Annotated in this window: 52 protein-coding genes, 2 tRNA genes, 2 rRNA genes and 1 pseudogene; 51 read left to right on the forward strand and 6 right to left on the reverse strand. The window is 44.4% G+C overall.

The window, feature by feature from the left end; translation table 11 throughout:
• Window positions 1–11 precede the first annotated feature (11 nt).
• Window positions 12–125, forward strand: a 5S ribosomal RNA gene (gene rrf, locus H0266_RS18980).
• 57 nt (window positions 126–182) lie between these two features.
• On the opposite strand, the pseudogene H0266_RS18985 reads toward rrf, so the two are convergent.
• Window positions 183–1,034 (reverse strand): annotated as a pseudogene (locus H0266_RS18985) (NAD-dependent epimerase/dehydratase family protein).
• Window positions 1,035–1,205: 171 nt separating this feature from the next.
• Here H0266_RS18985 and H0266_RS18990 point away from each other — a divergent pair.
• The 11 genes from H0266_RS18990 (at window position 1,206) to rsmI (ending at window position 8,949) form a co-directional block, all read left to right on the forward strand.
• Window positions 1,206–1,388 (forward strand): sigma factor G inhibitor Gin, encoded by a 183-nt coding sequence (locus H0266_RS18990; RefSeq protein ID WP_181474022.1) that lies wholly within the window; start codon window positions 1,206–1,208, stop codon window positions 1,386–1,388.
• 125 nt (window positions 1,389–1,513) lie between these two features.
• Entirely contained in the window at window positions 1,514–2,944 is a 1,431-nt protein-coding gene (locus H0266_RS18995; protein ID WP_246364274.1) for an aminotransferase class I/II-fold pyridoxal phosphate-dependent enzyme, read from the forward strand.
• Window positions 2,941–3,579, forward strand: coding sequence for a dTMP kinase (gene tmk / locus H0266_RS19000; RefSeq protein WP_181474024.1), 639 nt, complete (start codon window positions 2,941–2,943; stop codon window positions 3,577–3,579). Before H0266_RS18995 ends, tmk begins: the two co-directional genes overlap by 4 nt.
• A gap of 41 nt (window positions 3,580–3,620) precedes the next feature.
• Window positions 3,621–3,950: a cyclic-di-AMP receptor gene (locus H0266_RS19005; RefSeq protein WP_181474025.1), complete on the forward strand. Its 330-nt coding sequence runs from the start codon at window positions 3,621–3,623 to the stop codon at window positions 3,948–3,950.
• 346 nt (window positions 3,951–4,296) lie between these two features.
• Window positions 4,297–4,737 (forward strand): YaaR family protein, encoded by a 441-nt coding sequence (locus H0266_RS19010; RefSeq protein ID WP_181474026.1) that lies wholly within the window; start codon window positions 4,297–4,299, stop codon window positions 4,735–4,737.
• A 14-nt stretch (window positions 4,738–4,751) separates the two neighbouring features.
• Window positions 4,752–5,738, forward strand: a complete 987-nt coding sequence (holB, locus tag H0266_RS19015; protein ID WP_181474027.1) for a DNA polymerase III subunit delta' — start codon at window positions 4,752–4,754, stop codon at window positions 5,736–5,738.
• 7 nt (window positions 5,739–5,745) lie between these two features.
• Window positions 5,746–6,573 (forward strand): PSP1 domain-containing protein, encoded by an 828-nt coding sequence (locus H0266_RS19020; RefSeq protein ID WP_181474028.1) that lies wholly within the window; start codon window positions 5,746–5,748, stop codon window positions 6,571–6,573.
• 16 nt (window positions 6,574–6,589) lie between these two features.
• A complete protein-coding gene (yabA, locus tag H0266_RS19025) occupies window positions 6,590–6,940 on the forward strand; it encodes a DNA replication initiation control protein YabA (RefSeq protein WP_181474029.1) in 351 nt (116 codons plus the stop codon).
• 135 nt (window positions 6,941–7,075) lie between these two features.
• Window positions 7,076–7,819 carry a tRNA1(Val) (adenine(37)-N6)-methyltransferase gene (locus H0266_RS19030; RefSeq protein ID WP_181474030.1) on the forward strand — a complete coding sequence of 248 codons (744 nt, stop codon included), beginning with the start codon at window positions 7,076–7,078 and terminating at the stop codon, window positions 7,817–7,819.
• Complete coding sequence (locus tag H0266_RS19035; RefSeq protein WP_181474031.1) at window positions 7,809–8,099, forward strand: GIY-YIG nuclease family protein; 291 nt, start codon at window positions 7,809–7,811, stop codon at window positions 8,097–8,099. Before H0266_RS19030 ends, H0266_RS19035 begins: the two co-directional genes overlap by 11 nt.
• Entirely contained in the window at window positions 8,077–8,949 is an 873-nt protein-coding gene (gene rsmI / locus H0266_RS19040) for a 16S rRNA (cytidine(1402)-2'-O)-methyltransferase (RefSeq protein WP_181474032.1), read from the forward strand. The genes H0266_RS19035 and rsmI overlap by 23 nt, the downstream gene beginning before the upstream one ends.
• A gap of 133 nt (window positions 8,950–9,082) precedes the next feature.
• Here rsmI and abrB read toward each other — a convergent pair whose 3' ends face one another.
• On the reverse strand, window positions 9,083–9,361 hold the full coding sequence (gene abrB, locus H0266_RS19045; protein ID WP_181474033.1) for a transition state genes transcriptional regulator AbrB: 279 nt from the start codon (window positions 9,359–9,361) through the stop codon (window positions 9,083–9,085).
• A gap of 419 nt (window positions 9,362–9,780) precedes the next feature.
• Between abrB and metG the strand changes: the two genes are divergently transcribed.
• The 25 genes from metG (at window position 9,781) to H0266_RS19170 (ending at window position 35,159) form a co-directional block, all read left to right on the forward strand.
• Window positions 9,781–11,739 (forward strand): methionine--tRNA ligase, encoded by a 1,959-nt coding sequence (gene metG / locus H0266_RS19050; RefSeq protein ID WP_181474034.1) that lies wholly within the window; start codon window positions 9,781–9,783, stop codon window positions 11,737–11,739.
• A 56-nt stretch (window positions 11,740–11,795) separates the two neighbouring features.
• The gene (locus tag H0266_RS19055) at window positions 11,796–12,566 is read left to right on the forward strand and encodes a TatD family hydrolase (RefSeq protein WP_181474035.1); all 771 of its coding nucleotides are present in this window, start codon (window positions 11,796–11,798) and stop codon (window positions 12,564–12,566) included.
• 214 nt (window positions 12,567–12,780) lie between these two features.
• Entirely contained in the window at window positions 12,781–14,022 is a 1,242-nt protein-coding gene (locus tag H0266_RS19060) for a G5 and 3D domain-containing protein (RefSeq protein ID WP_181474036.1), read from the forward strand.
• Between the two features lie 592 nt (window positions 14,023–14,614).
• Window positions 14,615–15,175: a ribonuclease M5 gene (gene rnmV, locus H0266_RS19065; RefSeq protein ID WP_181474037.1), complete on the forward strand. Its 561-nt coding sequence runs from the start codon at window positions 14,615–14,617 to the stop codon at window positions 15,173–15,175.
• Window positions 15,168–16,040 carry a 16S rRNA (adenine(1518)-N(6)/adenine(1519)-N(6))-dimethyltransferase RsmA gene (rsmA, locus tag H0266_RS19070; RefSeq protein WP_181474038.1) on the forward strand — a complete coding sequence of 291 codons (873 nt, stop codon included), beginning with the start codon at window positions 15,168–15,170 and terminating at the stop codon, window positions 16,038–16,040. Before rnmV ends, rsmA begins: the two co-directional genes overlap by 8 nt.
• 99 nt (window positions 16,041–16,139) lie before the next feature.
• Window positions 16,140–17,015, forward strand: a complete 876-nt coding sequence (yabG, locus tag H0266_RS19075; protein WP_181474039.1) for a sporulation peptidase YabG — start codon at window positions 16,140–16,142, stop codon at window positions 17,013–17,015.
• 474 nt (window positions 17,016–17,489) lie between these two features.
• The gene (gene veg, locus H0266_RS19080; protein WP_181474040.1) at window positions 17,490–17,750 is read left to right on the forward strand and encodes a biofilm formation stimulator Veg; all 261 of its coding nucleotides are present in this window, start codon (window positions 17,490–17,492) and stop codon (window positions 17,748–17,750) included.
• 158 nt (window positions 17,751–17,908) lie between these two features.
• A complete protein-coding gene (locus tag H0266_RS19085) occupies window positions 17,909–18,082 on the forward strand; it encodes a small, acid-soluble spore protein, alpha/beta type (RefSeq protein ID WP_181474041.1) in 174 nt (57 codons plus the stop codon).
• 118 nt (window positions 18,083–18,200) lie between these two features.
• Complete coding sequence (gene ispE, locus H0266_RS19090; protein WP_181474042.1) at window positions 18,201–19,067, forward strand: 4-(cytidine 5'-diphospho)-2-C-methyl-D-erythritol kinase; 867 nt, start codon at window positions 18,201–18,203, stop codon at window positions 19,065–19,067.
• 62 nt (window positions 19,068–19,129) lie between these two features.
• Window positions 19,130–19,951, forward strand: a complete 822-nt coding sequence (purR, locus tag H0266_RS19095) for a pur operon repressor (protein ID WP_181474043.1) — start codon at window positions 19,130–19,132, stop codon at window positions 19,949–19,951.
• A gap of 220 nt (window positions 19,952–20,171) precedes the next feature.
• Complete coding sequence (spoVG, locus tag H0266_RS19100; protein ID WP_181474044.1) at window positions 20,172–20,471, forward strand: septation regulator SpoVG; 300 nt, start codon at window positions 20,172–20,174, stop codon at window positions 20,469–20,471.
• Window positions 20,472–20,771: 300 nt separating this feature from the next.
• Complete coding sequence (gene glmU, locus H0266_RS19105; protein WP_181474045.1) at window positions 20,772–22,151, forward strand: bifunctional UDP-N-acetylglucosamine diphosphorylase/glucosamine-1-phosphate N-acetyltransferase GlmU; 1,380 nt, start codon at window positions 20,772–20,774, stop codon at window positions 22,149–22,151.
• A 15-nt stretch (window positions 22,152–22,166) separates the two neighbouring features.
• A complete protein-coding gene (locus tag H0266_RS19110; RefSeq protein ID WP_181474046.1) occupies window positions 22,167–23,120 on the forward strand; it encodes a ribose-phosphate diphosphokinase in 954 nt (317 codons plus the stop codon).
• An 86-nt stretch (window positions 23,121–23,206) separates the two neighbouring features.
• Window positions 23,207–23,866 (forward strand): 50S ribosomal protein L25/general stress protein Ctc, encoded by a 660-nt coding sequence (locus H0266_RS19115; protein ID WP_181474047.1) that lies wholly within the window; start codon window positions 23,207–23,209, stop codon window positions 23,864–23,866.
• A 166-nt stretch (window positions 23,867–24,032) separates the two neighbouring features.
• The gene (gene pth, locus H0266_RS19120; RefSeq protein WP_181474048.1) at window positions 24,033–24,596 is read left to right on the forward strand and encodes an aminoacyl-tRNA hydrolase; all 564 of its coding nucleotides are present in this window, start codon (window positions 24,033–24,035) and stop codon (window positions 24,594–24,596) included.
• Window positions 24,597–24,677: 81 nt separating this feature from the next.
• The gene (fin, locus tag H0266_RS19125) at window positions 24,678–24,908 is read left to right on the forward strand and encodes an anti-sigma-F factor Fin (RefSeq protein WP_181474049.1); all 231 of its coding nucleotides are present in this window, start codon (window positions 24,678–24,680) and stop codon (window positions 24,906–24,908) included.
• 35 nt (window positions 24,909–24,943) lie between these two features.
• The gene (gene mfd / locus H0266_RS19130; protein WP_181474050.1) at window positions 24,944–28,483 is read left to right on the forward strand and encodes a transcription-repair coupling factor; all 3,540 of its coding nucleotides are present in this window, start codon (window positions 24,944–24,946) and stop codon (window positions 28,481–28,483) included.
• Between the two features lie 458 nt (window positions 28,484–28,941).
• Entirely contained in the window at window positions 28,942–29,478 is a 537-nt protein-coding gene (gene spoVT, locus H0266_RS19135) for a stage V sporulation protein T (RefSeq protein ID WP_181474051.1), read from the forward strand.
• 100 nt (window positions 29,479–29,578) lie between these two features.
• Window positions 29,579–31,186, forward strand: coding sequence for a putative polysaccharide biosynthesis protein (locus tag H0266_RS19140; RefSeq protein ID WP_246364280.1), 1,608 nt, complete (start codon window positions 29,579–29,581; stop codon window positions 31,184–31,186).
• Complete coding sequence (gene yabN / locus H0266_RS19145; RefSeq protein ID WP_181474052.1) at window positions 31,183–32,649, forward strand: bifunctional methyltransferase/pyrophosphohydrolase YabN; 1,467 nt, start codon at window positions 31,183–31,185, stop codon at window positions 32,647–32,649. Before H0266_RS19140 ends, yabN begins: the two co-directional genes overlap by 4 nt.
• Before the next feature lie 2 nt (window positions 32,650–32,651).
• Window positions 32,652–32,909, forward strand: coding sequence for an RNA-binding S4 domain-containing protein (locus H0266_RS19150; protein ID WP_181474053.1), 258 nt, complete (start codon window positions 32,652–32,654; stop codon window positions 32,907–32,909).
• 519 nt (window positions 32,910–33,428) lie between these two features.
• A complete protein-coding gene (gene yabP, locus H0266_RS19155; protein ID WP_181474070.1) occupies window positions 33,429–33,707 on the forward strand; it encodes a sporulation protein YabP in 279 nt (92 codons plus the stop codon).
• Window positions 33,704–34,285 (forward strand): spore cortex biosynthesis protein YabQ, encoded by a 582-nt coding sequence (yabQ, locus tag H0266_RS19160; protein WP_181474054.1) that lies wholly within the window; start codon window positions 33,704–33,706, stop codon window positions 34,283–34,285. The genes yabP and yabQ overlap by 4 nt, the downstream gene beginning before the upstream one ends.
• A 29-nt stretch (window positions 34,286–34,314) precedes the next feature.
• Window positions 34,315–34,698, forward strand: coding sequence for a septum formation initiator family protein (locus tag H0266_RS19165; RefSeq protein WP_181474055.1), 384 nt, complete (start codon window positions 34,315–34,317; stop codon window positions 34,696–34,698).
• Window positions 34,699–34,772: 74 nt separating this feature from the next.
• Entirely contained in the window at window positions 34,773–35,159 is a 387-nt protein-coding gene (locus tag H0266_RS19170) for a S1 domain-containing RNA-binding protein (RefSeq protein WP_181474056.1), read from the forward strand.
• A gap of 118 nt (window positions 35,160–35,277) precedes the next feature.
• Here the strand turns inward: H0266_RS19170 and H0266_RS19175 are convergent, their stop codons facing one another.
• From H0266_RS19175 to H0266_RS19190, 4 genes are all read right to left on the reverse strand, one after another.
• The gene (locus H0266_RS19175) at window positions 35,278–36,408 is read right to left on the reverse strand and encodes a peptidoglycan-binding protein (protein ID WP_181474057.1); all 1,131 of its coding nucleotides are present in this window, start codon (window positions 36,406–36,408) and stop codon (window positions 35,278–35,280) included.
• Window positions 36,409–36,535: 127 nt separating this feature from the next.
• Complete coding sequence (locus H0266_RS19180) at window positions 36,536–38,104, reverse strand: methyl-accepting chemotaxis protein (protein ID WP_181474058.1); 1,569 nt, start codon at window positions 38,102–38,104, stop codon at window positions 36,536–36,538.
• 249 nt (window positions 38,105–38,353) lie between these two features.
• Window positions 38,354–38,425 (reverse strand) — tRNA-Glu (locus H0266_RS19185).
• 22 nt (window positions 38,426–38,447) lie between these two features.
• A tRNA-Met gene (locus H0266_RS19190) sits at window positions 38,448–38,524 on the reverse strand.
• 281 nt (window positions 38,525–38,805) lie between these two features.
• Here H0266_RS19190 and spoIIE point away from each other — a divergent pair.
• From spoIIE to H0266_RS19260, 14 genes are all read left to right on the forward strand, one after another.
• A complete protein-coding gene (gene spoIIE / locus H0266_RS19195; RefSeq protein WP_181474059.1) occupies window positions 38,806–41,253 on the forward strand; it encodes a stage II sporulation protein E in 2,448 nt (815 codons plus the stop codon).
• A 64-nt stretch (window positions 41,254–41,317) separates the two neighbouring features.
• Entirely contained in the window at window positions 41,318–42,052 is a 735-nt protein-coding gene (locus H0266_RS19200) for a vWA domain-containing protein (RefSeq protein ID WP_181474060.1), read from the forward strand.
• Window positions 42,033–42,965: a protein kinase domain-containing protein gene (locus H0266_RS19205; protein ID WP_181474061.1), complete on the forward strand. Its 933-nt coding sequence runs from the start codon at window positions 42,033–42,035 to the stop codon at window positions 42,963–42,965. Before H0266_RS19200 ends, H0266_RS19205 begins: the two co-directional genes overlap by 20 nt.
• 75 nt (window positions 42,966–43,040) lie before the next feature.
• Entirely contained in the window at window positions 43,041–44,447 is a 1,407-nt protein-coding gene (tilS, locus tag H0266_RS19210) for a tRNA lysidine(34) synthetase TilS (protein ID WP_343063349.1), read from the forward strand.
• Window positions 44,448–44,458: 11 nt separating this feature from the next.
• Window positions 44,459–44,998: a hypoxanthine phosphoribosyltransferase gene (gene hpt / locus H0266_RS19215; RefSeq protein WP_181474062.1), complete on the forward strand. Its 540-nt coding sequence runs from the start codon at window positions 44,459–44,461 to the stop codon at window positions 44,996–44,998.
• 117 nt (window positions 44,999–45,115) lie between these two features.
• Window positions 45,116–47,170 (forward strand): ATP-dependent zinc metalloprotease FtsH, encoded by a 2,055-nt coding sequence (gene ftsH, locus H0266_RS19220; protein WP_181474063.1) that lies wholly within the window; start codon window positions 45,116–45,118, stop codon window positions 47,168–47,170.
• A 165-nt stretch (window positions 47,171–47,335) separates the two neighbouring features.
• The gene (locus H0266_RS19225) at window positions 47,336–48,127 is read left to right on the forward strand and encodes a type III pantothenate kinase (protein ID WP_181474064.1); all 792 of its coding nucleotides are present in this window, start codon (window positions 47,336–47,338) and stop codon (window positions 48,125–48,127) included.
• Between the two features lie 5 nt (window positions 48,128–48,132).
• Entirely contained in the window at window positions 48,133–49,014 is an 882-nt protein-coding gene (gene hslO / locus H0266_RS19230; protein ID WP_181474065.1) for an Hsp33 family molecular chaperone HslO, read from the forward strand.
• 182 nt (window positions 49,015–49,196) lie between these two features.
• Window positions 49,197–50,129, forward strand: a complete 933-nt coding sequence (gene cysK / locus H0266_RS19235) for a cysteine synthase A (protein ID WP_181474072.1) — start codon at window positions 49,197–49,199, stop codon at window positions 50,127–50,129.
• A gap of 195 nt (window positions 50,130–50,324) precedes the next feature.
• Complete coding sequence (gene folP / locus H0266_RS19240) at window positions 50,325–51,182, forward strand: dihydropteroate synthase (RefSeq protein ID WP_246364283.1); 858 nt, start codon at window positions 50,325–50,327, stop codon at window positions 51,180–51,182.
• A complete protein-coding gene (folB, locus tag H0266_RS19245; RefSeq protein WP_181474066.1) occupies window positions 51,175–51,540 on the forward strand; it encodes a dihydroneopterin aldolase in 366 nt (121 codons plus the stop codon). The genes folP and folB overlap by 8 nt, the downstream gene beginning before the upstream one ends.
• On the forward strand, window positions 51,537–52,034 hold the full coding sequence (gene folK / locus H0266_RS19250; protein ID WP_181474067.1) for a 2-amino-4-hydroxy-6-hydroxymethyldihydropteridine diphosphokinase: 498 nt from the start codon (window positions 51,537–51,539) through the stop codon (window positions 52,032–52,034). The genes folB and folK overlap by 4 nt, the downstream gene beginning before the upstream one ends.
• Before the next feature lie 219 nt (window positions 52,035–52,253).
• Window positions 52,254–53,741: a lysine--tRNA ligase gene (gene lysS, locus H0266_RS19255; RefSeq protein ID WP_181474068.1), complete on the forward strand. Its 1,488-nt coding sequence runs from the start codon at window positions 52,254–52,256 to the stop codon at window positions 53,739–53,741.
• 459 nt (window positions 53,742–54,200) lie between these two features.
• A 16S ribosomal RNA gene (locus tag H0266_RS19260) occupies window positions 54,201–54,282 on the forward strand; the annotation flags it as partial.

The following is a 54,282-nucleotide window of genomic DNA, read 5'->3' on the forward strand; positions in this document are numbered from 1 at the left end:
ACCTTATATGATGTGGTGGTGAAGGCGAAGAGGTCACACCTGTTCCCATGCCGAACACAGCAGTTAAGCTCTTCAGCGCCGATGGTAGTCGGGTTTACCCCCGTGAGAGTAGGACGCCGCCACGTCATTTGAAAAAACCCCTTAGAAGATTCGTTCTTCTAAGGGGTTTTTTGTTTCGTTATTTATTTTAGCTTTACATAGTCTCTCCATTGATGAACAGGTTGCCAGTCCAACGCTGTTTTGGCTTTCTTGTTCGATAAGAGCGTTTCGTAGCCATGAAGTTCTTCTCGAAAATCGTGGACCTCAGGGAAAGCAGTAGCCATCAATTCATCACTACTCACATCCATGCTCGTGTCGTCAGCGGCAATGTTCAATTCAATTGCACCGAGGTTGTCGTTTTCGATAGCTAATCGAAAGGCAGTAGCTGCATCCCTTGCATCGATGTAGCTCCAAAGGATCGTTTTTCTCTGTTCGGGGTCGTGAATGAAGTCTGGGAACATGTCGTACATGTTTGGCGTAATGATGTTTCCTAAGCGTAAGGATACAACAGACATGCCTGTGCGGTTATTAATCATCTTTGCTGTCTGTTCGTTCACGATCTTCGACAATCCATAGCTATCTTCAGGACGTTGTGGGTGTTCTTCGTCGATGGGGACGTATTCTGGTTCAAGCCCTTTTTTAGAGAATACAATGCCGTAGGAGGATTCGCTTGAAGCGATGGCGCTCCTTCGAATACCAAGGGTACCTGCAGCCTCTAAGACGTTATACGTCGAGGTGACATTGTTTTGGAACGTGACTTCGTCTGGGTGGGAGTACGCGACGGGGATGGCGCCGGTGTGGATGACAGCTTCGGCGTCTTTTAACACGCCATAGACTTGTCCTAGATCCGTTAAGTCTGTGATGACGGTCGGGCATAATTCTTCATCAGGTTTTTTCACGTCTGCATTGATTACATCATATCCATGTTATATCAACTCTTTGATTACCCATGGACCTAGTAATCCACTACCACCTGTAACAACGACTTTCTTCATACTATTATCCTCCTCTATCTTTTGTTCACTTCTCTTCTCTATCGTAAACGGTTCCAACTTTTTCATAAAGCTAAGTGACTTGTACGGAGCAGTTTGATAGAAAAAGAAGTATAAATTTCATAGAGTCGGAGATACTAGGAATAAGCAAGAAAAAAGGGGAGGCGGAACGGAATGAAAAATAAAGATTGTTGCAGCATTTGTTCGAGTAGGACGGATGATGGAATCTATTTATTACGGGTATATATTTGTCACTCATGTGAAAAAGAAATGATACAGACGTCTGCAGACGATCCGAAGTATCAATATTTTATTGATCAAATGTCCAAAGCCCAACGATCGGTCATTGTATCTTAGTTCTAGTAGCAGCTATGAAAGCCATCTCATTCAAAGAGGTGGCTTTTTCATTTCTATGAAAATCGTGCAGATGGTTGTAAAACGATGTACAATCGCTAATAAGAGGAAATGAATGAGGGATGATAATGAAGCAAAATGAAACACCACTTTACGATGCCTTGATGGTCAATAAAGAAAAGAAGCCGATATCCTTTCATGTGCCAGGCCATAAGTATGGAAGGATTTTTTCTAATAAGGCAAAATCCACCTTTGAAAAGGTGCTGAATCTTGATGCGACAGAGATTACAGGATTGGATGATTTGCATGCCCCAGAGGGGATCATTGCAGACGCCCAACAGTTAGTCAGTCACTATTTTCAAAGTGATCGATCCTATTTTCTAGTAAATGGGTCGACAATCGGGAACTTAGCTATGGTTATGGCGGTTTGTCGACCAGGGGATCAACTGGTAGTTCAGCGGAACTGTCATAAGTCTGTCTTGAATGGACTAGAACTGGCAGGAGCTGAACCGATTTTCGTAGCACCGGAATGGGAAGAGGAGACGAATCGCTATAGTCTTGTGACGAAAGCGTCGATTGAAAATGCTTTAAAGCAGTATCCAGAAGCAAAAGGCGTGTTACTTACTTATCCTGATTATTTCGGTAGAGCTTATCCCTTAAAAGAGATTGCGCAGCTTGTACATGAACACGAGCTTCCTCTATTGATTGATGAGGCGCATGGTGTTCATTTCAAGGTATCGCCGTCCTTTCCAACAACGGCTATAGACGCGGGTGCTGATGTGGTCGTTCAATCTGCTCACAAAATGGCACCAGCGATGACGATGGCATCTTTTTTACATATGAAGACGAGGTATGTGGATGATCGCAGACTTCGCCATTATCTGCAAATGCTCCAGTCGAGTAGTCCTTCCTATACTCTGATGGCGAGCCTTGATTTGGCTAGACATTTTTTGGCGAACCTAAACGAAGAAGAGGTGGAGGCCGTATTTTCATTTGTTGAGCAAACACGGGAATTGTTTGCCACCTATGATCACTGGCGGGTGTTACCAGTAAGTATATGGGATGATCCGCTTAAGCTTATATTAGAGGTGAAGAGAAGCACGGGATTCGCAGTGGCAAAGGTGCTCGAGGAGTGTAGGATCGATCCGGAGCTTGCTACGACGGATCAGGTGTTGTTGACATTTGGGCTCGGTGAGAGTTTCTCAATACAGGAGTTGAATGAACGACTTACAGAGGTGGATTGTCGATTAAAAAAACAGCCGAAGCATGCTACAATAAAGGTAGATCAACCAACGATTCCATCCGTTCAATCGTTAGAAATGAGCTACTCGGATATGGATGACGTACCTACGGAGGAATGTTCGTGGGGGAAAGCCGCAAATAGCATTGCAGCCGAAGCCGTGATTCCCTATCCTCCCGGGATTCCAGTCATTATGAAAGGTGAGCGTATTTCTAACGAGCATATTGACTATATAGAGGCTCTGATCAAGCAGGGAGCCCGTTTTCAAAATGATGAAATTGAACATGGAATTCAAGTGTTTAAAGGAGAATCGATGTGACAGGATTGTTTGTAACGTTTGAAGGTGGCGAAGGAGCCGGAAAGAGCTCGGTGTTGAAAGAACTTGGCCATCAATTGAAAGAAGAAGGCTATCCGGTGCTTGAAACGCGTGAGCCAGGAGGCATCGAAATTGCTGAGAAAATACGCCACGTAATTCTAGAGCCCGCACACACAGCGATGGACAGTCGCACGGAAGCCTTATTATATGCAGCTGCCAGAAGACAACATTTAATCGAAAAGGTCATTCCAGCACTAGAGCAAGGAATGGTTGTGCTCTGTGACCGATTTATAGATTCTAGCCTTGCCTATCAGGGATATGCACGTGGTCTTGGCATGGATGATGTTTTTAAAATCAACGAATTTGCGATCGAGTCCTGTATGCCGGAGGTTACGTTCTTGTTTGATATCCAGCCGGAAAAGGGATTAGCACGAATTGAAGCGAATAAAGGAAGAGAGCAGAACCGTCTGGATTTAGAGAAGCTTGACTTCCACGAAAAAGTGTATCAAGCCTATCATACACTAGCGGCTCGTTATCCCGATCGTATCCAAGTCATTGATGCTTCCCCTTCGATTGAGACAGTGAAGCAAGCCGCATACGACAAGCTCCTTCCTTATTTACCATCCCTGAAGAAGTGAGTTTGTTATAATAGGATAAAAATACGAGGAGGATTTACTCCATGAAGATGATTGTTGCCGTTGTACAAGATAAAGATAGCAATCGTTTGACCGATGCGTTAGCTGAGAATGACATCCAAACGACAAAGTTATCGACGACGGGTGGTTTCTTAAGAGAAGGAAATACGACGTTTATGATCGGGTGTGATGATGACCAGGTCGACGATGTTCTTGGCGTCATTAAAGAAAACTGCAGTCAGCGTGAGCAGATGATCGCACCGATCTCGCCTATGGGCGGCAATGCGGATTCTTATATACCGAAACCTGTAAAAGTAGAAGTCGGAGGAGCGACCGTCTTTATTTTACCAGTCGAATCCTTCTTCCAATTTTAGAAATAGTTTTGTAAAACCTATCCCTCCTGCTTGTAAGGAATAAGAATGCTGACTTTTTTCCACCCCCTCCCATTGATTATTTAGTTTAAAGACTATGATTGAGGTAAGGGGGAGGTTATTTCTCAAACAGCTGTATTCTTATTGTTTCGTCCTTCTCTATATAGTTGGGTGGCCGAGGAAATGGTGAGACTCCTGCGGGATCTGCGGGACAGGTGAGACCCCGAAAGGCGAAGCCTGAGGAGGCTCAGCGCCCGCCCCGCGGAAAGCGAGCTATTTACTAGACCACCTTTCTCCATACTAGGAAGACGAAATCGCATCATACTGTTTAATATAAAGGAGTTTCACGATGAAAATAAGTCAGGACATGCGTACACAGATGGAATCGGCTCAGAAGCAGGCACCTCAGACATTAAAAGGGAAGCCGAACTTCGATACTCTTGTCCAATCCCAAAGTCGTCAATTGCAGGAAGCTCAGTTGAGTCAGCTCATGTCGAAAATTACGACGCAAGGAGAACGTGTCGCACGCCTTCGCTCATTCCGCGATTTAGCGAAGTATAAGCGACTCATCAAGGATTTTGTTAAAGAGTCAGTTCAATACGGAATGAACTTAAAACATTCTCGTAGCTGGAATCCGAATGGTCAAACGAGGAAGCTGACGATTGTCGAGTCCGTCGATGAGAAGTTGGCTGAGCTTACTGAAGCGGTCATGGACCAGGAAAAAGGCTCGATCGACCTGCTTGGCATCATTGGGGAGATCAAAGGTCTGCTGATCAATTTATATACGTAAGGACGGAAGGTAACATGCAGACATGGGAAGAGATGAAAGAGTTACAGCCACTGGCTGGTCAAATGCTCATGAATAGTTTCAAGAAAGACCGTATCTCCCACGCCTACTTGTTTCAAGGCAACCGTGGGACAGGCAAAAAGGACATGGCGCTTCTTTTTGCGAAAAGTATTTTTTGCAAAGAGAGAGAAGGGGCGGAACCGTGTCAACACTGTCGGGATTGCAAACGGATCGATTCTGGGAATCACCCCGATCTGCACTGGATTGAACCGGACGGTCAGTCGATTAAGAAAGAGCAAATTCTTCACTTACAGAAAGAATTCACATATACAGGGTTAGAATCAAATCGAAAAGTATACATTATTGTGGATGCCGATCGCATGACGATCAATGCTTCTAACCGTTTACTCAAATTTCTTGAGGAGCCCAGTCAGCAAACTACAGCGATGTTATTGACGGAAAGCGGGCAGACCATGCTAGATACCATCCGTTCCCGGTGTCAATTACTCGCTTTTCAACCATTGAATGCGAAACGTGTCGAAGAGAAACTTGTTCAGGAAGGCGTATCCGAGTCGAATGCCAAACTTTTGGCATCTCTCACGAATAATTTGACAGAAGCGCTTGAAATGAACGAGGATGAGTGGTTTGCTAATGTGCGAAAATTAGTGATACAATTAATTGAAGTGCTTCAAAATAAACCAAACGAAGGACTCTTATTTATCAACCATCAGTGGATGCCTCACTTTAAAGAACGAACTCAAATACAACGCGGTCTCGATGTGTTAATGCTCTGGTTTCAAGATGTGATCAATCAATATGTGGACCGGGATGATGCCATTGTTTTTGTCACAGAGAAAGAGAGATTGAACCAAGCAACGATGAGATGGTCTCGTCAATCAGCTGCTGCGTGTTTGACTTATGTTTTAGAGGCGAAGCAAAAGATAAATCAAAATGTCCATCCTAATTTAGTGATGGAACAACTTACCCTTCAACTACAGAGGTGATGATCGAATGATCGAAGTTGTAGGTGTCCGATTTAAACAGGCGGGAAAGATCTACTATTTTGATCCAGGCGGGCTTCAAATGACAACGCAAGATTACGTCATTGTCGAGACCGTTCGGGGAATTGAATTCGGAAAAGTTGTGATTGCTAATAAATCCGTGGACGAAGAGGATGTCGTACTGCCTCTTAAGAAAGTGATCCGTATGGCGGACGACAAAGATAAAGTCACCGTGGATGAAAACAAGGACAATGCCTCCGAGGCTTACCGTGTGTGTGAAAAGAAAATTCGCGAACATAAATTGGACATGAATCTTGTCGATGTTGAATATACATTTGATCGCAATAAAGTGATCTTTTATTTTACAGCCGATGGTCGTGTAGACTTCCGAACATTGGTGAAAGACTTAGCTTCCGTCTTCAAAACGCGTATTGAACTGCGCCAAATCGGGGTTCGTGACGAAGCTAAGATGTTAGGCGGAATTGGTCCATGTGGGCGTATGCTATGCTGTTCCACATTCTTAGGCGATTTTGAACCGGTATCAATCAAAATGGCTAAAGACCAAAACCTCTCCTTGAACCCAGCCAAAATCTCTGGCTTATGTGGTCGTCTGATGTGTTGTCTCAAATATGAGAATGATGACTATGAAGCAGCTAAAAAAGAGCTTCCTGATCTCGGTGAAAGCATTGCGACTTCTTACGGAAAAGGAAAAGTCGTCGGACTCAATATGCTTGAGCGAATGGTCCAAGTCGAATTTCGTGAAAAAGAACGTGTCCTTGAATATTCGTTGCAAGAGTTAATCGATGAAGGCGTCCTCCAAACCGAAGCTTCAGAATAAAAAGGTGGAGTCAAGCGTGAAGAAGAAAGCCATTTTTGAACAAGTATCTCACTTAGAAAGTCAAATCGGTGAACTGTATGAACAGCTGGGCGATTTGAAAAAACAACTAGCCTATTTATTGGAAGAGAATCAGCATTTATCGCTTGAGAATCATCATTTAAGACAACGTTTAGATCAAGAGAACGAACAAGAGTCGAAAACCTCATCCTCCGGTACCAAACAAGATCGTGGTGCTGTTGTTGGAGAAGGTTATGATAACTTGGCCAGGCTTTATGAAGAAGGGTTTCATATTTGTAACCTCCACTTCGGTAGTCCGAGAGACGAGGATTGCCTGTTCTGTCTATCGTTTTTGAATAAGAAAAAATAATCCCAGGTCCAAGCCTTTCCTTGATCCACTTGAGGAAGGGCTTTCTTTGTATCCTGTATTAGATCATCATCGGTGATCAGAAGAACAGGTTTTCGACTGAGTTGTTATATAGATATAAGAAAGGAACGGAGAAGCATGGTTCAATTGTATGGTGATGAACGAATTGATTTTTTACTAGCAGAAGAGAATATGCGTATCATTCAAAGCCCGACAGTGTTTGCCTTTTCTTTAGATGCTGTCGTCTTGGCTGATTTCACGTATGTACCGAAAACGCGTGGAAAGATTCTGGACCTTTGTACGGGCAATGGTGTCATTCCATTGTTTTTGTCAACGCGCTCTCAAGTACCGATCACTGGTGTTGAAATACAGGAACGCCTTTATGATATGGCGGTGCGCAACATAGAACTGAACGATCTAAAGGATCAGCTCGATGTGATTCATGGTGATTTAAAAGATATGCCCGCCCGTTATGGCAATAATAAGTTCGACCTCGTAACCTGTAATCCTCCCTATTTCCCTACGCCAAAGTCGGATCAAAAAAATATAAATGAACATTTAGCGATTGCAAGACACGAGATTCACTGTACGCTCGAAGATGTCATTCAGGCATGTAGTAAACTCGCAAAATCAGGTGGAAAAGTGTCGATGGTGCATCGGCCGGAGCGGCTTGTCGACATTATAACGTTATTCCGCAAACATAAGATTGAACCGAAACGGATGCGCTTTGTGTATCCGAAAGAAGGCAAGGAAGCAAACATCTTATTAATAGAAGGAACACGGGATGGAAAAGCAGGACTGGACATTCTTCCTCCTTTATATGCGTTAACAGAGTCAGATGAATATACCCCCGAGCTAAGGAAAATCTTGTATGGCGGATGATCATTATGTCTATATGCTACGGTGCAAAGATGACACCCTTTATACGGGATACACCAATGACCTTGAGGCAAGGATCAGAAAACATGAGTCCGGCAAAGGAGCTAAGTACACGAGGGGAAGAGGGCCGTTTGTTTTAGAAATAGCAAAAACCTATGATACGAAGGTTGAAGCCATGAAAGAGGAGTACCGCATCAAAAGGATGACGAGAAGTCAAAAAGAAAAGTGGTTATCCAATACAAAACAAGGAGGCGATCAGGATGAAGGTTCAGAAAAGCTTTAGTGATAAAAGTTCAAAAGGGACGTTATCAATCGTGCCTACCCCTATTGGTAATTTAGAAGATATGACCTACAGAGCTGTCAAAACGCTGAATGAGGTTGATGCGATTTGCGCTGAAGATACTCGCAATACGAAAAAGCTATTGAATCATTTTGATATTCACACGTTACTGGTGAGTTATCATGAACACAACAAGCATACCAAGGGGCCCCAACTGATTGAGCGTCTGGAAGCGGGCGAGTCGTTAGCTGTGGTGAGTGATGCGGGAATGCCGGGAATTTCGGATCCGGGTTCTGATTTAGTGGCTTTAGCGATTGAAGCCGATATTCCTGTAGTCGTCTTACCAGGTGCAAATGCAGCTTTACCGGCTCTTGCTGGTTCGGGTTTATCGACAGATCAGTTTTATTTTTGTGGCTTTTTGCCACGAAAAAAGAAAGACCGCGCTGAAGAGTTGGAACGGTTAAAGCGTTTGTCTGCTACACTCGTCTTTTATGAATCACCTCATCGTTTGAAAGAGATGCTTACGCATGCTTCTGAGGTATTGGGGGATCGCAACGCCTCACTTGCTCGTGAACTGACGAAACGCTATGAGGAGTTTGTTCGCGGAACACTGACTGAACTCGTCCAATGGGCGACAGAGGAACAGATTCGTGGTGAGTTCTGTGTGATTGTTGAAGGATCCGCGGAAAGAGAAGAAGAGGGGGACACTTGGTGGTCTCACCTTTCGATCGTGGAGCATGTTCATCATTATGTAGAAGAAGAGGACATGAAGAGTAAGGCAGCCATCAAACAAACGGCCCTTGATCGTAAATTGCCGAAACGTGAGGTTTACCAGGCTTATCATGTAGAATAAAGAAATCCCTTACTGTCAGTTCTGTGAACAGTAAGGGATTTTTCTATAACATATGTCTTAAGTCTAATGATTTTTTTAACCTAATCGTCTCAATAATCGTCTCTGTTTTTTTGATCTCTATTTTTTTATGTTTTTACTTGTTTAGTTGATCTTGAATCTCTGAAAGTAGCTTTTGAGCGCCTTCTTGGCTCAATACAAGGTTGCCATTTGCAAGTTTCATATTGTCGTCTGAAACTTCCCCAGTCACGTGGCAAGTCATGTTTGGCTTGTACTTTTTAAGAACGATGCGATCATCGTCTACATAAATTTCCAAAGCGTCTTTTTCGTTGATTCCAAGAGTACGACGAAGTTCAATCGGAATCACCACCCGACCTAGTTCATCAACTTTACGTACAATACCTGTAGATTTCATTTTTCTGTCTCCCCTCAATCAAAAGTTTTTTCGTCATGTTTCGACATATGTCTCGACATAATAGTACCAACCATTCCCAGACGTGTCAATTCTTTATAAGCGCAATTCCATTTCCAATCCCCGTTACCTATAGGGGTATATAAAAGGCTTAGAAAGATGGAAATGCAGAACTGAATCTGCGCTCAGAATTGATCTTCATACTCCATAAATGGTTGAAATAACCATCTATCTTTTACATATTATTTTACCAGAGTATTTACATATGTGAAATAGAGAGATGACGTTCTTTTTGACAATTTTAGCCTCTATTCGGTATATTTTAATGTTAGGAATGGAAATAAAGTAGATAAATCGATAGAATGAAACAATAACGAAAAAAGCATAAGAAGCATGCTTTAATCCATTGAGGAGGGAAAACGATGCCAGAGGAAAAAAACACCTTTTACATCACGACACCAATTTATTATCCTAGCGGCAACCTGCATATCGGACATGCCTACACGACGGTAGCGGGCGATGCTATGGCTCGATATAAACGATTACAAGGATACGAGGTCATGTACCTGACCGGAACGGATGAGCATGGCCAGAAGATCCAAAGAAAAGCGGAAGAAAAAGGCGTAAAGCCCCAAGAGTATGTCGATGAGATTGTGAGTGGAATCAACCAACTATGGGACAAGTTGGATATCTCCTATGATGATTTCATTCGTACAACACAAGATCGTCACAAGAAAGTGGTCGCAAAGATTTTTGATTACTTAATGGAAAAGGGCGATATTTATTTAGATGAGTATGAAGGTTGGTACTGTACATCCTGCGAATCGTTCTTTACGGAGCGTCAATTAGATGATGGCCACTGCCCTGACTGTGGAGGACCTGTAGAGAAAGTCAAAGAAGAGTCCTATTTCTTCAAGATGAGCAATTATGTCGATCAGCTTCTGGAGTTCTATGAGAACAACCCGAAGTTCATCCAACCGGAAAGCCGCAAAAATGAAATGATCAATAACTTTATTAAGCCAGGTCTTGAAGATCTAGCCGTTTCCCGTACGACGTTTGATTGGGGCGTTGGCGTTCCGGGGAATGCGAAGCATGTGATTTATGTATGGATCGATGCGCTTAGTAACTATATTTCAGCACTTGGATACGATTCTGATGATGACTCACGTTATCAGAAGTTCTGGCCAGCGGATGTTCAACTCGTTGGAAAGGAAATTGTCCGCTTCCATACGATCTATTGGCCGATTATGTTGATGGCGCTGGACCTTCCGTTGCCGAAGCAAGTGTTCGCACATGGATGGATTTTAATGAAGGACGGTAAGATGTCCAAATCCAAAGGGAACGTCGTCGATCCTGTTCAACTGAGTGATCGCTATGGACTCGATGCGCTTCGTTACTACCTTCTTCGTGAAGTTCCGTTCGGTAGTGATGGGGTCTTCACACCAGAAGCCTTTGTTGAGCGTACGAACTATGATCTAGCGAATGATTTGGGTAACTTGCTAAATCGTACAGTGGCGATGATCAGCAAATACTTCGATGGAGATATTCCTGAATTGACGCTTGGACAAGAAGAATTCGACCAGAATCTAGAACAGTTAGCGCAGGAAACGCGTATCTCTGTAGAGAATTCTCTAGAGAATATGGAGTTCTCTGTAGCACTTGCTGATCTGTGGAAGTTTGTCAGCCGTACCAATAAGTATATTGATGAAACACAGCCTTGGGTGCTTGCAAAAGATGAGCATCAAAAAGATCGCCTAGGCAATGTGATGGCTCACTTGGCCGAGTCTCTTCGTCAAATCGGTGTAATGCTGCAGCCGTTCTTGACTCAAACACCAGAACGTATCTTCAAGCAGCTTGGTATTCAAGAGGACACGCTGAAGACGTGGGAGAGTTTGAGTGAATTCGGAGCGATTCCGGCGGGCACAGCCGTTCAGAAGGATGACCCGATCTTCCCTCGTCTGGATGCCGAAGAGGAAACGCAAATCATCAAAGACATGATGAAGAAGCCGGAGCCTAAAAAAGAAGAGAAGAAACCTGTGAAAGAGGAGCAGGTAGAGGAAGTCACGATTGATGATTTCACCAAACTTGATTTCCGTGTCGCGGAAATAACAAAAGTAGAGAAAGTGAAGAAAGCAGATAAATTGTTGAAGATCCAACTAGATCTTGGGTACGAGCAACGCCAAGTCGTCTCCGGAATTGCCGAGCACTACGATATGGATGAGTTGCAGGGTAGAAAAGTGATTTGCATAACCAACTTGAAACCCGTGAAGCTCCGTGGAGAATTGTCTCAAGGGATGATTCTTGCTGGGGAAGACGAAAGTGGCAAACTAGCGTTAGCTTCCATCGACCAGACGATGTCGAACGGAACCAAAGTGAAATAAGAAAGAGAGGGAAGGCTTATGCTTTCCCTTTTCCTTTTTTGAAAGGTGGATGAAGAATGCTTTTTGATACACACGTACATTTGAATGCAGACCAGTTCGAGGATGATTTAGAAGAAACAATCGGGCGAGCACAGGAAGCGGGAGTCACATATATGACTGTCGTCGGTTTTGATCGAAAAACGATCCCGAAAGCGATTCAGATCGCTGAAGATCATGAACATATTTATGCTGCGGTCGGATGGCATCCCGTAGATGCAATCGATATGACAGATGAAGACCTAGCGTGGCTTGAAGAACTGTCCTCACACCCGAAAGTCGTGGCGCTTGGCGAAATGGGACTAGACTATCATTGGGATAAGTCACCAGCCGAGGTCCAGAAGGAAGTCTTCCGCAAACAGATCGCCTTGGCTAAAAAGGTTAAGATGCCGATTATCATCCACAATCGTGAAGCAACAGAAGACATCGTAGAGATACTGCGAGAGGAAAACGCTGCAGAAGTTGGCGGGATCATGCATTGCTATAGTGGACCACCAGAAATTGCGAAAGAATGCATCGAGATGAACTTCATGATTTCGTTAGGCGGCCCGGTCACGTTCAAGAACGCAAAGCTTCCAAAAGAAGTGGCGAAAGAAATTGACTTGAAGCACATGCTTGTTGAAACCGATTGTCCGTTTCTTGCTCCTCACCCGAACCGTGGAAAAAGAAATGAACCGGCATACGTCAAACTTGTAGCTGAACAGATTGCAGAACTGAAAGAAATCTCCTACGAAGAAGTGAGCGAAGTAACAACGGCAAATGCCCTCGAATTTTTCGGAATCAAGTCGTAATATAAAGGACTTTTGGTCTAATGTTAAAAACCAAGGGGTAAAATGTATGGGAATTGTAACATGTTTGTTATGTTAATCACGTAGGTAAAAATGCATAATAGAGGAGTCAGCAAATTCCATGCTGGCTCCTTTTTATGTGTAAGGGGCTTTCATTGACATGGGATGACCAGTTGACTAGAATATAACGCGTGCTTAAGAAAGGAGGCAAAAACGAATGAATAAAAAGTATGGTCTACAATCAGTGTTCAAAAATGCATTGGTTTGGATATCTATTATTTCAGTCGCAAGTATTGCCTTTTTATTAACCGTATCGTATGAAGCTACTAAAGCATCTGTACAAGTGACAACAGACGGTAAATCTGAATTAATCCGCACTCATGCTAATACTGTAGGAGATTTACTGACAGAACTTGAAGTCGATGTACAGAAACACGACGAACTATCACACGAACTCACAGATCCAGTAACGTTTGGGATGGATGTTGATTACATAGCATCTAAATCTATCAATCTAGCTGTCGATGATAACGATACAAAGAAATATCACACCACCGCCTCAACCATAGGTGACTTCCTCGCAGAAGAGGAGTTGGATGTAAAACAACGCGATGAATTATCACATGAACTAAGCACATCAATTCAAAGCGGCATGGACATTCAACTTGATCGGGCGTTCCAAGTCACGTTCAATGAAGGTGGCGAAGAAAAGCAAGTCTGGTCCACAGCCTCAACAGTCGGCGAATTCTTGAAGAATCAGAACGTCACAGTGAATGAACTGGATGAACTGAAGCCTGCACAAGGTCAAGACTTGAGCGCAGATACTCCTGTTGTGTTAACGCGAGTCGAGAAAGTAACAGACATTGTAGAAGAAGAAGTTGATTATACGGTAGAAACCCGTAAAGATGGTTCTCTTGCTAAGGGGAAAGAGAAAGTCATTTCCTCAGGAGAGAAAGGACTAGTGACGAAGAAGTATGAAGTCGTTTTGAAAAACGGCGAAGAAGCTAGCCGTGAATTGGTGAAAGAAACGGTAGAAAAAGAAAGTAAGAAAAAAGTAGTGGCCGTCGGCACAAAAGAAGCGGCTCCTGTTCGGACTGCGTCAGCATCTTCCTCCTCTTCTTCTAGTTCAAGCGAGGCGACGACCGTTTCTCGTGGAAACTCAAGCAGTTCACGTACGCTGTATATGCACGCAACAGCTTACACAGCAAACTGCACAGGATGTTCTGGCATCACAGCAACAGGAATTAACCTGAAAGCCAATCCTGGTATGAAAGTCATCGCCGTCGACCCGAACGTCATTCCTCTAGGAAGCCGTGTTTGGGTAGAAGGCTATGGTTATGCCGTTGCAGGAGATACAGGCGGAGCGATTAACGGAAACCGAATCGACCTTTTCGTCCCTTCCAAAAGCCAAGCCCTGAGCTTTGGCCGTCGCAACGTTCAAGTGAAAATTTTAGATTAAGTATATAAGCAGAGGATCCAATCCTCTGCTTTTTTGTTTTTTACTATTTGTTGGTCGTTTTCCGTTGCAATGTATAGTGTGTGAAGGGCTGGGAAATCACTCGCTTTCCATGGGCATGTGCTGAGCTTCCTCAGGCTTCGCCCTGCGGGATCTCACCAATCATGTACATCCCATAGGAGTCTCACGATTTCCCAGCCCTTCTTACTTCTTTGAGAAGAACGGAAACATTGAACAACAGTTCGATTGCCAGAACGCATGATGTGGAGACGCTTACTAAATAGCTCTCTATTCTACAAAATGTTCAATCCCCTCACCATACCGCGGGTTCGTCCTCCTACATGTCGAAAGGGGTGGTTTTGAAACAGCGAGACTCCCGCGGGAGAAGGACTCAGGCGAGACCCCACAGGGAGTGTTAACGACCGAGGAGGCTCGGCAGTTCCCCCGCAGGAAAGCGAGTTGTTTCAAAACCACACCTCACTCTTATTAGGTAACGAACCCTTGTATTAACTCCGTTTTGATAAGGTCGCTTGAGGTATAGATTCGTGGTATGATATGAGGAGATTATGGCTCGTGTTTACAGGGGGAAGATACATTGAGAATCAAAGAAGTCATTGTAGTGGAAGGGAAAGATGATACAGCTCGGATTCGGGAAGCGGTCGATGCGGATACGATCGAAACGAACGGTTCGGCGATCGACGCACCGATACTTGAGCAAATTCGCCACGCAGAGAAAAAGCGCGGCATCATCATTTTTACGGATCCCGATTATCCTGGCGAGCGTATCCGCCATATCGTTTCTCAGCATGTCCCGAATTGTAAGCATGCGTTTTTACCGAAACACCTGGCTCGCGCAAAGCAAGATAAAGGGATCGGTATTGAACATGCCTCTGTGGAGGATATCCGTGAAGCGTTAGCCTCTGTGTATGAATTAGTAGAGGACCGGGAGGAAACCATTACAAAAGACGATCTTATAGCTTATGGGTTGCTGGGTGGCCCTTCTTCTCGCCAAAAGCGCGAGCAGCTGGGGATTCGGTTACACATAGGAAAAACGAATGGCAAGCAATTATTACGTCGCTTGAACATGTTCCACATTACATTGGAGCAGCTGGACGAAGCGATGAAGCAAATAGTTCAGGAGGAAAGACATGAATAATCGAGCAGTGGCAACCCCGACAAGAACGAAAGAAATATTGGCGAAATACGGTTTTTCGTTCAAGAAGAGTCTGGGCCAGAACTTTTTAGTGGATGTAAATATTTTAAAAAATATTATTGAGCATGCAGGAATCCAGAAGGAAGCAGGGGCTATTGAAATCGGACCAGGCATCGGAGCACTGACCGAACAATTGGCCATCCATTCAGACAAGGTTGTTGCATTTGAAATCGACCAACGATTACTACCTATATTAGAAGATACTCTACAGGACTACGACAATGTGGAAGTCATCAATCAAGATATTTTGAAAGCGGACGTTGAAGAAGTGATCAAGGAACAGTTCACCTCTGGTCAATCGATTCACGTGGTGGCAAACTTGCCTTACTACATCACCACCCCTATTCTAATGAAACTTCTGATGGATCGACTACCAATCAGCAGTTTGACGGTCATGATTCAAAAAGAAGTGGCAGACCGGATGGCAGCGAGTCCTAATTCGAAAAGTTACGGATCTTTATCGATTGCTGTTCAATACTACACAGAGGCTCAGGTTGTCATGAACGTTCCGAAGACCGTATTCCAGCCTCAACCGAATGTTGATTCTGCCGTTCTTCACTTGAAGATGCGTAATCAGCCTCCGGTTGACGTTAAAGATGAGGATTTCTTCTTTGATGTTGTTAAAGCAACGTTTGGACAACGAAGAAAAACATTAATGAATAATTTGGCTCGTCACTTCAAAGGACAATATGATAAAGAAGCGCTGCAATCTTATTTGGATCAAATCGAAATCGATCCGAGACGCCGTGGTGAATCCTTGTCCATGGATGAGTTTGCGAAGCTAGCGAATATTTTATATCAAGAGTAATGTAAAGCACGAACGCTGCCCCAAGCGTTCGTGCTTTTTTTGACACATACGACTTTCCATCACATACACTACAGTAGTGTTTTCTGTGAGGTGGGAAAAATGATATCAAAGGGTGATCTAGTCACAAGGAAGTCCTATCAAAATGACATTATCTTTCGGGTTCAATCAACCAATGGTCCCCTCGTGAAACTGGTCGGGGAGCACGTTCGGCTGGAAGCAGATGCAGACATTCAAGACTTGCAAATCGTGACAGGAGCGGAATACCACCGTAGAAAAGAACAAGTCGATCAGCAAGAGTCCTATTCCTATCGTTTGTTCAGGCAAGATTATCGTCTGTTGAAGGAGACTAGGGAATCAGAGGCTGGGAATGGATATACGACAGGGAAAGAAGCCAATTATTTTCAAATACCGCCTCGTATTCTTCATGTAGATGGGGATCCATTATTTTTGAAAAAATGTATCGCCGTGTACGAACAATTAGGTCTTCAAGTGCATGGTCAATATTTGCATGAGAAAGAAATGCCTGGTCAAATCATGTCGTTGATTGAAAAAGTCCAACCGGAGATCGTGGTGATTACAGGTCACGATTCTTATTCGAAAGCAAAAGGAACGACACGTGAATTGGAAGCGTATCGCCATTCTCGTTATTTTGTTGAAGCGGTGCGTAACATACGCCATAAGTATCCGAACTTTGATCAAATGGTCATTTTTGCGGGTGCTTGCCAATCGCACTTTGAATCGTTGATCAAGGCAGGAGCTAACTTTGCAAGCTCTCCTGAGCGTGTAAACATCCATGCCGTCGATCCAGTCTATGTGGCCGCAAGAGTCGCTTATACGTCCTTTATGGACCATATAAACATATGGGAAGTTATTCGTAACACGATTAGTGGAGAGTCTGGACTCGGGGGAGTGGAAACAAGAGGGCTGCTTCGAATCGGAATTCCTTACTCAAAAGAATCGCAAGAAGACTTGTAACCGCTGCTGAAACCCAGTAGCGGTTTTTCTTTTTTATTAAAAACTCTGTTCATTTTCGGACATTTGCTCCTGATTCGGACAAGGCAGATGGTAAATCGGACAACCGCTCGGTCTATTCGGACAAAGAGCCCCCTATATCGGACATCCACCCCCACAACAAACGGAGATCTTTGCAAAAAAGAACTCTGAATATCTGCCTTCACATTGTAAAGCGAATGGCTGAATCCCTTGTATGCAAAAAAACTTACGACAATTTGCGATAAAAAATGAACGGGTCAAGAATACGGAGAATGGCACGAATCACAACGATTCTTCTTGATTGTACATAAATTTCCTATAGTTGGATATGCTAACGGAGAAGCAATCTTGAGTAAACTTATGTTGACATTGTTTTGCTAACATTGGTATAATTAATAATTTTATTTGACTTTGTCCCAAGCGCGTGGTAAAATGAATTTAGTGAGGTGGAGTGTAGTGGCTAAAACGCTAGTAGAAATTAAGCAGTCCTTAGAAGGACAGATTGGTAAACGTTTGACGCTGAAGGCAAATGGTGGACGCAGAAAGACGATTGAACGCTCGGGAATTTTGGCTGAAACGTACCCTGCTGTGTTCATTGTTGAACTTGACCAAGAACAAAATGCTTTTGAACGTGTATCTTACAGCTATGCAGATGTACTTACAGAGACAGTAGAGTTAAACTTCGACGATCTACAAACATTAGCGCTTGAGCAGTAAACGTTGGTTTGCTGCTTTTTTTTATTTTACCTGAAGGAATGGCCTCATACTACATGTAATGACTGCCATCCCTTCATACATATGCCTGAAGTAAAAGCTACATCCCCTGCACATACTACAATTGTCGTAGCAAGTGAAAGCGAAAGGAGCTGAAGACGATGGGACGACGCAAGGGAGTTATGTCCGATTCGTTGAAGGAAGAGATCGCGAAGGAACTTGGTTTTTACGACAAGGTGCAGACAGATGGCTGGGGCGGTATTACAACACGCGAAGCCGGCAATATGGTGAAGCGCGCTGTTCAAATGGCAGAAGAACAAATGGCGAGAAAATAAGTGCAAAGCCCCCTGTTACGAGACGTGGCAGGGGGCTTTTTTACATATTTGAAGTCTCTTTTCAAATGGAAAATATGATACAATGCTTGGAGATAACTTGAGAAGATGAGGTGCTGGAATGCAAATTTTAGAAAAGGCTCCTGCTAAAATAAATTTGTCTTTAGATGTACTGCATAAACGGGATGACGGATACCATGAGGTTGAAATGATCATGACGACCGTTGATTTGGCGGATCGGCTAGAACTGAATCTCTTGGAAAAAGGTACGATCAAGGTAGAATCGGAAAATCGGTTTGTACCAAATGATGAACGAAACTTGGCGTATCGTGCGGCCAAATTAATGAAAGACCATTATGGTGTTTCCCTTGGTGTTCGCATCTTTATTGAAAAGAATATTCCTGTAGCAGCAGGGCTTGCGGGTGGAAGTAGTGATGCGGCAGCTGTTCTGCGCGGTTTGAACAAACTGTGGGGGTTGAACAGAAGCCTGGATGAGCTAGCGACACTTGGAGCGAAGATTGGTTCGGATGTATCTTTTTGTGTTTATGGAGGTACCGCTCACGCAACAGGTCGAGGGGAAAAAGTCGAGCAACTGCCGGCACCCCCGCCTTGTTGGGTGGTTCTAGCAAAGCCGTCGATCGGGGTCTCAACGCAGACCGTTTATCAAAGTTTGGAGTTAGAAAAGGCTCATCATCCAAACACGAAAGCGATGATCGAAGCATTGCGAAAGGAAGATTTCGCTGAAATCTGTACAAATGTTGGCAACACGTTAGAAGGTGTGACCATGAATCTTCATGAAGAGGTCGGTCAGATCAAGGAACAGATGAATCAAGGCGGGGCAGATGCTGTCCTGATGAGCGGGAGCGGTCCAACTGTCTTTGGGTTAGTTGAACAGGATGCTCGGGCCCAGCGGATCTACAATAGCTTAAAAGGTTTTTGTGAAGAGGTTTATATCGTAAGAATGTTAGGATATCGTGAAATAACTTGATTAAAACCGTACGAATCTGATATATTGTATAAACAATATTCGGATTTTGAGGTGTATGGTCTATGAAAAGAAGTGAACGATTAGTCGCAATGACCCACTTTATTTTAGATCGCCCGAAAGAACTGATTTCTCTTCCTTTTTTCTCGGAAAAATATGAGGCAGCGAAGTCATCGATCAGTGAAGATTTGGGCATCGTGAATAAAATGTTTCAGCACGAAGGTATTGGATATTTGGAAACCGTTTCTGGAGCGGCTGGTGGTGTAAAATACATTCCTGCCTACTCCAAAGAATACAGTTATGAGTTTGTCGAAGGTCTATGCAAACGATTAGAGGATCCGGAGCGTCTCTTGCCTGGTGGGTATTTGTTTATGAGCGATATTTTAGGTGATCCTGAAACGACAAGAAACATCGGTCGTATATTTGCTTCTGCTTTCCATGATAAAGAGATTGATGCGATTATCACCGTTGCCACGAAGGGGATTCCGTTAGCTTATGCCGTGGCGTCTTATCTCAACGTCCCTGTCGTTATTGCCAGGAGAGATCCGAAAGTGACGGAGGGCTCCACAGTCAGTATCAACTATGTGTCTGGTTCTACAAGGAAGATTCAGACCATGGTATTAACGAAACGTTCTCTTAAACAAGGGTCAAAAGTCTGCATCATCGATGATTTCATGAAGGCTGGAGGCACGATCAATGGGATGAAAAACCTGTTGAAAGAGTTTGAAGCCGAAGTCGTAGGCATAGGGGTACTGGCCGAAGCGGAGGATGAAGATGAAGAACGGGTCGTAGAAGACTATTTGTCTCTCGTCCAAATTATGAATGCGGATGACCGGAAGCAGACGATCGAGGTAAGGCCCGGAAACTTGTTAGAGTATCTATCATAAGAAAAAAAGAGCTTTCCAATTCAGTTGGATAGCTTTTTTTATTACTCTGTCTGACCCCGATGAGGACAGGCTTCGGAGCGTGCGAGACTTTTGAACTCCACCGAAAGACCACATAGAATTAATTGATTTGAAAAATTTTTTAGAAAATAGGCAGGAATTTCTGGCGTTTTGTGGAATTCTTGTACATAAGTTCTTTTTGAAAAAAAGGTGGTGAATCTTAATGGAAGTAACTGACGTAAGACTGCGACGCGTAAATACGGAAGGAAGAATGCGAGCAATTGCTTCTATTACCTTGGACCAAGAGTTTGTTGTCCATGACATACGGGTGATTGATGGCAACAATGGCTTATTCGTAGCCATGCCGAGCAAGCGTACTCCAGATGGTGAGTTTAGAGACATTGCACACCCGATCAATTCTGGTACACGTGGGAAGATTCAAGACGCTGTTCTTGAAGAATACCATAATGCCGGAGATGAGGAGCAGGTAGAAGTCGAGTTTGAAGAGGCCGGTGCTTCTTAATACTTACGAAACAACAGGAGTCTAACCTCTATTCAGGTTAGGCTTCTTTTTTATTTTTGTAGAATGGTGGGTATCGTTAAGAATAAGTAGGTACGTGTCGATGGAATGGGACGTGCGAGGGTGATGGCGCCTACCCTTGGAGTTCCATCTTATGGACAGGGAATATATACTAAGACAACCTGCCCCTTAGGCCCGCTACCGGTCACGATTGAGCGCCCGTTTGCCAATCGATGTCAGGATTGAAATAAAGCTGGTTTTAAGATATTATTCATAATGGATAATTAGGATGGAGGTACGTTCATGACGAATCGATACGCTGTCGTTTTGGCAGCCGGACAAGGAACTCGTATGAAGTCTAAGTTATATAAAGTGTTACATCCTGTATGCGGAAAACCAATGGTTCAACATGTCGTTGACCAACTGAATACACTGGATTTAAAAGAATTGATTACGGTGGTCGGTTTTGGAGCGGAGAAGGTTCAAGACCAACTAGGTAAGGATAGTCATTATGTCATCCAGAAAGAGCAGTTGGGAACAGGTCATGCCGTTTTGCAGGCAGAAGATATTTTAGCCGATAAAGAGGGAACGACCGTTGTTGTATGTGGAGACACCCCTTTGTTAACGGGAGAAACGATGCAGCAGCTTCTCGATCACCACGATTCTGAAAAAGCAAAAGCCACGATTTTAACAGCACATGCTGAGGACCCTTCAGGGTATGGTCGTGTCATTCGCGGTGGCAATGGTCAAGTCGAGCGAATCGTCGAGCAAAAAGATGCTTCGGACGAGGAACAGGCTATTCAAGAGATCAACACAGGTACGTACTGTTTTGATAATCAGGCGCTTTTCCAGGCGTTACAAAATGTGTCTAATGATAATGTACAAGGGGAATACTATCTCCCTGATGTCATCGAAATATTGAAGAAGCAGTCGGAGACGATCAGTGCCTATCAAACGCCTGATTTCTCAGAATCCTTAGGTGTCAATGATCGTGTTGCGCTATCGAAAGCGGAGACCCTGATGAAGCAGAGGACAAATGAGAAGCATATGCGCGCTGGAGTAACCATCGTCGATCCGGCAAATACCTATATAGGTCCAGATGTGACGATTGGACAAGACGTAACGATTCATCCGGGATGTGTGTTAGAAGGGGAAACGACAGTAGAAGATGACGCTGTTATCGGTCCTCACTCCACTATCTCAGGTTGTTCCATCGGCCAAGCTACTGTCTTAAAGCAAAGCGTAGCAACAAGCAGCCGTATCGGAGCTCGTGTACAGATTGGACCATTCGCTCATATTCGCCCTCAATCTTCACTCGAAGACGATGTAAAAGTCGGTAATTTCGTAGAAGTGAAAAAAGCTTCCTTCGGTAAAGGAAGTAAAGCTTCTCATCTAAGTTATATTGGCGATGCAGAAGTCGGAAGCGGAGTGAACATTGGTTGTGGTACGATTACAGTGAACTATGACGGACAGAATAAGTTCTTAACAACGATCGAAGATGATGCGTTCATCGGTTGTAACTCCAATTTGGTTGCGCCCGTAACGGTAGGAAAAGGCGCTTATGTAGCGGCCGGTTCTACCATTAATGAAGATGTACCAGCAGAAGCTTTGTCGATTGCACGTTCTCGTCAAACGAATAAAGAAGGCTATGCAACGAAAATGAAATCAATCAAAAAAGACTAACGGAGGGTTCAATCCATGGCAACGGGTTATAAGGATTCAAACTTAAAAGTGTTCTCCTTAAATTCTAATCCTGATTTAGCAAGCGAGATTGCGGATAACATCGGGGTAGAATTAGGTAAATGTACAGTGACGAGCTTCAGTGACGGGGAAATCCAAATCAATATTGAAGAAAGTATTCGCGGTTGTGACGTTTATGTGGTTCAATCAACGTGTGAACCAGTCAACCAGCATATCATGGAGCTCTTGATCATGATTGATGCGTTGAAACGTGCATCAGCTAGAACCATCAATATTGTGATGCCTTATTACGGATATGCGAGACAGGACCGTAAAGCGCGCGCTCGTGAACCGATTACGGCGAAGTTGATTGCCGACCTATTGGAAACAGCAGGAGCATCACGCGTTCTGATGTTAGACTTGCATGCCCCTCAGATCCAAGGGTTCTTCAATTTACCGATCGATCACTTAGTCGGTGTACCTATTCTTTCCGATTACTTTGAAGAGAAGAATTTCGAAGATCTTGTCATTGTTTCACCTGACCACGGTGGTGTGACCCGAGCTCGTAAAATGGCGGATCGTCTGAAGGCTCCGATTGCCATCATCGATAAGCGACGTCCGCGTCCGAACGTGGCCGAAGTCATGAATATTGTTGGTAACATCGAAGGAAAGACCGCTATTTTAATTGACGATATTATCGATACGGCAGGTACGATCACTTTAGCCGCCAACGCTTTGATAGAGAATGGCGCTAAAGATGTCTATGCTTGTTGTACGCACCCAGTGCTATCTGGACCTGCGATCGAACGTATCGAGAATTCTAAGATTAAAGAACTTGTGGTCACCAACACTATTCCGCTCGGCGAAGACAAATCCAGCGAGAAAATCACAGAATTATCTGTTGCAGGACTGATCAGTGAAGCGATCATCCGTGTTCATGAACGTCAATCCATCAGCATTTTGTTTGATTAATTTTTGTAAATAGGTTTAACTCTGCGAATTAACGGGAAACTGATATAAATGACAAACGATTGGTATTTATATGGAGGTTGATTAATTTGGCTATTAAACTAAAAGCGAATCAAAGAGAAAATCTCAAACAATCCGTTACACGTGAACTGCGACTGGAAGGTAAGGTACCTAGCGTAGTGTACGGAAAAGATAACGAACCGATCACAGTATCTGTGAACAGTATTGAACTACTTAAAACAGTTCGTGATGAAGGTAAAAACGCAATTATCTCATTAGATATTGATGGTAATGATACGGTAGACGTGATGCTACACGAATACCAAGTGGATCCTCTTAAGGACGAGCTTATACATGCTGACTTCTATGTAGTGAATATGTCAGAAGAAATGGACGTCCAAGTCCCTGTACACTTAGAAGGTGAAGCAGCAGGATCCAAAGAAGGCGGCGTATTACAACAGCCACTTTATGAATTGGCAATCCGTGCGAAGCCTGCTGATATTCCGGAAGAGATCACAGTTGACGTATCTGAGATGAACATCGGAGACAGTGTTCTTGTCAGCGATCTGAAGGCATCTCGTAAATACGAAATTACGGAAGATGATGACACAACCATTGCTGTTGTCACTCCACCGGAAGAAATGCCTGAAGAGCCGGATACAGAAAATGCCGATGCTGAACCAGAAGTCATCAACGAGAAAAGTGATGATGAAGGCGAAGAAGAAACGGAAACAGAAGATAAAGCATAAGCAAGACAATGAACAGGGGCGAGGCCAGAGGGCCCGCCCTTTTTCTTTCATTCATGAAGATGTCGGTAGCGTTTGACATCTTTTTTATATAAGCTTTGATATAATGAAAAGAAGCCTTTATGAGTTTCTAAGCTACTAATCATCGAAGAAGAAAAGGGAGTTATGAATGAAGTGTATTGTTGGACTGGGAAACCCAGGTAAAAAATACGAAAAAACAAGACATAATATCGGCTTTATGGTTCTAGATGAACTTGCTGACCAAAATCATTGGTCATTGACGCAAAAGAAATTCCGCGGTGTCTATACGGCGGAACATGTAGATGGCGAGAAAGTTCTTCTGTTGAAACCACAGACGTATATGAATTTATCAGGAGAGTCTGTACGAGCGTTCATGGATTATTACGACATCGACGTGGAAGATGTGCTCGTCGTATATGATGACTTGGATTTGCCTCCAGGAAAGATCCGTCTGCGTAAAAAAGGTGGGCATGGTGGCCATAATGGTATCCGAAATATGATCGATCACTTAGGTACTAAAGAATTTAAGCGCTTGCGCGTGGGGATTGGAAGGCCAGAAGCCCCTGCAACGGTCATTGATTATGTACTGGGTGAATTTCCGAAGTCCGAGTCTGAAGCCGTGGCTGATAGCATTGAGCAATCCGTAAAGGCGTGCGAAGCGTGGATCGGCATGTCCTTTAACGAAGTGATGAATGAATTTAATGCTAAATAGAGCGGTCTAGAACGCTCTTTTGTATAACCCAGTGAAATGCCGGCAAAACTAATGACCATCAACTCTTCAAGGAGGATGGAAATGAAAATTCGTTATTTTTGTCGGCACTGTCAACGTCAGGTTGGTGAATTGGATGCTAGACAAGTGGATGTATCACAACTTGGGTTCGACGTGCTGAATGATGATGACCAGCAACAGATGGTCCATAGCGCCAGTAATGGAGATCTGAACATCCGAACCATTTGTGATTCATGCAAAGAAGGCTTAGATCAGCATCCTCACTATCATGAATTAGATAATTTTATTCATTAAGTCCTGTAACAAGCGGGATGGTGGAGGAGTTCGCTATGCAAGGATTAAAGGATTATTTACACAGACAGGATGATATCCATTCTGTTGTCGACGGGTTTGAATCCGGAATAAAAGAGCAAATGATTGCTGGTTTATCAGGAGCATCGAGAAGTTTAATGATTTCACTATTGAAAGAGTCATTAAAGCGACCGGTGCTCCTTGTCACTCATCAGCTGATCCAAGCTCAACAATTATATGATGACCTTCAAGAGCTGACGGATGCTGATCAAGTTCACTTGTATCCGGTAAATGAATTGATGGCTTCTGAAATTGCTATCGCCAGTCCAGAGTTACGAAGTCAACGGATCGAGTCATTGAATCAGTGGCTCAACCAAGACTCAGGGCTTTTGATCGCGCCTGTCGCTGCGTTGAAACGAGTCATGCCACCGAAAACCTACTGGGAGCATAATCAGCTCCCTTTTCGTGTTGGAGAAGAAATTGATTTGGATGGTTATTTAAACCGCTTCATCCAAATGGGATATGAACGGACAGAAATGGTGGCGACACCGGGGGAGTTTTCCATTCGCGGGGGCATTATGGATGTTTATCCGTTAACCTCAGAATTCCCGTACCGAATTGAATTATTCGATACCGAAGTGGACTCGATTCGAACCTTCGACTCAGAAACCCAACGATCGCACCAAAAGCTGGACGAAGTGACCATAGGCCCTGCTACCGAACTTCTCTTACAAGCTGAGGACTTTGCTCGCGCTGAACAACGTCTAGAGTCGTCGTTGAGTGATTCGTTAAAGAAACTTCAGAAGACAGAAGCCAAAGAGACCCTGAACGACGTAATTGAACACGACATTGATCGTTTGAAGCAGCAAGACCGCTTTGAAGAGATGTATAAATACATCGGTTATTTTTATGAACAAGCGCATAGTCTATTAGATTATTTGCCGAAAAATGGCCTGATGGTGCTCGATGAAATGAGCCGAATCCAGGAGACGGCCAACCGTTTAGACCAAGAAGAAGCGGAGTGGCACGAGAGTTTGTTGGAGGCCAATCAGACCGTTCGAGACTTGAAGCTTTCGTTCGATTGGCAAGATACATGGGCGAAAATGGACCGTCCGCGTCTCTACATGTCGGTTTTCATGAGACATATACCGAACACGCAACCGCAGAACATCATTAATATTTCCAGTCGCCAAATGCAGCAATTTCATGGGCAAATGAACTTATTGAAAAATGAAATGGACCGGTGGAACAAGCAAGATTTCTCTGTCCTTATTCTCGCTCCTGATAATCAACGAGCCGAAAAAATCCAAACTGTTCTTGAGGATTATGAGATGGAAGCGGTCATAGCGAAAGAGAGTTCTGTCTCGTTACCTCTGGTGAAGCCGACGATTGTAACAGGAAATGTCAGCAGCGGTTTCGAGTTCCCTATGCATCAACTCGCCGTTCTGACTGAGAATGAACTATTCAAGAAGCGGAAAGCAAAGCCAAAACGTAAGCAAAAAATGAGCAATGCCGAGCGGATCAAGAATTATCAAGAGCTTAAAGTAGGCGATTATATCGTCCATGCCAATCACGGGATTGGGAAATACTTAGGTATAGAAACGCTCGAGATGAATGGAAATCATAAAGATTTTCTGATGGTCAAGTACTCAGGGAACGACAAGCTGTATGTGCCGATCGATCAAATTGACTTGATTCAGAAATATGTCGGTTCAGAAGGTAAAGAGCCGAAGATGTACAAACTCGGCGGCAGTGAATGGAAAAAAGTGAAGAGCCGTGTCCAGTCCTCTGTTGAGGATATTGCCGATGATCTGATCCAACTTTATGCGGAACGTGAAGCCTCCAAAGGGTATGCATTCAGTGAAGATGGCGAAATGCAGCGTGATTTCGAAGCGGCCTTCCCTTATGAGGAAACCGAAGACCAGATTCGTTGTATCGAAGAAATAAAGGAAGATATGGAGCGTATCCGACCGATGGATCGCTTGCTTTGTGGTGATGTTGGGTACGGGAAAACAGAAGTTGCCATCCGCGCAGCCTTTAAAGCGATTCTGGACGGCAAGCAAGTGGCCATTCTCGTTCCAACGACGATCTTGGCGCAGCAACACTATGAAACGTTGCAGGAGCGTTGCCAAGGGTTCGGGACTAATATTGGATTGATGAGTCGCTTCCGGACGAAAAAGCAGCAGAAAGAAACGACCGATCGCTTGAGAAAAGGGCTGGTCGACGTCATTGTGGGCACACACCGGATTTTATCCAAAGATATTGTCTTCAAGGATCTTGGCTTACTGATTGTCGATGAAGAGCAGCGATTTGGTGTAAAGCACAAAGAGAAAATCAAACAGCTCAAAAACAACGTCGATGTTTTGACTTTAACAGCGACGCCGATTCCACGTACCTTGCATATGTCTATGCTCGGAGTTCGGGATTTGTCGGTCATTGAAACGCCGCCTGCCAACCGCTTCCCGATCCAAACCTATGTGCTCGAATACAATCCGATTTTCTTACGCGAAGCGGTCGAGAGGGAAATGGCGCGAGATGGCCAAGTATTCTTTTTATTCAACCGGGTAGAGAATATCGAGAGGATGGCTCAAGAAATCTCTGCACTCGTGCCAGAGGCACGTGTGTCGTTTGCTCATGGTCAAATGAATGAAACCGAGCTTGAGAATGTCATGTTCTCCTTCTTAGGTGGAGAGTCAGACGTCCTCGTCAGTACCACAATCATCGAGACAGGTGTTGATATCCCGAACGTGAATACCCTTATTGTGTACGATGCGGATCGTATGGGCTTGAGTCAGTTGTACCAGCTACGTGGTCGTGTCGGAAGGTCCAACAGGGTAGCGTACGCTTATTTCACTTATCAAAAAGATAAAGTGCTGACAGAAGTCGCGGAGAAACGACTGCAGGCCATTAAAGAATTTACAGAGCTTGGTTCAGGTTTCAAAATTGCCATGAGAGACTTATCGATCCGTGGAGCCGGCAACTTGTTAGGTTCGCAACAACATGGCTTTATCGATTCGGTCGGTTTCGACATGTATTCACAGATGTTGAAGGATGCCATCGAAGCGAAGCAGCAAGGCAAAGAACCTGAAGCGATCCAGCCGTTCCAGCCTGAGCTAGACGTGATGCTCGATGCGTATATTCCACCGGATTATATCAAAGATGAAAAACAGAAGATTGATATGTATAAAGAATTCCAAGCGATTGAATCCATTGAAGATATTCATGATCTGAGGGATGAGTTGATGGACCGTTTCGGGGATTACCCTGAGGAAGTGGGCCATTTATTCACTGTCTCCAGTTTGCGGATCTATGCGAAGCAATCCCGAATCGAATCAATTACTGAGAAAAAGAAAAAAATCGAGATGGTCATGGAAAAAGAACAGAGTCAAAATCTAGATGGAGCGAAGTTGTTCGAGTTCGCCAATCAATACGGGCGCCTCATTCAATTATCGACAGAAGACAATCAATTGAAGGTGACGTTCACATGGGATAAGAAATCCCGTTTGACTCGTTATGAAATTGTGGAAGAGTTTATAAGCAAGCTTCCGGAAATGATGCGTGAAACAACGAACGCCTAACTTGAATAGCATTAAAGCTACTTTCGGTTCTCCAAAAAATGAGAGCGTCCGGTGGTGGAGAAACGACTCCCTTTCCGCAGGCGGCGGTGAGCTTCCTCGCTCGCTTCGCGACCTGCGGGATCTCACCAGGCCCGCATATCCTGCAGGAGTGTCGCCGTTTCTCCACCACCTCAGGATATGTATGCGGAACCTTTAAGACTCCATCCCACGGCATTCTTAAGGTGTTCTAACAGAACCTGTCCACAGACATCTGCAGGAAACATGCAAAAAAGCCCTCAAACGAGGGCTTTTTTTTACATAATTCGACTATTTATCCGTTGTTTCATAAAAAAATCCATACGTAGGGTGTATAGGTTTTTATTGCTGAATCATACTATCTGTAATCACCTGCTTATTCTGCATGCGACTCAAACAGGATAATGAAGGCCCAACATCATAGAAAGGGAGGCAGCATAAGAATGAAAGCAACAGGCATTGTACGTCGTATAGATGATTTAGGTCGAGTTGTGATACCGAAGGAAATCCGTCGCACATTACGCATCCGCGAAGGAGATCCATTAGAAATATTCGTCGATCGAGAAGGGGAAGTAATTTTGAAGAAGTATTCCCCGATCAGCGAGCTAGGTGATTTTGCAAAAGAATATGCAGAAGCGTTAAGTGAATCTTTAGAAGCCCCTGTGCTCATTTGTGACCGCGATGAATTTGTCGCTGTTGCAGGGGGAGTGAAAAAAGAGTACTTAAATCAGTCGATTGGATCCAAGATTGAAGATGTCATGAACAACCGCACGATGTCCATGGAGAAGCACCCAGCCCCTATTGAATTTGTGAAGGGCCAAGAAGAAGAAGTGACTTCCTTTATTATTTATCCTATCATTGCTCAAGGAGACCCGATTGGTTGCGTGGTCGCTATGACGAAAGAAGGATCCCCGATTGAAGATGGTACAGAGAAAGTGCTTCAGACGGCTGCCAGTTTTTTGGCCAAGCAGATGGAGTAGCACGAAAAGGTCAGATCCATAACGAGACGGGTCTGACCTTTTGTGTGTATGAACACGCCGAGTCAATCGAAATCCCCTCCCCATATGATATAATGCGCTTATGAGTTTACATACAAAGAAAGGGTCGACTATGGCCACTCAAACCTCTTCATCCATAATGAAAGGGGCCTTCCTCCTAACGATGGCGGGACTTATCGGAAAAGTGATGAGTGCCGGTTATCGAGTGCCTCTTCAAAATATTACTGGAGATCTTGGATTTTATATTTATCAACAAGTGTACCCAATTCTAGGGATTGCACTCGTGCTGGGCTTATATGGATTTCCGGCAGCTGTCTCTAAGCTCACCGCCGAACAAACGGAACAAGGGAAGGTGGTATCATTCCAGTCGTTGGTTGTCCCTGTTTTTTTAGTGCTTTCCATCCTTTGTGGTAGCCTTTTCGTAGTAGGGTACAGCCAGGCTGATGCGCTCGCTGAAATGATGGGGGACGGACGTCTTTCCTCCTCTATCCAAGCGGCCTTCGCCTTATTTTTGGTTGTCCCGTTTTTGTCTGTGCTGCGTGGTTTGTTCCAAGGCAACCACATGATGATGCCGACCGCCATTTCTCAAATCATCGAGCAGCTTATCCGGGTTGTCGGGATTTTAATGACCGCTTGGTGCGCCGTCCGTACCGGGGACCTTTACGCTATTGGACGCGGAGCTTCACTTGCCGCATGCACGGGTTCGGTTATCGCCGTAATCGTTCTGCTACTTTATGTGAAAAAGAACCGCATATGGTCGAATCAACGCATGAAAACGTCCGCTTCATACGTGAAAACCATGATAACCTCAGGCGTATTGATCAGCTTGAACTACATGCTGTTGCTTTCCCTTCAAGGTGTAGATGCCTTCACCCTTGTTCCGGGTTTGATCGAGTCTGGACAATCCTTGCATGAAGCAAGGGTATCAAAAGGGGTCTTCGACAGGGGGCAGCCGCTTATCCAGTTGGGAACCGTACTAGCCTCATCCATTGCACTTGCCCTGATCCCGTCAGTCAGCCAGAAACGATTACAAAATCAACCGCGTGAGATGAGCCGATCCATTCGTTCTGCCATCAAATTCAGCTTCATCATTGCCTTGGGATCGACAGTCGGGTTGATTCTCTTATTTCCGACCATCAATCCCCTCTTTTTCATAGACACAAAAGGAACCGATGCCCTGCAATGGCTGATGCTCGTCATACTGTTGAGTTCGATGACACTGACGACGGCATCCATCTTACAAGGGTTGGATCATATAAAAACGACAGCCCTCTTCATTCTAGGCGGTATAGTCGTGAAAGTACTCGCCAACCAACTGCTAATCCCCTTATGGGAATTGAATGGAGCAGCCGCTGCCTCCATCATAGCTGTCGCTTTCGTTTTTATCGGAAATATCGTAATCTTAGGACAAGAAATGAATGGCAAACGTTGGTTTCATATGCCGTGGGTACCAGTGCTCGTGTCCATCTCAGCGATGATGCTCGTCGTCTTAGCGTTCCGGTGGGTCGAGCCTCTCTTTGATCACCAAAGACTGCTCATGCTCGTTTATACGCTTTCTGTTACGTGTATCGGTGGCATGACGTACCTTGGTTTGCTTCTCAAACTAGGAGCCTTTACCAGGGCAGAAGTGCAAGGACTCCCACTATCCCGCTTATGGGAACGACTATTGCCGAAAGGAAGGAAACCATGAATACCATTCAAGTGCTAGGGCTTGGCGCAGGAGATATCGAGCAGTTGCCGCTCGGTGTCTACCGCCAATTGCTTAACCATACAGGCACCATCTATAGCCGAACAATCGATCACCCTGTCATCACACAGTTGCAGGAAGAAGGCATCAACGTTACAGGGTTCGACTCCATTTATGAGCAGGAAAATCAATTCGGCAGTGTGTACACGACCATCGTTCACCAACTCGTTGAAAAAGCCGAAACATCTGACGTTCTGTATGTTGTGCCGGGACACCCGATGCTTGCGGAGCGCACGATACAACTCCTCATCGAAGAAAGAGAAGCGGGTCGCATTGAGCTCTCCATCAAAGGGGGCCAGAGCTTTCTCGACGCCACTTTTCAAGCGCTTGAGATTGATCCGATCGAAGGTTTTCAACTCGTCGATGCTACAGACCTCGATCGTAATCGTCTCACGTTGATCAATCATACGATCTTCTGCCAAGTGTACGATACGATGATTGCTTCTGAAGTGAAGCTGACGCTTTTGGAGGACCTTTCTCCCGATCATCCGGTGACGATTGTGACAGCGGCAGGGAGCGAAAACCAAAAGCTTACGACCGTTCCGCTTGAAGAATTGGACAGGTCTGTAGAGGTGGATAATTTAACGAGCGTGTACGTTCCACCGGTCAGCAAAGAATCTCTCAACCACCAATTTTTCAGGCTTCGCGAAGTCATTCGTCAATTGCGTGCACCGGGTGGTTGTCCGTGGGATCGCAAACAAACTCATGAATCACTTAGGAAGTATCTGATTGAAGAGGCCTATGAAGTGATTGATGCGATCAATCGCCAAGACGATGACCATATCGCCGAAGAGCTCGGCGATGTCCTTCTGCAAGTGATGCTTCACAGCCAAATCGGAGAAGATGATGGTTTCTTCACGATTGAAGATGTCATCAAAGGGGTGACGGATAAAATGATTCGTCGTCACCCTCACGTTTTCGAACACGTCACAGTAAACGACGCCGATGAAGTCGTCACAAACTGGGAAGCGATCAAACAAGAGGAGAAGGGTGAGATGCCGGACTCCATCCTTGATGGCGTACCAACCAGCTTCCCGGCGTTATTACAAGCTGAAGAATTACAAAAAAAAGCAGCGAAAGTCGGTTTTGACTGGGATGATATTGAACCTGTCGTTGCAAAAGTCGACGAAGAGTGGCAGGAATTCTTGGAAGCAAGAGAGAACAAGAATAAAGAAGAGATGGAAAAAGAGTTCGGGGACTATTTATTTGCGATCGCCAATGTGGCGAGACATTATAAATTGAGTAGTGAGAACGCGCTGCAGCGAACGAACAGAAAATTCAGGACCCGCCTATACGCCATGGAACAAGAGGCGAAGAGCCAAGGAAAAGAGCTTGCGAACTATACGCTGGACGAATTGGAAGCCTTATGGGTGCAGGCGAAGGAAAACAATAAAGGAGCGGAGTAACCATGCGTTTAGATAAATTTTTGAAAATATCCCGTTTGATCAAACGACGTACGTTAGCAAAAGAAGTCGCGGACCAAGGACGTATTACGATTAATGGGAACAAGAGTAAAGCGGCAAGTGACGTCTCGATTGGAGATGAATTGACGATCCAGTTCGGTCAGAAAATCCTGACTATCGAAGTCAAATCCCTTCGTGAGAATGTCAATAAGAACGAAGCCACGACGCTTTATGAAATTAAAAAAGAAGAAGCCGTGAAGTAACCAAGCAGACCACCGCCATCAGCGGTGGTCTTTTTAGGATGTTGAAGAAGTCAGTGGAACGGTTCTGTTAGATCATATAAGAATACCGTGGGATGGAAAACGACTCGCTTTCCTGCGGGGGAACCGGCAAGCCTCCTCGTTCGTTAACACTCTCTGTGGGGTCTCGCCTAGGTCCTTCTCCCGCGGGAGTCTCCCCGTTTTCCATCCCACTATGCTACAAGTAGTGGTAACAGAACCTCACCAAGCACTGTTCTATCATCCGTAGAGCTCCACATTGTAGTGGAATCTCTAGAGGTTCAGCCTTTCTGTAATGAAGTGAGGAGAGTAGGCTCCTCTAAGCGCTTTTGAAAGAGTTAAACGGCTAAAACCGTCGAGAGCTTCCCTCACCCAGCGGTCATATTCATAAGCCTATGAACTCATCTCACTCACACTTTTATCGTTCTAAAAGCCTCTCTATTCTCATAGCTTGTACAGAGAAGGGGGCTGTAACTAATGGAAAGTTATGATAAAAACCATACGATGCGCAGTCAACAGCAGGTCGAACACAATGTGAAAGTGTGGAATAGACGCAACATAGAAATCTCTGGCGTAAAAGAGGTCGACAGCTTCGATAGCGAAGAGTTCCTTTTGCAGACGTCGATGGGGTACCTCGTCATTCGTGGAAACAATTTGCAAATGAAGAACTTGGATTTGGACTCGGGTGTTGTCTCTATTAAAGGGAAGATGTATGAAATGACCTACCTGGACGAGCACCAAGGGGAAAAAGCTAAAGGTCTCTTTAGCAAGCTGTTCAAATGACGCTCACGACACAATTTGTCACCATCCTTTCGATGATCGGTGGTGGCATCATCGTCGGGGCAGCATTCGATACGTTTGAGCGTTTTTTTTATAAAAGAAACAAGAAAAGTTGGTTTGAAATCGTCTATCAACTCGGCTTCTGGCTTTGTCAGGCCGCTTTTCTTTTTTATTTGCTTTATTTAGCGAACTACGGTGAGCTTCGGATTTATGTGTTCATAGCCGTCATCTGCGGATTTGCCATGTATCGGTCACTCCTACAAAGAGTATATTTGAAGTTGTTGGAAAAAAGTATAAGCATCATGACATCTGTGCTTGGAGTATTGAAGAAGCTGGGCTACTATTTCATTGTTTGGCCGATAAGAACGCTAGTCATTCTGATTTCTTCTTTACTTCTGGTAGTTTATAGGATAGTTTTAAAGGGTATATATTTATTGTTTCTTGTCATAATTTATCCTATTCGCCTCATTCTAATAGGTTTTTGGCGATTACTGCCGAAAAATGCGAAAAATTACTTAAGGTATTTGGCAGGGTTTTGGGATAAAATAAAGAATACAATAACTCAATGGAAAAACAGATGATTCCATAGAAAAGGAGGCCGTACACACCCATGGCAAAGAAGCAATCGAAGTCGGTAGCACGCTTGGATTCTACATACATGCAGCACTACGATGCTTATGTCGAACGACACCAACGTAAGAAGAAACGTTTGGTTCGCCGTCTTGTTATGTTTGCCCTATTGGTGATGATCGTCGTAGGCTCCATGGTAATCTATCACGTAAAACAACAATCCATTTACGCACAAAAACATGAGCAGTATGAGCAGTTACAAGTTGAGATGGACGCTTTGAAGAAAGAGGAAAAGGATTTAGAGGAAGAGATTGAGCTTTTGAATAATGAAGAGTATGTCCTGCAAATTGCAAGAACCAACTACTTCTTCTCAAAAGAAGGCGAAATTATCTTTAAAATGCCAAATGAGGATCCATTATATTGACACCCTTTTCAAAGCTTATATATAATATATAAGAAGGCTATTTATCGAAACTTTTAAGGAGGAGCATTTTTTTTATGTCAATTGAAGTAGGCAGCAAGCTGCAGGGTAAGGTAACGGGAATCACTAATTTCGGAGCATTCGTAGAGCTTCCTGATGGGAAGACAGGGCTTGTTCACATTAGTGAAGTTGCCGATAACTACGTAAAAGACATCAATGATCACCTAAGCCAGGGCGACCAGGTAGAAGTGAAAGTCATCAATGTCGGAGATGATGGAAAGATCGGTTTGTCCATCAAGAAAGCAAAAGAGAACCAGAATCGTCGCCCGCCTAAGCCTCGTAAACCGGCTGAATCGTTCGAACAAAAGATGAACCGTTTTATGAAGGATAGTGAAGAACGCTTAACATCATTGAAGAAGCACACGGAATCTAAGCGTGGGGGTCGTGGTGCAAAAAGAGGATAAACTTGCTGTCTAGGACAATGAGTAAAAGATGCACGTTTAAATAAAAAGAAGCAGATCCTTTATAAGGGTCTGCTTCTTTGTTTGTCTAACACGGTACATTCTCGAATAGAGAAGAAGATTATGGATCAGCTTTTGGAAAAGGAATGACTGTCACATCAAAACCCTGTCCTCGTACTTTACTTGCTAATTCTTGGGCGTTTCGTTCACTTTCGAAAACACCAACTTGAACCCGATACAACGTTTCGTTTGCGGGCGATGGTTTGGGGACTGATGGCGCATCCTCACTCGCTGCATGAGATGTTAGAGCATTGTTTAATGCTGCCATCGTAAGCGGACCAAAGCTGCCATCTATAGCGAGGCCTTGATCCCTTTGGAAGGCGCGAACTGCTGACTCGGTTTGCGGACCGAAACGACCGTCTAGGGGACCAGGGGTGTACCCGAGTGACGTTAATTGCCTTTGTAGAGTCTCGACACGTGTACCTTGGTCGCCTCGTTGCAAGGGTTCTTTGGATTCTTTATTTTCGTACGCATCGTTTAAAGCCCCGAATGTCATAGGACCGACAATCCCATCAACAATGAGGTTCTGTTCGCGTTGGAATTGAATGACGGCATTTCTCGTATTTGGTCCAAAACTCCCGTCAATGCTGTCCTTGTAGTAGCCTAAATAGGAGAGCTGTCTTTGAACTTCGGTTACATTTTCCCCTCGATCTCCCTCCCGAAGGATGATGGTCGTAGGAGCCGTCATGATCGGTTGACCTACCCTCTTCTGGACATCGTTAATAAATTGGTTCCACGTGATTTGGTTTTTAGAGAACGCGTTAATCGGATCGGATCTTCGAGTCGGGTCCAGCATATAGTGTCCTTTGATTTGTGTTCTTGGATTGAAGTTGAATCGGTTACATAGATAAGCCCATAGCCATACATAGCGCTTGTAAGCTTCCTTGAAGTTGATTTGCCCCCCGTAACAAAGCTCGATGCCGATCGCCCAGTCGTTGGCATCTGAAACGTCATATCGGACATGGTACGCTTTTTCCGTAAAAGGGATCATCACGATAATTTCTCGGTCATCAACAAAGGCATGCGCTGATGAACTCAAATTCTGGCGGTTGAAGTAGTTCACATTTTGTCTAGCTGTAGAACCGGGGTTTCCGGTATCATGCGCCACCCCGTACCGTGGTAATCGGTTGCCACCTGGACGTTGACGCCACTTGGAGTCGATATAATCATATGTGATCGGATAATCTGACACCAAGTTATATCACCTCATTTCAAATTGTTGGATAGCTGCGCTACCTTTCAATATATGAACTCGAGTGGACCTAATATTCTACAAAAGCAAACAAAAGACATGCAAAGCGCTTTTGCATGTCTATCCTCTACCCAACCTTCGTCAAAGGGGTCCGATCTTCGTGTATCTCACTTACCTTGCTCGTTCCATTATTCATTGATTTGATCAGTGTATTCAAGTGCGTCGTCAACTCGGTCAGGGATTGTACGTTTGTGAACATACGCTCCATTGATTTATGTTGAAATTGAGAGGATTCCAGTACCTGTTTGTTTTGAGTTTTGGCTTGTTTCGTAAACTCAACGAGCGTGTCGAAGGTCTCCGTAATGGATTGAGTGCTCGATAACAACTCTTGGGAAGCGGAACGGACTTCATGTGTCCTGTGTTCGACGTCCCGTGACTTCGATTGTAATGTTTCAAACACCTCGGCCATCTGTTTTAGTTGTTCGCGGTTATGTTCGACTTGTTTGACGCTCACTGTAGAAGAGTCACTTGCTTTCTGGATATCTTCTAGAATGGATTGGATGATGGTAAGGATTCGCTTCGTTGCTTCTTCTGATTGCGAAGCCAACTTCCTGACCTCATCGGCCACAACGCTAAAGCCTTTTCCGTGTTCACCCGCTCTTGCTGCTTCAATCGATGCGTTCAGTGCAAGTAAATTGGTGCTCTCTGTGATTTTAGAAATCTCTTCCGTTATGCCGCCGATTTCATTGGAACGTGAACGTAATTGCACGAGACTCTGATTGGTTTCGCCAATGCTTGATTCCGTTTGATGCATGTTGGAGGCGATGGACTCGACCCGCTGTTGTATATGCACCGTCTCTTGAGAGGTGTCTTGGGCTTGAGAAGATACCACTTCAATGCTGCGATCGATTTGTTCAATAGCTGATTGGATTTCAGAGATGAATAAGGCGTTATGCTCTGCTTCTGCTACTTGACGATCCGTATGTGTGTTTCGCTCCTTTAATAACGCGGTGACTTCGTGATACGCCTCAGAGGCTTTATGGGAATCGCCTTCTAACTCATCAACGGTTCGGTGGACAGCGTTCGCCATCTGGTTCATCTCCCGGAACATTTTCGAAAGGTTTTCCTCTTTTTCTTCATTCGCTTTTTCAAGCGCTCGCGTATGATGATTCTTCAAAACAATTTGATAGGATGTTCCGGCACTCGTGAGAACAAGATAAAAAGCGTGAAGAGAGAACATGAACCATGTGTAGTCAGATGATCCATATAAAAATTCTGTACCGATGAACATGGCGCCTAAATGGAAAAGGGCAAAAATCGCCGTCATCAGACTGATTAGATCGATTCGATCATAAAAGGCAATCAGTGCAACCACTAGAAAAATGGAAAAATGGTACACGACCATTCCTTCACCGTTCACAATCATGGCCAAGCTGATAAACGTAAAGGTCATGCTCATGACCCATGGTAATTTCGTACTCGATGGATTCGATTTATATATGAAGAGACTTGTGATGAAGAGGACAACGGGGAGGGCAAGTGCGACATATAGGTAAGGGGTGTATAAATCGACATAGGAGGCGGATCCTCCCATATTATTCATTGGCATAGTGCGAGAAATCAAATGAATAAGAAAAGAAATGGCCACACCTATTCCTGCAAACAACAACATCGTTCTATTTTTCTGTTTTATCATTCTATTCTTCCTTCCTTCTGTTGAATACAAGAAACAAATTCCCTACCTTTACATATGTAAAACCAATCAGTATAGAATAAGGTTCTTTCTTTCCTTTGATAATGAAAGATCATGTGTTTGGGGCCGCTATGCTAGAAAGAGTGGGGGGTGTTGGAAGATAATATTTAAGAAAAAGGAAAGGAATGCACAAAAAAACGCTTCTCTCAAATATTTGAGAGAAGCGTTTTTTTAGGACAAGAATGTTTTCGATGACCCGTACGGGATTCGAACCCGTGATACCGCCGTGAAAGGGCGGTGTCTTAACCACTTGACCAACGGGCCTTTATGTAAGACTAAGAAAATATGGTAGCGGCGGAGGGGATCGAACCCCCGACCTCACGGGTATGAACCGTACGCTCTAGCCAGCTGAGCTACACCGCCATTTGTTTAATGTGCTTTCTGAAAGGCACAAGAAATATAGTACACCATGATAAAAAAAGTGTCAACAAAAAATAAAAATATCAGAGTAGTCTGTCTTTTTCGCTAGGGGATTACCGTGAATTTTGGGTGCATACGTACCTTGGTGGGGGAGAATTTGTAGAAACGGTTCATGGAGGTGAGAAAAGCATCGAAACTTTTGTTTCGCCTCTCCTGTTGTTTTGACAAAATGCTTCGTTTGCATGTGGTTTAATAGATTTCAACAGGGAGAAGGAGTGATAAACATGTTACAAGCATTGACCAAGCGTGAGGATCAGCAAGTCGTGAAGCAGTCAGGATTTCAAAGAGGGATGCAAAAAGTATCGACAGGGTTTTATACATTGATGATGGAAAAGGGGATCTTTCATATGGTCCTTTCGTTACTACTAGGACGAGCCATCATTTTATCATCCATGGCACCGTTCGGGGTTGCCTTCTTGGCTGTCATTTGGTGGTTGAAGCGTCCGTTGGTCATTCCCGTGACGATTATGATGGCGGCTGGTGCGTCTACATATAGTTATGGACACGCGGGTTTCGTAGTGGGGTCATCGGCAACTTTTTTGCTCTTAAGTCTGGGGCTGTACAAAATAAGTCACCCCCAGAGATGGCTGCCACTTCTTGCATTATCGGCAAGTATCATTCCGAGAACGGTAAGCTTAGCGTTACTCGATCGGTGGCAGCTCTACGAAATTACGTTGATGCTTGCCGAAGGTGTCTTAAGTTTTATTCTTGTTTTAATCTTTATGCAGAGCATTCCGCTTTTATCACCACAAAGATATCAACCGACACTGAAAAATGAAGAAATCGTCTGCCTGATCATTTTATTGGCCTCGGTACTGACCGGCATGATCGGATGGGAGATTTCTGGTGTGGCGGTTGTTGATATATTTGCAAGGTACTTAGTTATTTTACTAGCCTACATTGCCGGGGCAGCTATTGGATCAACGGTAGGTGTCGTAACAGGCTTGGTGTTGAGTTTATCGAATATGGAACACGTCTATCAAATGAGTCTTCTTGCCTTTTCAGGGTTGCTCGGAGGGTTATTAAAAGAGGGAAAAAAGGTGGGGGTGAGTGCAGGTCTTATAGTCGGCACGTTACTGATCGGGTTCTACGTGAGTAACGGGGCCTATTTGCCATCTTCTTTATGGGCAACGGCGTGGGCGGTCGTTCTCTTTGTATTGACTCCGAATTCATGGGTGAGGAGGATATCCAGGCATGTGCCTGGTACAGATGAACACCAATATGAGCAGCAGAAATACTTACAGAAGGTACGGGACGTCACGGCTGTCCGAGTGGGGAAGTTTTCGGACGTCTTTCAAGCGTTATCTAAAAGCTTTAGTCATTTAGAAGTGACGAGAGAACAAGGGGAGGAACATGCTGAGGAAATTGACTACTTTTTAAGCCATGTTACGGAAAAAACGTGCCAATCGTGTTTCAAGAAAGAAAAATGTTGGGTGAATCGGTTTGATGATACACACGAAATGATGACAGATCTCATGATGGAATTAGATGAAAGGGGCGAACCGACTAGGGTTACAAGAAAGAATGTGGATCAACATTGCGTCAAATCACAGAAGTTGATCGATACGATGAATCATGAGTTGTCCTTCTACCATGCGAATAAACAATTGAAGAAACAGGTGTTGGAGAGTCGCAGGTTCGTAGCGGAACAACTCCAGGGTGTTTCAGAAGTCATGAATAATTTTGCCAAAGAAATTGTGAAAGAGCGCGAACATCACGAGGAGAAGGAGCAAGTCATTTATCATGCGCTTGAACGAATGGGGATGGTGATCCAGAAACTGGAGATATATTCGCTCGATTCAGGCAATATGGATTTGGAGCTGATTGTGGAAATCGAAAATTACAGGGGAGAAGGAGCCAAAATCATTGCGCCTGTTCTATCTGATATATTAGGCGAAACGATCGTCGTCACGATGGAAGAGATTTCACCGTACCCGAGCGGGAGATGTTATTTAACATTCGGATCGGCGAAGCATTATGCCATCGAATCAGGAGTTGCTCATGCAGCTAAAGGAGGAGGGTTCATATCAGGGGATAGCTTCACGATGATGGAGCTTGGGAGAGGGAAGTACGCTCTCGCCATCAGTGATGGGATGGGGAATGGTGTTCGTGCTCATGAAGAGAGCATGGAAACGCTGCGGCTTTTGAAACAAATTTTACAGTCAGGCATCCAAGAGTCTGTCGCGATCCAATCGATTAACTCCATCCTTTCGCTCAGAACGAACGATGAAATCTTTTCGACCTTAGATCTCGCGGTGATCGATCTTCATCAGGCGACGTCTAAGTTTATTAAAGTCGGAAGCACACCAAGTTTTATCAGAAGGGGGAATCAGATCTTTACTGTCGAGTCAGGAAATTTGCCGATGGGTATCATTCCTGAAGTGGATGTAGATATGACAAGCGAGCAGTTAAAAGCGGGTGATCTCTTGATTATGATGAGCGATGGGTTATTTGAAGGACCGAAACATATCGAGAATGTGGAGGTGTGGTTGAAACGGAAAATCCGGGAGGTTTCAAGCGATGATCCACAGGAGGTGGCGGACTTACTATTGGAAGAAGTCATTCGAACGAGAGCTGGGGCGATAGATGATGACATGACCATCCTCGTCGCTCGAATCGATCGCTATATGCCAGAGTGGTCATCGATTCCTACTGATAAAAAAGAGGCCTGACATGCGTATAATCTCCTCCTAATTCGGCGATGATGGAGACAATGAAACAGGAGGGATGACGACAATGAAACCAGGCCGAATAAAACAAATTCTTTTATTAACCGATGGATGCTCGAACCATGGAGAAGACCCGATTGCAGTAGCTGCTCTTGCAAGAAATCAGGGGGTAACGGTCAATGTGATTGGCGTTCTTGACGACCTTCAAGATAGCAAGCCACAGGGGCTTGATGAAGTAGAATCAATTGCTGAAGCAGGTGGAGGCGTCAGTCAAATTGTGTATCAGAAAAGTTTGTCCCAAACCGTGCAGATGGTTACGAGACAAGCCATGACTCAAACGATTCAAGGAGTCGTTAATAAAGAATTGCAACAAATCCTAGGAAAAGGTCAATCCATCGAAGAATTACCTCCAGAGAAACGGGGGGAAGTCGTGGAAGTAGTAGACGACTTAGGTGAGACGTGTGACCTGGAAGTACTCGTGCTCGTGGACACGAGTGCCAGCATGCATCATAAACTTCCTACAGTGAAAGATGCTCTTTACGATCTTTCCTTGAGTTTAAATGCACGCTCTGGGTCCAACCACTTTAGCGTGTTTGCTTTTCCTGATGCCAAACATACCATTAAAAAAATGATCGATTGGACACCAGAGCTCGGTGAAATCCATCGTGTGTTTTCCAAATTGTCGAGCGGCGGATACACACCGACCGGTCCTGCGTTGAAGCAAGCACTGTACGCATTTACAGAGAGACCGATGCGCAGCATGCAAGATGGAGTCGATCCATATGAAGAAACCGGATTCTAAGTTATACCCAGGGACAAGTGTGCGAGGAAAATGGAGCGGAAGAAACTATTCCATCATTCGCCGTCTAGGGAGCGGCGCATGTGGAACGGTTTATTTATGCAAGAATGACCAAGGGGATACGTATGCCCTAAAAGTCGGTACAGATAGTGCGCGGATGATGCTGGAAGTGAATATGTTAAAGAAATTCAGCAAGGTCCAAGGTGTGCAGCTTGGGCCTTATTTTGTTGACGTTGATGACTGGGTGGCTGCAAACCAAGTCACCTACCCTTTCTATGTCATGGAATATATTGATGGCTTATCCATGCAGGCTTTTTTAAAAGGGAAAACAAAGGATTGGATCGGTGTGTGCGCGATTCAGTTGCTTACCCATTTGGAGCACCTTCATAAAGCGGGCTATGTGTTCGGAGATTTAAAAACGGATAACTTGCTTATGTCTAAAACAAGAGTGAGGTGGATTGATGTAGGTGGGGTCACAGCCATTGGCCGAGCGATTAAGGAATACACAGAATTTTATGACCGCGGATATTGGGGGATGGGGACGAGGAAAGCAGAACCCACTTATGATTTATTCGCTGTCACGATGATCATGATGGAGATGGCGTATCCGCACAGGTTCGAAAAGGGGGCACATCCAAGGAAGACACTAGAAAACCGCGTCCATTCCTCGGTTTGGCTGAAGCCATATCGAACATTCCTCCTTCAATGCTGGCAAGGAAAGTTCACGTCCGCTACAGAAATGAAGGAAGCTTTATCGAAGGGGATGTTGAAACGATCGCAAGCGAAACCCGTTCACCCGAAGACGAGAGCACAAAGGAAGACGGCTACCGCTTCTTCAGACTATGCGGAAATGCTGACATTATCTGCGTTAGTGGCGGCTTTTTTAGGGATCTCTTTATATAGTTTCTGGTTGTAAGTGTATTCTTTTGCAGAACCTGTGAAGAGTGGTACGATGGAAGGAAGAAATAAACAACGCAGATTTTGAACAGGAGTGAACATTCAGATGGATCAGGTTGTCCATTCGTTCATGACAAAGCACCAATTGATTGATCGTCATCAAACCGTGATTGTCGCCGTTTCAGGTGGTCCTGATTCTATGGCTTTATTACACTTGATGAACAAGGCGAAGGAGAAGTGGGCGATACGACTTATCGCCGTTTCCGTTGACCATGGACTGCGCGGAGAGGATTCTGCCGAAGACTTTGCCTATGTGAAGCGGACGTGTGAAGAGTGGGGCATTAAATTTGTTGGAACCACTGTAGATGTCGCTTCGTATAAGAAGGAGAAAGCTCTGGGAACACAAGAAGCGGCCCGACACCTTAGATATGAATTTCTGGCGAAACAAATGAATGATTTCGCCGCCGACGTCTTAATGACTGGTCATCATGGGGACGACCAGATTGAGACGATGATGATGCAAATGGTCAGAAATGTAAGGCCTGAAGCGGTACGAGGGATTCCGGTTTCACGTCCTTTCGCAACTGGTAGATTGGTAAGGCCGCTCCTCTGCGTGTCTAAAAGCGAAATACAGGCGTACAATAGTCAATACTTGATTGCACCGAGAACGGATCCCTCCAATGAAGATACAGAATATAGAAGGAATGCGTTTCGTAAGCATGTCATCCCCTTTGTGAAAGGTGAAAATCCCAAGCTCCATCAACACATGCAGGCCATGAGTGAACGAGTGCGTGAGGATCAATCTTACATAAAGAAACAGGCGGAAGAGGTACTGGGAATCGTCCAATTTTCTAAAGAGTTACGAAAATCGGCACAATTCTCAATTGAAACTTTCAAAACATTCCCGCTTGCTTTACAAAGGAGTGCCTTTCATCTAATATTGAACTATCTGTATATCAACAACACTGAAGATATTTCCTATTTGCATGAGGAGATGTTTTTCAGCTTTTTAAATGAAACCAAACCGAATGCAGAACTTCACTTCCCTCGGGGTTTAACCATCGTTCGAGCCTACGACGACATGATGCTATCCTTTCAACAGGAAGATTTCAATACGGCGTTCCATCAGCCGCTACCGATCGGTGAAACGATAGAATTGCCAAACGGTGATTTACTGTCAGCCGAATGGAGCGAGGAGTGCAAAAGTGAAGGATCACACGTGTTTGTTTGTGATTCTCATCACGTAAAACTTCCTCTAGCGGTTCGAACAAGGCGCAACGGAGACCGAATGCGGGTAAGAGGAATGAATGGATCGAAAAAAGTGAAAGATATTTTTATTGATCAAAAAGTTTCTGCTCGCGCTCGCGATAGGTGGCCGATTGTGATAGACAGCCGCGGTGAGATTCTATGGTTAGTAGGGCTGAAAAAAGGTGGAGAATGTACAGTGGGGGAGCCAGGTTTATGGCTTCGGTTACATTATGAAAATAAAGCAGACACGTAGGAGGAGCAAACATGCATAATGAAATTGAGAAGGTCTTGATTTCTGAAGAAGAAATCCAGCAAAAGTGCAAAGATATGGGCGCGCAGCTGACAGAAGAATATCAAGATCGTTTTCCGCTAGCCATCGGAGTATTAAAGGGAGCTACACCTTTCATGGCCGACTTGTTAAAGCGAGTCGAAACACACTTGGAGATGGACTTCATGGACGTTTCCAGCTATCACGGAGGAATGGAGTCTTCGGGCGAAGTGAAAATCGTCAAAGACTTGGACACGAAAGTAGAAGGGCGCGACATTCTCATTATTGAGGATATCATCGATAGTGGTCTCACGCTCAGCTATCTTGTTGATTTATTCAAATACCGTGGAGCGAAGAGCATCAAGATTGTAACGCTTTTGGACAAACCGACAGGCCGAAGTGCCAATATCAAAGCTGATACAATTGGCTTTGAAGTACCAGATGAGTTTGTGGTCGGGTACGGATTAGATTATGAAGAGAAATATCGTAACCTTCCATACATCGGTGTACTGAAGCCGGAAGTGTATGGAGGATAGAAAGCAATCTGTCGATACAGGTTTCAAGCTTTCGCTTTTAAGGGTAATTAGTTGTGTGGTCAGTTTTTGGTATGATACTATTTACTATAGTTTTTCTCGCTTGGGAGGAGGTAGGCAATGAACCGGATATTTCGTAACACTATATTTTATTTACTTATCTTCCTCGTAGTTATCGGCGTCGTCGGTCTATTTAGAGGTCAAGGTGAGCCACAACAAGAATTAAATGTAAACGAGTTTTATGATAGATTAAACAACGGTCAAATCGAAGAAATGACGATACAGCCTGTCAATGGGGTGATTCAGGTCACCGGTCAATTGGCGAATGCTGATGAAGGTGAAGGGATGTTTACAGCGAAACTCCCTCAGAATGAGCAAGTCATTTCGAACGTGACGCAAACCGCTACGGAACAAAGTATTCTTGATGTAGCTGAGGAACAACAGCCTAGCGCATGGGTGACGTTTTTAACATCGATCATCCCGTTCATTATTATCTTCATTCTGTTCTTCTTCTTACTTAACCAATCTCAGGGCGGCGGAAGTCGTGTCATGAACTTCGGTAAGAGTAAAGCGAAGATGTACACAGAAGAGAAGAAGAAAGTACGCTTTAAAGACGTAGCCGGAGCAGATGAGGAGAAGCAAGAACTGGTCGAGGTTGTCGACTTCTTGAAGGACCCTCGTAAGTTCTCTGCTGTCGGAGCCCGTATTCCGAAGGGTGTCCTCCTAGTAGGGCCTCCTGGTACAGGTAAAACATTGCTGGCCCGCGCGGTGGCTGGCGAAGCTGGCGTTCCGTTCTTCTCAATCAGTGGTTCGGACTTCGTTGAGATGTTCGTCGGTGTTGGTGCTTCTCGTGTACGTGATTTATTCGAAAATGCGAAAAAGAACGCACCAGGGATCATCTTTATCGATGAGATTGATGCCGTAGGACGTCAACGTGGTGCAGGATTAGGTGGAGGTCACGATGAGCGTGAACAAACACTTAACCAACTCCTAGTGGAAATGGATGGCTTCGGTGTCAATGAAGGAATCATCATCATCGCGGCGACAAACCGCCCTGATATTCTTGACCCTGCCCTTCTTCGTCCTGGACGTTTCGACCGTCAAATCACAGTCGACCGCCCGGATGTCAAAGGTCGTGAAGCGGTACTTGCCGTACACGCTAAGAACAAACCGCTTTCTGAAAATGTCGATTTGAAAACCATTGCTCTTCGTACACCAGGTTTCTCTGGTGCAGACTTAGAAAACTTATTGAACGAAGCGGCCTTAGTTGCTGCTCGTGGAGATAAGAGTAAAGTCGATATGGACGATGTAGATGAGGCGATCGATCGTGTCATTGCAGGACCAGCGAAGAAGAGCCGTGTGATTTCGAAGAAAGAGCGCGATATTGTAGCTCACCACGAAAGTGGACACACCGTAATCGGTATGGTCTTGGATGATGCCGATATGGTACACAAAGTAACCATCGTACCACGTGGTCAAGCTGGTGGTTACGCCGTGATGCTTCCGAAAGAAGACCGTTACTTCATGACGAAGCCTGAATTGTTCGATAAGATTACCGGCCTCCTAGGTGGTCGTGTTGCTGAGGAAATTATCTTTGGCGAAGTGAGTACAGGTGCTCATAACGACTTCCAACGTGCAACGGGTATTGCCCGTAAGATGGTTACCGAATACGGGATGAGTGAGAAGCTCGGACCGCTTCAATTCGGATCCAACTCTGGTGGTCAAGTCTTCCTGGGTCGCGACATTCAGAATGAACAGAACTACAGTGATCAAATCGCTTACGAAATTGATCAGGAAGTTCAAAACTTCATTCAGTACTGTTACGACCGTGCGAAAACGATTCTGACTGAAAACAAAGATAAACTCGAGCTTGTTGCGAAGACGTTGCTTGATGTTGAAACATTGGATGCGACTCAAATCCGTTCACTATTCGACAAAGGACGTTTACCGACAGACGAAGAATTAGAAGAACTAGCTCGTGAACACAACGCAAAAATCAAAAACAACACATCTTCTAACCACGATGAGGATGTTCGTGTAAATATTCAGTCCAAGGAAGAAGAGCAGACGGAAGAAAACGAGGCTACGGAAAATTCTACTTCAGCAACTGAGGAAGAAAACGAATCTACGAATCAAGACGATTCCGACTCCGATTCTGACAACCGTCGTTCTTAAGTGAACGCGAGACTCGTGTCACAACCTTATGAATTCGTAAGAAAGCCACACCCACCCTTTGACAGGCGGTGTGGTTTTCTGCGTTTTCAAGTTTATCTGTTGAGATTCATCCAGATAATTGTGATATGATGGTAGCCGAAGCAAATGGCACAGGAGGCGGGAACAATGAATTTTGTCCTTGATGTGGGAAATACCAATACTGTCCTTGGCGTTTTTGATCGCCAAGAGTTAAAATACCAGTGGCGAATCAAAACCGATCGCCATAAGACTGAAGATGAATTCGGGATGTTAGTTAAGTCGCTATTCGACCATGAAGGATTACACTTTGAAGATATGGACGGTGTGATTATCTCTTCTGTCGTCCCTCCGATTATGTTTGCGCTCGATCGCATGTCCCGTTATTATTTCAAGAAGAAACCAATGATTATCGGAGACGGAACGGTGGACCATGGGTTACCTATGCAGTACCCTAACCCTGAAGAGATTGGAGCCGACAGAATTGTGAATGCTGTAGGAGCGATCGGGGAATATTCTTTACCCCTTGTCATCATCGATTTCGGTACGGCAACGACGTATTGCTATATTAATGAACAAGGCGAGTATTTAGGTGGTGCCATTGCCCCGGGAATAAATATCTCAATGGAAGCTCTTTATGCGAAAGCTGCGAAGCTTCCTAAAATCGAAATAAAAAATCCAGACCATGTCATTGGGCAAAGTACAGTAGAAGCGATGCAGTCAGGCGTTTTCTATGGATATGTAGGCCAAGTGGATGAGGTGGTACGTCGCATGAAGGAGACGTCTGATCAGACACCAACGGTCATTGCGACCGGTGGCTTAGCCTCGTTAATTGCGGATCAATCCAGTATGATCGACCGTGTCGATCCATATCTTACACTTAAAGGTCTTCATAAGATCTATCAACGAAATAAAGAAAAAGATACCTTTAAAGGAGAATGATAAGCATGTCAGATTATTTAGTACGCGCGATGGCATTTGATGGCCAAGTACGTGCCTATGCTGTACAGTCAACCGAAACAGTAGAAGAGGCACGACGCAGGCAAGACACGTGGGTGACAACATCCGCTGCTTTAGGTCGAACGTTAACGATCAGTTCCATGATGGGAGCTATGTTAAAAGGCGATGATAAGTTGACGATCAAAATCGAAGGCGATGGTCCAGCAGGTGCCATCATTGCCGATGCCACTTCAAACGGAGAGGTTCGCGGTTATATTAAAAATCCTCATGTGGACTTTGAATCCAACGAGCAGGGCAAACTAGACGTAGCACGTGCGGTTGGAACAGCAGGAACGCTGAGTGTCGTGAAGGATCTCGGTATGAGGGATCATTTCACGGGACAAGTTCCATTAGTATCTGGCGAAATCAGTGAAGATTTCACGTATTATTTCGCAAACTCCGAACAAGTGCCTTCTGCCGTTGGAGCAGGTGTCATTGTGGATACGGATTATACTATTGGTGCCGCTGGTGGATTTATCATCCAAATGATGCCGGGCGCAGATGAAGAAACAACGTCTGAAATTGAGAAGCGCCTTACGAACATGCAAGGAATTTCTGGGCTCGTTCGGGACGGGAAGACACCGGAACAAATCCTTCATACCGTTCTTGGAGAAGAAAATGTACGAGTTCTAGATACGATGCCTGTGCAATTCCAGTGCCATTGTTCTCGTGAACGTGTGGAAACAGCGATTGCAAGTCTTGGAGATGAAGAAATCCAGCGCATGATCGAAGAAGATCAAGGGGCAGAAGCGAAATGCCACTTCTGTAACGAAGATTACCAATTCGATGTAGAGCAATTACAAGAACTACAATCTGGCGAAACAAAGTAATCATCACAGCTGATATGAATTGATATAATAAAAGCGGAACAGTTCTTCGTGGAAGGGAGAACTTGTTTCGCTTTTTTTATAATGGGAACAGTAAAAGTAGGATATTGAATTGTTTGACAATTGGGTGAAGGTTCAGTACATTGAAGTTAAATCCTATAAAAATACTTGGTTTTAGGAGTGAGATAATGAGAGTAGTGAACAATGTAAGTGAACTCGTGGGTCAAACCCCTATGGTGAAATTGAACAGAAGCGCTGATGAAGATAGTGCTGATATTTATCTGAAACTAGAGTACATGAACCCAGGAAGCTCCGTAAAGGATCGTATTGCGCTTTCTATGGTGGAAGAAGCTGAGAAATCCGGCGAGCTTAAGGAAGGCGATACCATCATCGAACCAACAAGTGGGAATACGGGGATCGGGGTCGCGATGATTGCAGCCGCTAAAGGGTACAAATCGATCTTGGTCATGCCTGATACGATGAGCCAAGAACGTCGTAATCTATTGAGAGCTTATGGAGCTGACCTTGTTCTTACCCCTGGAAGCGAAGGGATGAAAGGCGCCATTAAGAAAGCGGCGGAACTTCAAGCGAAACATGATTACTTTATGCCTCAGCAGTTCAACAATGAAGCGAACCCTCTCATTCACGAAAAAACAACAGGACCTGAAATCGTTGAGCAAATGGGTGATCAACTAGACGCCTTTGTAGCAGGGATCGGCACAGGCGGTACTATCACAGGTGCTGGTAAGGTGCTGAAGGAACGTTATCCGGATATTCATATCGTTGCGATCGAGCCGGACGGTTCCCCGGTTTTATCTGGAGGTGACCCAGGCCCTCATAAAATCCAAGGTATTGGAGCCGGGTTTGTTCCAGGGATCCTTAATACAGAGATTTATGATGAAGTGTATCAAGTGTCTAAAGAAGACTCTTTCGCTGCAGCACGTGAAGCCGCTAGAAAAGATGGAATCCTTGGCGGGATCTCATCCGGGTCAGCCATTCACGTAGCGAAACAGGTCGCTAAAAAATTAGGAAAAGGAAAGAAAGTCGTAGCCATAATTCCGAGTAACGGTGAACGCTACCTTTCTACTCCTCTTTACCAATTCGACGACGAGGAATAATCGTACATCGGATTAAGCACCCTTCTTGTGAAGGGTGCTTTTTTACGTAGAAAATAATAGCAGTGAATGGAATCAGTATGTATTCTCTTATGGGAATTCGCCTTTCAACGTTTGATCTTGCCATAACTGAAAGCGTATAACTCCTGATACATGATTGTTCCGTGCAAATGTTGTAAGATGTAGGGAGAAGTTTATATGGAGAGAGGGTCGGGCGAGATGGGACATTTATTGAAAACGGAAGAAAAAACATATGATTTATCGAAACAAACCCTTGTGATGGGAATACTGAATGTAACACCAGACTCTTTTTCTGACGGTGGGCTTTACAACAATGTCGATGCGGCAGTGAATCAAGCCATACAAATGGAGCGTGACGGGGCGCATATCATAGATATCGGTGGTGAATCGACACGACCAGGCCATGATCCCATTTCCGAGAGGGAAGAGATCGATCGCGTGATTCCGATCATAAAAGCCGTAAAAAAAGCTGTAGATATCCCGATATCTATTGATACATTCAAGGCTGAGGTAGCCAGTCAAGCGACTGCAGCCGGAGCCTCCATCATCAATGATATCTGGGGAGCGAAAGCTGAGCCAGCCATCGCGAAGGTGGCAGCCCGCTGCGGAGTTCCGATGATCCTCATGCAAAACCGGCCTAAGAAAGACTATAGTTCCTTGATTGAGGACATGAAGGCCGATTTGAGAGAAAGCATCCTGATTGCAGAACAATCCGGTGTGAAAAACGAAAATATTATCCTTGATCCCGGTATAGGGTTTGCGAAAACAGCAGAAGACAACCTATTTGTGATGCGTAACCTTAGTGAGTTTCATGAGTTAGGCTACCCCCTCTTACTTGGTAGCAGCCGTAAATCATTTATTGGAAAGGTTTTGGATCTACCTAAGGATGACCGGATTGAGGGAACAGGGGCTACCGTTTGTTACGCCATCTCTCAAGGTGTGCAAATCGTTCGGGTGCATGATGTGAAACCGATGGTGCGGATGACGAAAATGATGGATGCAATGTTAGGAAAGGGTGAAACGAACAATGGATAAAATTCATTTGAATCAAATGGAATTCTGGGGATATCACGGACTCTTCCCTGAAGAAAATAAATTAGGGCAACGTTTCTATGTAGATGCTCAGTTAGAGTTGGATCTAAAGCCTGCGGCGGCATCCGATGATATGACGAAGTCCATTGATTATGGTGCTGTCTATGAAGTGACAAAAACTGTGGTAGAAGGTGAGGCCTACGCGTTAGTCGAAACGGTAGCTGAAAAGCTCGCAGGTAAGCTACTTCAAGAGTTTTCGATTTTGGAGGCATGCCATCTGAAGGTGTACAAGCCAGATCCTCCGATTCCCGGGCATTATAAATCGGTAGCCATTGAAATTTCTAGGAGTCGGCATTCATGAGTACGGCTTTTGTAGCATTAGGATCTAACCTCTCCAAAAGAGAAGAGTATCTGTCGGAAGCCATCGATCTGCTGGATGGACATGAGGCGATTCGGGTCAGCAAACGGTCATCGGTGTATGAAACCGAACCGGTGGGGTATGTGGATCAACAAGACTTTTTGAATATGGTCGTTCAAGTAGAGACGAGTCTATCTGCTGACCAACTTCTCGATCAATGCCAACAAATTGAACAGGAGCTCGGGCGAAAAAGAATCGTAGAGTGGGGGCCACGAACGATAGATCTAGACATTTTGCTCTTTGATGACGAGCATATGACAAAAGAACATCTCACGGTTCCCCACCCTCATATGCATGAACGTGCTTTTGTTATGGTTCCTCTTGTTGATGTTGCCCCAACCATTCAAATTCCTGCGCTGCACCAAACGGCTCAGGAAATCTTGGATGGTTTGCCTGACGAAGAAGTGAGGAGCATGCGTGTATGGGGGGAGATTTAAAATGAACTAATCGTAGAAAATCTCCCGTAGCGATTTTTTTATTATCCAAACGGTTCAGAAGAATAGGTGGTCCACCTTATAAAATATCCTTGATCGTTGACACGACTTAAGGACTTTTCTATACTAATGCATAGATAGCTTACTGCCAGTCTTCAGCTGGCAGTTTTTATTATTGAAGCGGAAAAAATTAATTATAGATCAGAGAATGGAGTGATTGAAATGTCAGAAGAACTCAATGAGCAAATGCAGGTGCGTCGAGATAAATTGAATTCTTACCGAGAGCAAGGAATGGATCCTTTTGGTAGTAAGTTCGAACGAACAAACTTGTCCGAAGACCTAGTCGAGAAGTATGATGCGTTCAGTAAGGACGAGCTAGAAGAAAAGCAAATCCCAGCTACGGTTGCTGGTCGTATCATGACAAAGCGAGGAAAAGGGAAAGCCGGTTTTACTCATATCCAAGATGTAAGTGGCCAGATCCAGTTGTACGTTCGTAAAGACGAAATTGGTGAAGAAGCTTATGAAGTATTTAAGACGGCGGATTTAGGTGACATCGTCGGTGTAACAGGTGTCATGTTCAAGACGAACGTAGGAGAACTATCCGTTAAAGCTGGAGAATTTCACCTGCTGACCAAGTCTCTACGTCCACTCCCAGAGAAGTTTCACGGATTGCAGGATGTGGAGCAACGATATCGTCAACGTTATTTGGACCTTATCACAAACCCTGGTAGCCGTGATACGTTCATCACTAGAAGTAAAATCATACAATCTATGCGTCGTTACCTAGATGGATTAGGTTTCTTAGAAGTAGAAACACCTCTAATGCATGGAATTCCAGGAGGAGCTTCTGCTCGTCCATTCATCACTCACCATAACGCTTTAGATATGCAGCTTTACATGCGTATCGCTATTGAGCTTCACCTGAAAAGATTGATTGTGGGTGGCATGGAGAAGGTTTATGAAATTGGACGCGTCTTCCGTAACGAGGGAGTGTCTACACGACATAACCCTGAATTTACAATGCTTGAACTATACGAAGCCTATGCTGACTACCACGATGTGATGGACTTAACGGAAAACATGGTGGCTCACATTGCAGAGGAAGTATTAGGGTCGACAACCGTCACGTACAATGAACAAGAAATCGACCTTAAACCAGAGTGGACTCGTCTACACATGGTTGATGCCATTAAAGAATACACAGGCGTGGACTTCTGGGAAACGATGTCTGATGAGAGAGCCAAAGAATTAGCTAAAGAACACAACATCGAAATAAAAGATACGATGACATTCGGTCACATCGTGAACGAATTCTTCGAGCAGTGTGTTGAAGAGAAATTGATTCAACCGACCTTCATTTATGGTCACCCGCTTGAGATCTCTCCACTTGCGAAACAAAACCCGGAAGATGGTCGTTTCACGGATCGTTTCGAACTATTTATTGTTGGAAGAGAACACGCTAATGCCTTCTCCGAGCTGAATGATCCGATTGATCAACGCGAACGTTTTGAAGCTCAGTTGAAAGAGCGTGAAGAAGGAAACGATGAAGCGCATATGATGGATAATGATTTCATCGAAGCTCTAGAGTACGGTATGCCTCCAACAGGTGGTCTGGGTATTGGTATTGATCGTCTGGTCATGCTGCTAACGGACTCTCCTTCTATAAGAGACGTGTTACTGTTCCCTCAAATGAGAAACCGTGAATCGTAAACTGTAGGAATAGTAAGGGGCCCCTTCATAACAGGGGGGCCTTTTTTTATTACACACATCATGTCCGACTGATTCGTCAGAATAGTTTTTTATTAAGAATGCTCTTGATTAAAATGAAATACCGTGGTAAATTATTATTTGTCGCGTTAAGAGAAAGCAACGCACAAACAAGCCAAATAAAATATCACAAAAAGTTATTGACTTCATCAATAAAACCGTGATATATTAGTTAAGTCGCAAAAACGACATGGCAACAAACCAAAAAAACATTTCAAAAAAGTTGTTGACAGTTAATAACTGAAATGTTACAATAGTTGAGTCGCTGTTTTGAGCGACACACAATTTGATCTTTGAAAACTGAACGAACCAACCAGTACGTCAAGATATTCTTTCTATTATATATAGAAGGAATTCAAACAAGCACATTCGGTGTGCAAATGAGCAAGTCAAACTTCAACTTTTATGGAGAGTTTGATCCTGGCTCAGGACGAACGCTGGCGGCGTGCCTAATACATGCAAGTCGAGCGCGGGAAGCGAGCTG

It is taken from the genome of Halobacillus locisalis (assembly GCF_013694105.1).
Lineage (GTDB): Bacteria > Bacillota > Bacilli > Bacillales > Halobacillaceae > Halobacillus > Halobacillus locisalis.

Coding starts and splice junctions, on each gene's coding strand:
- H0266_RS18990 (WP_181474022.1), top strand. CDS start 1,206: ATGAAAAATAAAGATTGTTGCAGCATTTGTTCGAGTAGGACGGATGAT.
- H0266_RS18995 (WP_246364274.1), top strand. CDS start 1,514: ATGAAGCAAAATGAAACACCACTTTACGATGCCTTGATGGTCAATAAA.
- H0266_RS19005 (WP_181474025.1), top strand. CDS start 3,621: ATGAAGATGATTGTTGCCGTTGTACAAGATAAAGATAGCAATCGTTTG.
- H0266_RS19010 (WP_181474026.1), top strand. CDS start 4,297: ATGAAAATAAGTCAGGACATGCGTACACAGATGGAATCGGCTCAGAAG.
- holB (WP_181474027.1), top strand. CDS start 4,752: ATGCAGACATGGGAAGAGATGAAAGAGTTACAGCCACTGGCTGGTCAA.
- H0266_RS19020 (WP_181474028.1), top strand. CDS start 5,746: ATGATCGAAGTTGTAGGTGTCCGATTTAAACAGGCGGGAAAGATCTAC.
- H0266_RS19030 (WP_181474030.1), top strand. CDS start 7,076: ATGGTTCAATTGTATGGTGATGAACGAATTGATTTTTTACTAGCAGAA.
- H0266_RS19035 (WP_181474031.1), top strand. CDS start 7,809: ATGGCGGATGATCATTATGTCTATATGCTACGGTGCAAAGATGACACC.
- rsmI (WP_181474032.1), top strand. CDS start 8,077: ATGAAGGTTCAGAAAAGCTTTAGTGATAAAAGTTCAAAAGGGACGTTA.
- abrB (WP_181474033.1), bottom strand. CDS start 9,361: ATGAAATCTACAGGTATTGTACGTAAAGTTGATGAACTAGGTCGGGTG.
- metG (WP_181474034.1), top strand. CDS start 9,781: ATGCCAGAGGAAAAAAACACCTTTTACATCACGACACCAATTTATTAT.
- H0266_RS19055 (WP_181474035.1), top strand. CDS start 11,796: ATGCTTTTTGATACACACGTACATTTGAATGCAGACCAGTTCGAGGAT.
- H0266_RS19060 (WP_181474036.1), top strand. CDS start 12,781: ATGAATAAAAAGTATGGTCTACAATCAGTGTTCAAAAATGCATTGGTT.
- rsmA (WP_181474038.1), top strand. CDS start 15,168: ATGAATAATCGAGCAGTGGCAACCCCGACAAGAACGAAAGAAATATTG.
- yabG (WP_181474039.1), top strand. CDS start 16,140: ATGATATCAAAGGGTGATCTAGTCACAAGGAAGTCCTATCAAAATGAC.
- H0266_RS19085 (WP_181474041.1), top strand. CDS start 17,909: ATGGGACGACGCAAGGGAGTTATGTCCGATTCGTTGAAGGAAGAGATC.
- ispE (WP_181474042.1), top strand. CDS start 18,201: ATGCAAATTTTAGAAAAGGCTCCTGCTAAAATAAATTTGTCTTTAGAT.
- purR (WP_181474043.1), top strand. CDS start 19,130: ATGAAAAGAAGTGAACGATTAGTCGCAATGACCCACTTTATTTTAGAT.
- spoVG (WP_181474044.1), top strand. CDS start 20,172: ATGGAAGTAACTGACGTAAGACTGCGACGCGTAAATACGGAAGGAAGA.
- glmU (WP_181474045.1), top strand. CDS start 20,772: ATGACGAATCGATACGCTGTCGTTTTGGCAGCCGGACAAGGAACTCGT.
- H0266_RS19110 (WP_181474046.1), top strand. CDS start 22,167: ATGGCAACGGGTTATAAGGATTCAAACTTAAAAGTGTTCTCCTTAAAT.
- pth (WP_181474048.1), top strand. CDS start 24,033: ATGAAGTGTATTGTTGGACTGGGAAACCCAGGTAAAAAATACGAAAAA.
- fin (WP_181474049.1), top strand. CDS start 24,678: ATGAAAATTCGTTATTTTTGTCGGCACTGTCAACGTCAGGTTGGTGAA.
- mfd (WP_181474050.1), top strand. CDS start 24,944: ATGCAAGGATTAAAGGATTATTTACACAGACAGGATGATATCCATTCT.
- spoVT (WP_181474051.1), top strand. CDS start 28,942: ATGAAAGCAACAGGCATTGTACGTCGTATAGATGATTTAGGTCGAGTT.
- H0266_RS19140 (WP_246364280.1), top strand. CDS start 29,579: ATGAGTTTACATACAAAGAAAGGGTCGACTATGGCCACTCAAACCTCT.
- yabN (WP_181474052.1), top strand. CDS start 31,183: ATGAATACCATTCAAGTGCTAGGGCTTGGCGCAGGAGATATCGAGCAG.
- H0266_RS19150 (WP_181474053.1), top strand. CDS start 32,652: ATGCGTTTAGATAAATTTTTGAAAATATCCCGTTTGATCAAACGACGT.
- yabP (WP_181474070.1), top strand. CDS start 33,429: ATGCGCAGTCAACAGCAGGTCGAACACAATGTGAAAGTGTGGAATAGA.
- yabQ (WP_181474054.1), top strand. CDS start 33,704: ATGACGCTCACGACACAATTTGTCACCATCCTTTCGATGATCGGTGGT.
- H0266_RS19165 (WP_181474055.1), top strand. CDS start 34,315: ATGGCAAAGAAGCAATCGAAGTCGGTAGCACGCTTGGATTCTACATAC.
- H0266_RS19170 (WP_181474056.1), top strand. CDS start 34,773: ATGTCAATTGAAGTAGGCAGCAAGCTGCAGGGTAAGGTAACGGGAATC.
- H0266_RS19180 (WP_181474058.1), bottom strand. CDS start 38,104: ATGATAAAACAGAAAAATAGAACGATGTTGTTGTTTGCAGGAATAGGT.
- spoIIE (WP_181474059.1), top strand. CDS start 38,806: ATGTTACAAGCATTGACCAAGCGTGAGGATCAGCAAGTCGTGAAGCAG.
- H0266_RS19200 (WP_181474060.1), top strand. CDS start 41,318: ATGAAACCAGGCCGAATAAAACAAATTCTTTTATTAACCGATGGATGC.
- H0266_RS19205 (WP_181474061.1), top strand. CDS start 42,033: ATGAAGAAACCGGATTCTAAGTTATACCCAGGGACAAGTGTGCGAGGA.
- hpt (WP_181474062.1), top strand. CDS start 44,459: ATGCATAATGAAATTGAGAAGGTCTTGATTTCTGAAGAAGAAATCCAG.
- ftsH (WP_181474063.1), top strand. CDS start 45,116: ATGAACCGGATATTTCGTAACACTATATTTTATTTACTTATCTTCCTC.
- H0266_RS19225 (WP_181474064.1), top strand. CDS start 47,336: ATGAATTTTGTCCTTGATGTGGGAAATACCAATACTGTCCTTGGCGTT.
- hslO (WP_181474065.1), top strand. CDS start 48,133: ATGTCAGATTATTTAGTACGCGCGATGGCATTTGATGGCCAAGTACGT.
- folP (WP_246364283.1), top strand. CDS start 50,325: ATGGAGAGAGGGTCGGGCGAGATGGGACATTTATTGAAAACGGAAGAA.
- folB (WP_181474066.1), top strand. CDS start 51,175: ATGGATAAAATTCATTTGAATCAAATGGAATTCTGGGGATATCACGGA.
- folK (WP_181474067.1), top strand. CDS start 51,537: ATGAGTACGGCTTTTGTAGCATTAGGATCTAACCTCTCCAAAAGAGAA.
- lysS (WP_181474068.1), top strand. CDS start 52,254: ATGTCAGAAGAACTCAATGAGCAAATGCAGGTGCGTCGAGATAAATTG.